At 36.8% G+C, this 57,671-nt stretch carries 54 protein-coding genes (1 of these 54 running past the window's edge); 20 read left to right on the forward strand and 34 right to left on the reverse strand.

What is annotated here, in order from left to right; all coding sequences use genetic code 11:
- Positions 1–327 precede the first annotated feature (327 nt).
- From AC59HC_RS03765 to AC59HC_RS03785, 5 genes are all read right to left on the reverse strand, one after another.
- Positions 328–3,033 (reverse strand): TonB-dependent receptor domain-containing protein, encoded by a 2,706-nt coding sequence (locus AC59HC_RS03765; RefSeq protein WP_496558031.1) that lies wholly within the window; start codon positions 3,031–3,033, stop codon positions 328–330.
- 68 nt (positions 3,034–3,101) lie between these two features.
- On the reverse strand, positions 3,102–3,464 hold the full coding sequence (locus tag AC59HC_RS03770) for a hypothetical protein (protein WP_411414190.1): 363 nt from the start codon (positions 3,462–3,464) through the stop codon (positions 3,102–3,104).
- A 19-nt stretch (positions 3,465–3,483) separates the two neighbouring features.
- The gene (locus AC59HC_RS03775; protein ID WP_238349663.1) at positions 3,484–4,128 is read right to left on the reverse strand and encodes a hypothetical protein; all 645 of its coding nucleotides are present in this window, start codon (positions 4,126–4,128) and stop codon (positions 3,484–3,486) included.
- A 78-nt stretch (positions 4,129–4,206) separates the two neighbouring features.
- Positions 4,207–4,893 (reverse strand): response regulator transcription factor, encoded by a 687-nt coding sequence (locus AC59HC_RS03780; protein WP_002982671.1) that lies wholly within the window; start codon positions 4,891–4,893, stop codon positions 4,207–4,209.
- Between the two features lie 159 nt (positions 4,894–5,052).
- Positions 5,053–6,597, reverse strand: coding sequence for a sensor histidine kinase (locus tag AC59HC_RS03785; RefSeq protein ID WP_062673264.1), 1,545 nt, complete (start codon positions 6,595–6,597; stop codon positions 5,053–5,055).
- A 201-nt stretch (positions 6,598–6,798) separates the two neighbouring features.
- On the opposite strand from AC59HC_RS03785, the gene AC59HC_RS03790 reads away from it, so the two are divergent.
- On the forward strand, positions 6,799–7,290 hold the full coding sequence (locus AC59HC_RS03790) for an SRPBCC family protein (protein WP_496558032.1): 492 nt from the start codon (positions 6,799–6,801) through the stop codon (positions 7,288–7,290).
- A 116-nt stretch (positions 7,291–7,406) separates the two neighbouring features.
- Here the strand turns inward: AC59HC_RS03790 and AC59HC_RS03795 are convergent, their stop codons facing one another.
- The 8 genes from AC59HC_RS03795 to AC59HC_RS03830 form a co-directional block, all read right to left on the reverse strand.
- Positions 7,407–8,234 carry a hypothetical protein gene (locus AC59HC_RS03795; protein ID WP_202841784.1) on the reverse strand — a complete coding sequence of 276 codons (828 nt, stop codon included), beginning with the start codon at positions 8,232–8,234 and terminating at the stop codon, positions 7,407–7,409.
- 1 nt (position 8,235) lies between these two features.
- Positions 8,236–9,075, reverse strand: coding sequence for a hypothetical protein (locus AC59HC_RS03800; RefSeq protein WP_202841783.1), 840 nt, complete (start codon positions 9,073–9,075; stop codon positions 8,236–8,238).
- Between the two features lies 1 nt (position 9,076).
- Positions 9,077–9,964 carry a hypothetical protein gene (locus tag AC59HC_RS03805; RefSeq protein ID WP_202841782.1) on the reverse strand — a complete coding sequence of 296 codons (888 nt, stop codon included), beginning with the start codon at positions 9,962–9,964 and terminating at the stop codon, positions 9,077–9,079.
- Positions 9,965–10,504: 540 nt separating this feature from the next.
- Entirely contained in the window at positions 10,505–10,843 is a 339-nt protein-coding gene (locus AC59HC_RS03810) for a hypothetical protein (RefSeq protein WP_202841781.1), read from the reverse strand.
- 41 nt (positions 10,844–10,884) lie between these two features.
- Entirely contained in the window at positions 10,885–11,247 is a 363-nt protein-coding gene (locus AC59HC_RS03815) for a four helix bundle protein (protein ID WP_238349662.1), read from the reverse strand.
- Positions 11,248–11,254: 7 nt separating this feature from the next.
- Positions 11,255–13,300 (reverse strand): S9 family peptidase, encoded by a 2,046-nt coding sequence (locus AC59HC_RS03820; protein ID WP_496558033.1) that lies wholly within the window; start codon positions 13,298–13,300, stop codon positions 11,255–11,257.
- 172 nt (positions 13,301–13,472) lie between these two features.
- Positions 13,473–14,213, reverse strand: coding sequence for a uroporphyrinogen-III synthase (locus AC59HC_RS03825; protein WP_034691594.1), 741 nt, complete (start codon positions 14,211–14,213; stop codon positions 13,473–13,475).
- 12 nt (positions 14,214–14,225) lie between these two features.
- On the reverse strand, positions 14,226–14,894 hold the full coding sequence (locus AC59HC_RS03830) for a DUF4271 domain-containing protein (RefSeq protein ID WP_110008374.1): 669 nt from the start codon (positions 14,892–14,894) through the stop codon (positions 14,226–14,228).
- 239 nt (positions 14,895–15,133) lie between these two features.
- Here AC59HC_RS03830 and AC59HC_RS03835 point away from each other — a divergent pair, with 239 nt between their 5' ends.
- From AC59HC_RS03835 to AC59HC_RS03850, 4 genes are all read left to right on the forward strand, one after another.
- Positions 15,134–15,850 (forward strand): polyprenol monophosphomannose synthase, encoded by a 717-nt coding sequence (locus AC59HC_RS03835; RefSeq protein WP_343643901.1) that lies wholly within the window; start codon positions 15,134–15,136, stop codon positions 15,848–15,850.
- A gap of 5 nt (positions 15,851–15,855) precedes the next feature.
- Positions 15,856–16,224: a DUF4296 domain-containing protein gene (locus tag AC59HC_RS03840; protein WP_238349660.1), complete on the forward strand. Its 369-nt coding sequence runs from the start codon at positions 15,856–15,858 to the stop codon at positions 16,222–16,224.
- Between the two features lie 66 nt (positions 16,225–16,290).
- Positions 16,291–17,421, forward strand: a complete 1,131-nt coding sequence (tgt, locus tag AC59HC_RS03845) for a tRNA guanosine(34) transglycosylase Tgt (protein ID WP_202841775.1) — start codon at positions 16,291–16,293, stop codon at positions 17,419–17,421.
- A 6-nt stretch (positions 17,422–17,427) separates the two neighbouring features.
- Positions 17,428–18,540 carry an LptF/LptG family permease gene (locus AC59HC_RS03850; protein WP_034691587.1) on the forward strand — a complete coding sequence of 371 codons (1,113 nt, stop codon included), beginning with the start codon at positions 17,428–17,430 and terminating at the stop codon, positions 18,538–18,540.
- Here AC59HC_RS03850 and AC59HC_RS03855 read toward each other — a convergent pair.
- Positions 18,534–19,247: a biotin--[acetyl-CoA-carboxylase] ligase gene (locus tag AC59HC_RS03855; protein ID WP_137904422.1), complete on the reverse strand. Its 714-nt coding sequence runs from the start codon at positions 19,245–19,247 to the stop codon at positions 18,534–18,536. The two genes, AC59HC_RS03850 and AC59HC_RS03855, sit on opposite strands and share 7 nt — an antisense overlap.
- Positions 19,248–19,334: 87 nt before the next feature.
- Here AC59HC_RS03855 and rsfS point away from each other — a divergent pair, with 87 nt between their 5' ends.
- From rsfS to AC59HC_RS03900, 9 genes are all read left to right on the forward strand, one after another.
- Complete coding sequence (gene rsfS / locus AC59HC_RS03860) at positions 19,335–19,700, forward strand: ribosome silencing factor (RefSeq protein ID WP_047097448.1); 366 nt, start codon at positions 19,335–19,337, stop codon at positions 19,698–19,700.
- 21 nt (positions 19,701–19,721) lie between these two features.
- Entirely contained in the window at positions 19,722–21,743 is a 2,022-nt protein-coding gene (gene ftsH, locus AC59HC_RS03865) for an ATP-dependent zinc metalloprotease FtsH (RefSeq protein ID WP_120232489.1), read from the forward strand.
- Positions 21,744–21,879: 136 nt separating this feature from the next.
- Positions 21,880–22,461 carry an LUD domain-containing protein gene (locus AC59HC_RS03870; RefSeq protein WP_110008379.1) on the forward strand — a complete coding sequence of 194 codons (582 nt, stop codon included), beginning with the start codon at positions 21,880–21,882 and terminating at the stop codon, positions 22,459–22,461.
- A gap of 24 nt (positions 22,462–22,485) precedes the next feature.
- Entirely contained in the window at positions 22,486–23,358 is an 873-nt protein-coding gene (locus AC59HC_RS03875) for a phosphatidate cytidylyltransferase (protein WP_110008380.1), read from the forward strand.
- A gap of 4 nt (positions 23,359–23,362) precedes the next feature.
- Positions 23,363–24,019, forward strand: a complete 657-nt coding sequence (locus AC59HC_RS03880) for a phosphatidylserine decarboxylase family protein (RefSeq protein WP_202841772.1) — start codon at positions 23,363–23,365, stop codon at positions 24,017–24,019.
- Positions 24,020–24,457: 438 nt separating this feature from the next.
- Positions 24,458–25,450, forward strand: coding sequence for a helix-turn-helix transcriptional regulator (locus AC59HC_RS03885; RefSeq protein WP_202841770.1), 993 nt, complete (start codon positions 24,458–24,460; stop codon positions 25,448–25,450).
- Between the two features lie 97 nt (positions 25,451–25,547).
- Complete coding sequence (locus AC59HC_RS03890) at positions 25,548–25,961, forward strand: transposase (protein ID WP_496558034.1); 414 nt, start codon at positions 25,548–25,550, stop codon at positions 25,959–25,961.
- 1 nt (position 25,962) lies between these two features.
- Positions 25,963–26,286, forward strand: a complete 324-nt coding sequence (locus tag AC59HC_RS03895; protein ID WP_496558035.1) for a helix-turn-helix domain-containing protein — start codon at positions 25,963–25,965, stop codon at positions 26,284–26,286.
- A 306-nt stretch (positions 26,287–26,592) separates the two neighbouring features.
- Positions 26,593–28,374: a phage tail-like protein gene (locus tag AC59HC_RS03900; RefSeq protein WP_202841767.1), complete on the forward strand. Its 1,782-nt coding sequence runs from the start codon at positions 26,593–26,595 to the stop codon at positions 28,372–28,374.
- Between the two features lie 50 nt (positions 28,375–28,424).
- On the opposite strand, the gene AC59HC_RS03905 is transcribed toward AC59HC_RS03900, so the two are convergent.
- The 4 genes from AC59HC_RS03905 to AC59HC_RS03920 form a co-directional block, all read right to left on the reverse strand.
- Complete coding sequence (locus AC59HC_RS03905) at positions 28,425–28,772, reverse strand: DUF1801 domain-containing protein (protein ID WP_496558036.1); 348 nt, start codon at positions 28,770–28,772, stop codon at positions 28,425–28,427.
- A gap of 18 nt (positions 28,773–28,790) precedes the next feature.
- Positions 28,791–30,629, reverse strand: coding sequence for an ABC transporter ATP-binding protein (locus AC59HC_RS03910; RefSeq protein WP_131437222.1), 1,839 nt, complete (start codon positions 30,627–30,629; stop codon positions 28,791–28,793).
- 232 nt (positions 30,630–30,861) lie between these two features.
- The gene (locus AC59HC_RS03915; protein ID WP_496558037.1) at positions 30,862–31,782 is read right to left on the reverse strand and encodes a M28 family peptidase; all 921 of its coding nucleotides are present in this window, start codon (positions 31,780–31,782) and stop codon (positions 30,862–30,864) included.
- Between the two features lie 143 nt (positions 31,783–31,925).
- On the reverse strand, positions 31,926–32,315 hold the full coding sequence (locus tag AC59HC_RS03920; RefSeq protein WP_202841757.1) for a DUF4293 family protein: 390 nt from the start codon (positions 32,313–32,315) through the stop codon (positions 31,926–31,928).
- Between the two features lie 144 nt (positions 32,316–32,459).
- On the opposite strand from AC59HC_RS03920, the gene rho reads away from it, so the two are divergent.
- On the forward strand, positions 32,460–34,289 hold the full coding sequence (rho, locus tag AC59HC_RS03925) for a transcription termination factor Rho (protein ID WP_343639762.1): 1,830 nt from the start codon (positions 32,460–32,462) through the stop codon (positions 34,287–34,289).
- Between the two features lie 195 nt (positions 34,290–34,484).
- Positions 34,485–35,081, forward strand: coding sequence for a superoxide dismutase (locus tag AC59HC_RS03930; RefSeq protein WP_131437230.1), 597 nt, complete (start codon positions 34,485–34,487; stop codon positions 35,079–35,081).
- 71 nt (positions 35,082–35,152) lie between these two features.
- On the opposite strand, the gene AC59HC_RS03935 is transcribed toward AC59HC_RS03930, so the two are convergent.
- Both AC59HC_RS03935 and AC59HC_RS03940 read right to left on the reverse strand, forming a co-directional pair.
- Positions 35,153–35,572: a DUF6146 family protein gene (locus AC59HC_RS03935; protein ID WP_496558038.1), complete on the reverse strand. Its 420-nt coding sequence runs from the start codon at positions 35,570–35,572 to the stop codon at positions 35,153–35,155.
- 51 nt (positions 35,573–35,623) lie between these two features.
- Positions 35,624–36,814 (reverse strand): endonuclease/exonuclease/phosphatase family protein, encoded by a 1,191-nt coding sequence (locus AC59HC_RS03940; RefSeq protein WP_429817112.1) that lies wholly within the window; start codon positions 36,812–36,814, stop codon positions 35,624–35,626.
- 247 nt (positions 36,815–37,061) lie between these two features.
- Here AC59HC_RS03940 and AC59HC_RS03945 point away from each other — a divergent pair, with 247 nt between their 5' ends.
- Complete coding sequence (locus tag AC59HC_RS03945) at positions 37,062–39,938, forward strand: carboxypeptidase regulatory-like domain-containing protein (RefSeq protein ID WP_482399060.1); 2,877 nt, start codon at positions 37,062–37,064, stop codon at positions 39,936–39,938.
- A gap of 26 nt (positions 39,939–39,964) precedes the next feature.
- Positions 39,965–41,389: a DUF5689 domain-containing protein gene (locus AC59HC_RS03950; RefSeq protein ID WP_343639754.1), complete on the forward strand. Its 1,425-nt coding sequence runs from the start codon at positions 39,965–39,967 to the stop codon at positions 41,387–41,389.
- Positions 41,390–41,484: 95 nt separating this feature from the next.
- On the opposite strand, the gene AC59HC_RS03955 is transcribed toward AC59HC_RS03950, so the two are convergent.
- The 6 genes from AC59HC_RS03955 to AC59HC_RS03980 all read right to left on the reverse strand — a co-directional run bounded on the left by AC59HC_RS03955 (position 41,485) and on the right by AC59HC_RS03980 (position 45,930).
- The gene (locus tag AC59HC_RS03955) at positions 41,485–42,036 is read right to left on the reverse strand and encodes an inclusion body family protein (protein ID WP_110008398.1); all 552 of its coding nucleotides are present in this window, start codon (positions 42,034–42,036) and stop codon (positions 41,485–41,487) included.
- A gap of 276 nt (positions 42,037–42,312) precedes the next feature.
- Positions 42,313–42,783: a DUF6702 family protein gene (locus tag AC59HC_RS03960; RefSeq protein ID WP_227941116.1), complete on the reverse strand. Its 471-nt coding sequence runs from the start codon at positions 42,781–42,783 to the stop codon at positions 42,313–42,315.
- 58 nt (positions 42,784–42,841) lie between these two features.
- The gene (locus AC59HC_RS03965) at positions 42,842–43,594 is read right to left on the reverse strand and encodes an LOG family protein (protein ID WP_110008400.1); all 753 of its coding nucleotides are present in this window, start codon (positions 43,592–43,594) and stop codon (positions 42,842–42,844) included.
- Between the two features lie 8 nt (positions 43,595–43,602).
- On the reverse strand, positions 43,603–44,316 hold the full coding sequence (locus AC59HC_RS03970) for a nucleotidyltransferase family protein (RefSeq protein ID WP_330744985.1): 714 nt from the start codon (positions 44,314–44,316) through the stop codon (positions 43,603–43,605).
- A gap of 70 nt (positions 44,317–44,386) precedes the next feature.
- A complete protein-coding gene (locus AC59HC_RS03975) occupies positions 44,387–44,803 on the reverse strand; it encodes a RapZ C-terminal domain-containing protein (RefSeq protein WP_496558039.1) in 417 nt (138 codons plus the stop codon).
- Positions 44,804–44,910: 107 nt separating this feature from the next.
- A complete protein-coding gene (locus tag AC59HC_RS03980) occupies positions 44,911–45,930 on the reverse strand; it encodes an aminoglycoside phosphotransferase family protein (protein ID WP_496558040.1) in 1,020 nt (339 codons plus the stop codon).
- Positions 45,931–46,157: 227 nt separating this feature from the next.
- Between AC59HC_RS03980 and xrtF the strand changes: the two genes are divergently transcribed.
- Both xrtF and AC59HC_RS03990 read left to right on the forward strand, forming a co-directional pair.
- Entirely contained in the window at positions 46,158–46,688 is a 531-nt protein-coding gene (gene xrtF / locus AC59HC_RS03985; protein ID WP_496558041.1) for an exosortase family protein XrtF, read from the forward strand.
- On the forward strand, positions 46,675–47,121 hold the full coding sequence (locus AC59HC_RS03990) for an exosortase F system-associated membrane protein (RefSeq protein ID WP_496558042.1): 447 nt from the start codon (positions 46,675–46,677) through the stop codon (positions 47,119–47,121). Before xrtF ends, AC59HC_RS03990 begins: the two co-directional genes overlap by 14 nt.
- Before the next feature lie 8 nt (positions 47,122–47,129).
- Here the strand turns inward: AC59HC_RS03990 and AC59HC_RS03995 are convergent, their stop codons facing one another.
- The 8 genes from AC59HC_RS03995 to AC59HC_RS04030 form a co-directional block, all read right to left on the reverse strand.
- Positions 47,130–48,137: a cation diffusion facilitator family transporter gene (locus AC59HC_RS03995; protein WP_496558043.1), complete on the reverse strand. Its 1,008-nt coding sequence runs from the start codon at positions 48,135–48,137 to the stop codon at positions 47,130–47,132.
- Between the two features lie 58 nt (positions 48,138–48,195).
- Complete coding sequence (locus AC59HC_RS04000; RefSeq protein ID WP_496558044.1) at positions 48,196–49,188, reverse strand: aspartate-semialdehyde dehydrogenase; 993 nt, start codon at positions 49,186–49,188, stop codon at positions 48,196–48,198.
- A gap of 66 nt (positions 49,189–49,254) precedes the next feature.
- A complete protein-coding gene (locus AC59HC_RS04005; protein WP_034691532.1) occupies positions 49,255–49,686 on the reverse strand; it encodes a hypothetical protein in 432 nt (143 codons plus the stop codon).
- 86 nt (positions 49,687–49,772) lie between these two features.
- On the reverse strand, positions 49,773–52,436 hold the full coding sequence (locus AC59HC_RS04010; RefSeq protein ID WP_343639733.1) for a TonB-dependent receptor: 2,664 nt from the start codon (positions 52,434–52,436) through the stop codon (positions 49,773–49,775).
- A 208-nt stretch (positions 52,437–52,644) separates the two neighbouring features.
- Complete coding sequence (gene nadC, locus AC59HC_RS04015; RefSeq protein WP_496558045.1) at positions 52,645–53,505, reverse strand: carboxylating nicotinate-nucleotide diphosphorylase; 861 nt, start codon at positions 53,503–53,505, stop codon at positions 52,645–52,647.
- A gap of 13 nt (positions 53,506–53,518) precedes the next feature.
- Positions 53,519–55,090, reverse strand: a complete 1,572-nt coding sequence (gene nadB, locus AC59HC_RS04020; protein ID WP_343639729.1) for an L-aspartate oxidase — start codon at positions 55,088–55,090, stop codon at positions 53,519–53,521.
- Positions 55,091–55,121: 31 nt separating this feature from the next.
- Positions 55,122–55,748 carry an NAD(P)H-dependent oxidoreductase gene (locus AC59HC_RS04025; RefSeq protein ID WP_411414203.1) on the reverse strand — a complete coding sequence of 209 codons (627 nt, stop codon included), beginning with the start codon at positions 55,746–55,748 and terminating at the stop codon, positions 55,122–55,124.
- Between the two features lie 122 nt (positions 55,749–55,870).
- Positions 55,871–57,671: the 3' portion of an FIDD domain-containing protein gene (locus AC59HC_RS04030; protein ID WP_395972270.1), read on the reverse strand. It continues 458 nt past the right edge of the window; the window shows 1,801 of its 2,259 coding nt (coding positions 459–2,259); the start codon falls outside the window, past its right edge; the stop codon is at positions 55,871–55,873.

The following is a 57,671-nucleotide window of genomic DNA, read 5'->3' on the forward strand; positions in this document are numbered from 1 at the left end:
AAAGCAACGCTAAATTTTTCCTTTCTATACATAAAAAAATGCCCCTAAAAAGTGTCTAACTTTTTGGGGGCAGTCCAAATTGAAGCGGATTTTTTATTGGTAAGGAAGCTTGAGGCTGGAAGAGGGGAGTTTCTGTAAGTTTTCATAACTCTTGGATTTCCTTCGTTATTAGAGGCAATTTTACCTGCGTATGGTAATAATCAAACCTTATAGGTTTCTGAAACCTATAAGGTTTTGTTTATTCAGAAAAGTATAAATCAGTAATTTATTCCTAAATAAGAATTCTACCGGCTAGCACTTCCAGCATCATTCTTCCATCTTCCCGCCTTAAAACGTCACATCCAGTCCCACATAGAAGTTGGCCTTCATAATCGGAGCATATACCATTCCTCCGTCAAAATAGCTTCCGAAAGGATTTTTAAAATCTACAATCGCATTTTTCTGATAGTAAGAAGTAAGGTTTTCTCCTCCTGCATAAGCTCTGATCTTTTTATTGAAATTTCTTGAGATCTGAGCATTAAGAACTGCATAGGATTCTGAATACGTCGGTAACTGAAACTCTGCCGGATTCGTTGAAGTATCAGGAAGTCTTTGCTTTCCAACCCAGTTTAAAGTCGTATCAAAACTCCAGAATCCGCCATTATCATTTTTATTGGTTGAATAGGCCAGATTCACAAACCCTCTGTGCTTCGCCATAAAAGGAACTTCTCTTCTTCCACCGATATAATCTGCCTGTACGTCATAGTATTTATAAGCCAGTCTTACTTCAAGGTTTTTGACAGGCATGAAATCCCATTGGGTCTGGAATGAATTCGCAAAAGATTTTCCATCCAGATTATAAAATGTCAGCTGTTGAGGAGATCTGTCCAGATCTACCAATACCTGATCCTGGAAATCTGTTCTGAAGAAGTCTGCAACAATGCTCGATTTTCTTCCGAATAACTTAAATTCCTGTTGTAAACTCGCTCCATAATTCCATGCGATTTCAGGTCTTAATCCATAAATATTTCCTCCGTTAGGTAGAATATTAATCGCTCTGTTGGAAGCAAAATACTGCTGGCTTTCCGCAAATACATTTGCTGTTCTGAAACCTCTTCCCGCAGAAAGTCTTAAAATTGTCTGAGGTGTGAAGTCATATTTAAAGTTCAATCTTGGCGTAAACTGTGTTCCTGCCAGGTTGTGGAAATCAACTCTTGAACCTGCTACTAAACTATATTTTAAACCAGTTAAAGTATATTCAGCAAAAATGCCCGGCACAATTTCATTTCTTCTCATATCATCCAGCAAATACGTTTCTTTATAACCATCATATAAGAAACTTGCACCAGCCTTGTACTTGTGGTTGGTATTTCCGATGATGCTTTCAAAAATTAAATTGGAATAGTATGTATGCTGCTGTCCCGCATAATTTCTTAATCCAAAGAAGCTGTCCTGCTGATGGTAAACATACTGGTTCATCCATCCGATACTCTGGTAAGGTTTTCCTTTAAAAACATACCCTGTTTTATTCCAGACCTGGAATCTTGAAATATCGATTCCAACCCCATAAAAAGGCTGTTTGTCCTGACCCAGTTTTTTATCAAAACCAATTTGTCCTGCCGTTCTTTCATCTCTGATAAAATTAATTCCAAAATGAGACCCGAATCCTGACTTTTCAAGATCATTATAATTAAGCAAATAAGCTGCATTGATCTGTGTTCCTTTCGGTCTGTCCAGAAAACCATCATCATTCATATCCGTATTTCCAAATGTTCCGTTGCCGTGAAGAAGAAAGGTTTGCGACCATTTATCGTTGATAGGAGAAACATTGGTGATATTGATTTCCGCTCTTCCATTGAAGTCAGAAAAAAGGTTCAGTGATGTTTCAGGCGTCTTGGCATTTTTTAAAAGCTCAGTATTGATTTGTCCTGTGATACTTTCATAACCGTTTGTTACGGTACTTCCTCCTTTGGTAAGCTGAATACTTTCAATCCATCTTCCCGGGATAAAATTTAAGCCATAGGCAGAAGCCAGACCTCTGATCTCAGGTAGCTGTTCTTTTGTCAAACTCGTGTATTTCTGATCCAACCCAAGCATTTTCAACTGTTTTGTTCCCGTAACTGCATTGCTGAAAGAAACATCTACCGTTGCATTGGTTTCGAAGCTTTCAGACAGATTACAGCAAGCTGCCTTTAACAGCTCTTTTTTATCAATATTAAAAACAAGTCCGGCTTCTTTCTTACTTAAAGCTGTTGCTGCCTTAGAACCCGTTACCACAACACCATCAATACTTTTTTCGTGCTGGGAATGATCTTCTTTATCAGATGAAGTCTCATTGTCTTTACGATCTTCATGTTTTGTTTCTTCTTCGTAATGCATTTTTGGATTGGGTTCACCAAAAGTAAAATTCCTGTCATAGAGGCAGCATCCCGGAAGACTATTGTAAACAGCATCTGAAGCCTTATATTTTTCATTATCATGTCCTTCATCAGCAGTAGCCTTTAAAATCTTATCTGATGAAGTTTTTGAAGGATCAAAATGTAAAGTAACCGTTTGCTTTTCAGCATTCCATTCTGCAGTATCGGCACCGGCATCTTTGGATGCTTTTTCAATTCTGGCTTTACATGAAGCACAGTTTCCTCTTACGTAGAATTCATTTTCTTTTTTAGGGGAAATAGTAGCATCTGCATGGTGCTTATGATGGGTTTCTGTCTGGGAAGGCTGCAGATCTCTGTCGTAATGACAGCATCCCGGAAGTCCTTCATAGGTTGTATCAGAAGCTTTGAATTTCTCATTGTCATGTCCTACTTCTGCTACCTTTTTCAGAATATCATCAGAAGATACCTTATCTGTTTCTAGGGTTAGTGTTTGAAAATCAACAGAGTAAACGGCTGTTTTGGCACCCGCTTTTTTTGCTGCACTTTCAATTCTTGTTTTGCACATTTCACAGTTCCCTTTTACCTTGAACTGATTTTTTGAAAGTGTCTGAGCAGATATATATTGTGTAAATAGGAATAATGCACCAAGTATGAACCTGGAAATATATAATTTCATTTTGTTTAAAGTTTTAATTAATTAAAAAAACAGTTCATTATAAGGCATAATGAACCCATGCTATTTAATTAACCTATCTTGGGTGGTTGCCAGATTTCCTTCAAACGGTCTGAAAGATAAGGATCTGCATATTGAAACTGAGGATTCTTATTCGCTTTGTAATAAGACAGTTCCAGACGTAGATTTTTTGAAAAAGGGGTTTCAATAAAAGTATAGCAGGCAATGCATGATGAGCAGCAGTCGTCATTACATGATTTTGTGTTATCATGTTTGCTGTCTTTTTTTGAAGAATGATTTTTACAGCAGTCCATTTTCTTGGAAGATTCTGCTTTACAGCATGTTTCCTGCATTTCCTGCGCATAGAAATAGTCCTTGGGAATCAGAAAAACTCCCAGACAAAAAACTATGGCAAGTATGTGAAACAGCTTCATCTGTGCAAAAATACAAAATTTATGGTAAAGGATCACCAACTTTTAGAGAACAGCTGTGCCATGGCTCACCATGAGCGGGATTCAGTTTCGGTTTTTCTCCCATTGCGAGATTCTGTGCTGCAGGTGCAGGAGCCGGACTTGGAGCTGCTTGAACTGCATTTTGCACTGCCTGTGGCGCAGGAGCTGGCTTACTGTTTAAGGGCTGTCCTACAGGAATATCGCATCGGTGTCCAGGCTGTCCATGTGGAGGATTCATTCCTGGTGCGGTTTTTATCTGTTTCCCGTTATTATCAAGGGTGATTTTTCCCGGTGATATAGCATTTGGATCAATCTGGATGGTATTGCCCCCGCTCACATTTACATTTTGTGTTGCAGGAGCAGCTGCGGAAGGTTGCCCATTCAAAGGTTGTCCTACCGGAATATCGCATCGGTGCCCCGGTTGCCCGTGTGGAGGATTCATTCCCGGAGCTGTAGCCATAGGAGCAGGAGCAGCGTTGGACTGGATGCCTGCCTGTTCCATCAGAGCGGTTTTTGAGGTGGTATTTAGAGCTACGTTGGGCTGACCAGCGTTGGCTTCTTCTTTTAAGTAAGTAGCTCTTTCATCCTTTTTACAGGATGCGGCTAAGAGTGATACGGCAATCAAACCTATAAATGTATTCTTCATATCCATGGGTATGAAACAAAATTAGCAAAACATTTTCAATTGTTTTGCTAATTTTATACTTATAATTTGATTTTTGGATTAATTTTTTACCAAAAGTCTAAATCCTTCTCCGTGAACGTTGATGATTTCCAATCCTTCGTCGTCTTTTAACAACTTACGAAGCTTGGCAATATAAACGTCCATACTTCTTGCTGTAAAATAATTTTCTTTTTTCCAGATCTTTCTTAAAGCAAGGTCTCTCGGCATGAAATCATTTCTGTGGATGCAAAGAAGTTTTAATAATTCATTTTCTTTAGGAGAAAGTTTATATTCTTTATCACCTACTTTCAGCTGTCTCAGCATAGAATCAAAGAAAATATTGCTGATCTTGAACTGCTCCTGTTCTTCATTTTCCAAGGTAGAACTTCTCTGAAGAATTGCTTTTATTTTGTATAAAAGAAGCTCAGTATCAAAAGGTTTTGTAATATAATCATCAGCACCTAACTGATATCCCTTCAGGATATCTTCTCTCATGTTTCTTGCAGTAAGGAAAATGATAGGTGTATTTTTATCAATCTTTTTTACGTCTTCCGCTAATGAAAATCCGTCTTTTTTAGGCATCATTACGTCAAATATGCAGATATCGAATTCATTTTCTGTAAATTCTTTAAGTCCCTGCTCCCCGTCAGTGGCAAGAGTCACTTCAAAATTATTGATGGTCAAATAATCTTTAAGCACCGCCCCGAAACTCTGATCGTCCTCTACTAATAATATTCTGTTGCTCATAATTTTAATAATTAAAAATTAACAATTAAGAATGAACTTCCTCACTCTATCTTCTATATTTTGATATTTGGTTTAACTTTATAATTGATGAATGATCATTGATAACTGATGTGAAAGAGATCGGTATCATTTATCGCTTATCATCTATCATTTATTTTTCTAGCTCATCGGCAGTTTTATCGTAAACGTACTTCCTTTTCCTTTATGAGAGTCTACAATAATCTGTCCCTTGTGCAGTTCTACAATTTTCTTCACGTAAGAAAGACCTAATCCCTGGCCTTTTACGTTGTGAATATTTCCGGTTTCTTCCCTGAAGAATTTTTCGAAAATTTTGGTTTTATTCTGTGTATCCATTCCCATTCCTTTATCGGAAATTTCAATCACATACCAGTGTCCTTCATTTCTTGTTTCCACATGTATTTCCGGTGCTTCAGGAGAATATTTATTGGCATTATCCAGTAAGTTGACCAGCATATTGGAGATGTGGAATTCATCTATTTTAAAATTATACTGAGTGGCCGTGAACTTCTGCGTAAGGGTTCCGTTTCTTTGCTGTACAATCAGATTGAAAGATTCTGTTGTTTTTTTGATCAGCTCTCTTACGTTGGTCTCTTTTAAAAATAATTCCACTTCATTTCGCTCAAGCTTGGACATGTTAAGTACATTTTCCACCTGTTTTTTCATCCTTAAATTCTCCTGCTTGATCAGTTCGGAATAGTATTTTACTTTATCCGGATTGGTGGCAATTTTGTCATTAGCCAATGAATCCGTTGCAACAGAAATAGTTGCCAATGGCGTCTTAAACTCGTGGGACATGTTGTTGATGAAGTCTGTTTTTACTTCAGCAAGTTTTTTCTGCCTCATCATATAATTGATGGAAATAATATAAATCCCAAGAATGGTAAGGAGAGAAAGGAATGTTCCCAAAAGCATCGGCCAGTTATTCATCGCCAGGGAATATTCTTTTTTAGGAAATACCAGGGCAAGGCTGTATAAAGTATTTTTCTTATCGGCAAAAAGAGGAAAGCTGTAGGTATTACTGTCTTTCTTTTCTTTATAAGCCTTATTCGCAATGCTTGTAAGCTTATTATTACGATCCAGAACTCCATATCCGAACTTGGCAGTGATACCTCTTATTTTCAGTTCTTTGGCAATAACGGAGTCAAGAGTTTTCGGATCTACTCTTTTAGTAATAGGAAGGTTGTTTCCATATACTTTCACAAACTCTTTCATGGAATAATCTCCCGTCTCAATCTCCTGATTGATATCTTGCGTTAAAAGTTCGCGATTGGTGGTATCTCTTTTTATTTTATAAGCAGCTTCGTCTGTATACAATGTAGTCAGCTTGATAGAATCTCCTTTTTGAGAAATAGGCAGCTGCGTTTTTTCAATAATATTTTTGGAATAAATAATCTGTCTTTGAGTCCCGGAGTCTTCTACTTGCTGAATGGTAGTTAAAGATGGCTGTTTGCTGTTCGCAAGAATATTTTTTCTGAAATCTTTATAATCCTGATTCAGGTATTTGTCAGCTTCAATCTCTTCAATACTTTTTGAAGTACTTTCCAAAACCGCATACACTTTATTTGAAAAATCCTGTTCCAGTACGCCGTAATAGCCTTTCAACCAATAAAATTGGAGCGTTACAAAGACAATCAGTGAGATCGTCATAAACACTGAAATTATTGGGATGAATTTGTTATTCATTATTTAAAATATATATGTTTTGGAAAAATGAATGTTAAAATTAATTTTTTTAAGAGTACATAAACAAAAAACGAGCCAAAAAATTGTTTTTTTTTTCTTAAAAGAGTGTTTTTTAACAATTATTTATGAATTATCTTTTACTTGTCATATGAAAAGTCCTTTCAATAAATAAAATGCTAACTTTAATAAAAATAAATATATATGGAATCTACTATCATTTTCAACAAAGATTTTGATGCATCAAGTACTTATGTTATGAAGATTTTTAAGGCTGATGTTTCAACCGTATGGAACTATTTTACAGAAGCAAGATTATTGGATCAATGGTGGGGACCTAAACCGTGGAAATGTGAAACGGTAAGTCAGGATTTCAAGGAAGGAGGTATCTGGATGTACACAATGGTAGGTCCGAACGGTGAAAAAGGACCTATGTATGCTCAAACTCAATATGGAGAAATTACAGAACACAGAAGTCTTGACTGGATGAGTGCTTTCTGTGATGAAAAAGGGAATATCAATGAAGACTTCCCAAGGTCAAAATGGCTGATTGGCTTTACCGGAGTGGAGGAAGGAACTAAAGTAACCATCAATATCCATTACCATTCTCCTGAAGTGATGAAAAAGCTTATGGATATGGGATTTGAAGAAGGCTTTAAAATGGGACTGAATCAATTGGAAGAATTAATAGGTTAATGTAAAACAGTTTCCATCTGAAGATTTTGAAATGTAAAAGTAATGATAACAAAGATTTTTATACTATATAAAGAGGATGTTACAATGAACATCCTCTTTATTATTCTGTTATTGAATTACAGTTTTTCTATACTGATAAAAGTTCCGTCTGTAGGAACAATTTTATAGACATCAGCCACAGTCAGAATAGAAACTCCTCCTGAAACCTGAACTTTCAACTGATCTCCTTTGTCAAACATAGACAGAAACTCCATGGTTCCCACCCTGTTTGCTCCTGCAGTAATTAATATGGCTTCATTTAAAGCAATATCATTTCTCGCAAGCACATTTCCGTTCTTCAAAGCTCTGAAAGAAATGGTTGGCGGGCTGACATGTATCCCTGAAGTTTTTACTTTTAAACTAATCAGCACCCTGTAGAGCCCTGATTCTTTAAAAGTAAAGTTGTTGAAATTGCTATTTACGATCCCCTGCGGATTAATGATCCCAAGTTTATCCATATCCTGTGTATTGTCATAAAATCCGAACGGGACATCTTTTTCTCCACATCCGATAAGCACACAGGTTACAGAAGGGAAGTCGCTTTCTGCCATTGCAGGATTCATACTGGCGCGGGTTGTTCTTCCTCCGCTTTCATAAAAAGTGGGTTTCCACTTCTCACCATCATAGACAACCACTCTTTTGATGTCCTTTCTGTATAAGATCATTCCCTGCATGCCTGGGTCATCATTGAAGTGATCTGGCTGAATGGCATTGTAAAGAGGTAGTTCAGTTTCATAATTTACTGTCGGGATCATCATCCCTTTAGATTTTGCTGCATTATCTTCCTTATTGACTACACTGAACATTGCATTGGCACTTGAGCTTGCATTACTGCCTACTGTGACTTGAGAAAAGGATATTGATGCTATCAGTAAAAGTGTGAATATATATGTTTTCTTTATCATATTAGTTCAGTTTTTCGATATAGATATAAGTGTCTTTATCATTCATTTTAAAATTTACTCCGGTTCCGAGGTTCAAACCCGTGTCAGCCTGAATTCCGCCTCTTAGGCGGATCTGGTCACCTGCATGAAGATATTTGGTGGTAGAAAAGCTGTTCACAGAATTGGAGCTGCCTGCTGTAACCACCAATCCATAAAGTAAGAAACTGTTTTCATGAATTTTTTGCCAGCCATCTGCTAATGCATTTACATAGAGCGCCTGCAGGGATACAATTGTAGCTGCATTTCCTACAGAGAGACCGCCTGCACTGCTTGTTTTTACGGAAGGATTAATTCTGTAAAAACCATCAGAAGGAATGGTAATCTCGCCATTGCTATTTACAGTAAGCCCAAGGTTATTGATGTTATTTCTGTCAGCATCATTTAAAATGTTGAACTGTAGAGTGGGGCGTCCGGTAATTCCCAGTACATTGGCAACAGTCAGATCAGCTGCATTTGATCCCAGGATACTTAGATTTTTATAATTTTTAATACTCCTTTCGGTAACTGCCAGCCATCGGTAGCCGTCATATTTTACAACGTCTTTTATTTCTTTGTTATAAAATACCAGTCCATTATCACTAGGGTTGTTCTCATATAAATCCGGATGAGAGGCATTATAATTAGGCAATTCGGTATGATTTTCGACAACAGGAAGTATGATTCCCTTTGTCTTACTTTCTACCTGTAACTGGGCTCTTGTATGAATTTTTTCCGGGTTGTCACCCATTTTTACCTGAGCATATCCCAGGCTTCCCAGGGCTGTTAAAGTTAATATGTTGAGTGCAATTGCTTTCTTTGTCATCTTAATCACTTACTTTGGTAAATATTATTTCTCTTGGATAGAATGAGGCGATATTAGTATTTGTAGCAGCAGTTAAGGTAACAACTACAGATACTGTGGCAAGAGGAGATTGAATTCTGGAAACAATATAATCACCGGGATTCAATCGGATTCGGGTTGTTGTAAATGCCGCCGTGTTGGTATCTCCGCCAATTCCCAGGATTCCGTAATAATCAGGCGAAAAGGTGGTTAGTTTGACTTCATTAAAACTGTTGTCAGGCTGCTTAAGATAAGCTCTTAACTGATACTGCGGACCGCTGGTCAAAGAAACGGCACCTCCTGTTTTGGAGGGTACATTTAAGTAAATGTCATAAACACCTGCCTGATTAATAACGAATTTTGCATTGTCAAAACTCTGGTCTGTATAGAGTCCTCCTCCCGGAACAACCGCAGTTTCTCTTATTATACCGAGATTGTTGTAAGATTTCTGCCCGTCAACAGGCGCACTGAACCCAAGCCCCACATGTCTTCCACATCCGAGAAGAACACAAACGACACTGATTTCTTCATCAGCATTAGACAAAAACCTGGACTGCTTCATCTTGAAATCTGCAGCAGTAGGTTCATTGTTCCATTTTGCTCCGTCATAAGAGTAAAAAGTGGCATGTGTTTTTTCAAACATCATCATCCCTGTCATTTCTGGATCAGAGGCAGCTGGTGCATAGAGAGGAAGATTGTCTGGAGAAGATACTTCAGGAAGCATCATACCAAAATTTTTACCCCCATATTTCCCGTCTATCTGTAAAATAGCCTTGTTGTGAATTTCAACAGTGGGGTTTTTGGAAACCCCTACTTGTGAAAAGGCTAAATTAACAATGATCAACATCAAAGAGGTGTTAATTTTTTTCATGGTTTGATTTCTATTTAAATTTTAATCTGTTTTTTTTCAGAAGAATTTTTTCGAAATACATCGTTTTTCAATTGTTTGGTTTGTGTAGTTTTTATTCAAATTTTATCCTCCCCGACTCATTATGTGAACCGGAGTTATCATTTGCTTTGTTGTTTTTTCAGACTTATACATCTTGAAGAAATGACCATAATATCTGAGGGAAATTGGCCGCAGAAAAGGGCCAAAAGAATGTGGTCTTAGTGTGACTAAAATACAACTCTCATGTGGTACCATCCAATCAAAATGAGAAATATTATGTGAGAAACGTTCTATTTGTAAGAAAGGATTCTGATAATGACCTGGAAATGAATTGGTTTAAAATTTAAATAAGTGTTTAAATTTTTACTTAGAATTTAAATAGCCATATTGATTTTGTTTAAAAAAATAGAGGCAAGTTTTTGGCTTGTCTCTATTTCGTTAATAAAGTAATGTTATTTGGATAGGTTTTGATAATTATTACATGGAATTTTTATCAAAACTCTAAATTGATGCATTTACGGCTTAGATCAGTTCTTCTTCCTGAAAATACTGGATAATCGCCTTTTTCATAAGCAAAGTCTGCTCATTAGGTTTGAGTTCCGGAAGTTCTTCCACAGTTTCAAAGTGGGGCCATCCGTCTTCATAGTGGGTAAATTTATAATATCCAAAAGGCTCAAGCAATCTGCAGACTGCAATATGAATCAGGTTTACTTTGTCTTCTTTTGTATATTTTTGCTGGCCGCTTCCCAGCTCCTGCAACCCTATCAGAAATAAGAGGGTTTCAATGGGCGGATTCTTCTCAGTCTGAAAATTATCTTCGAAGAACTGTTCTATTTTTTTCCAATATTCGGATTCGTTCATAATATATTTAAATGATAAATGATAGTTGATCAATGATAAAGTTAGTTCTTTAGCATTTTTCTATAGGAAGAAGTTACTTTCAGTATTTCTTCAGTTTTTGTTTTTATATCTGCTATAATTTCTTTTTGAACATATTCCAGTTCCTCTAACATTTCAAGCCAAAACAAAGTTTCATCAGTTTCTTCAATCACGATAGATATTTTAGAAAACCGCTCAGCTTTTGATCTTGCTCTGCACATAGCTCTATAATTAGCAGCCATAGAAGTAGAAGACCGGAATATTTGTTTTCTGATCACAGAAAAGGCTTCATTAGGTGGAAGTTTAGAAAATTCTTTAATGATCATGATGGCTAGCTGCTTTGTTTTAAGAGCAAAAATTGTATTATAATCCGGGCTATCCATCATTTATCATTTATGAATTATTATTTATCTTTAACAGAAACGCATACTCCAGTGCATCTTCTTTCAGAGATTCAAATCTTCCGCTTGCCCCTCCGTGTCCGGAGCTCATGTCGGTTTTGAAGACTAAAATATTATTATCTGTTTTTAATTCTCTCAGTTTTGCCGTCCATTTTGCAGGTTCCCAATACTGTACCTGAGAATCATGAAATCCTGTCGTGATCAGCATGTGAGGATAATCTTTAGCCTCTACATTATCATAGGGAGAATAGTCTTTCATATAATGGTAATATTCCTCGTCATTTGGATTTCCCCATTCATCATATTCTCCGGTTGTCAAAGGGATTGTATCATCCAGCATCGTTGTAACAACATCTACAAAAGGTACCTGTGCCACAATTCCGTTGAATAACTGAGGTTCATAATTTACCACAGCACCTACCAGCAGTCCGCCGGCACTTCCTCCCATCGCATACATGTGTTTTGATGAAGTATAATTTTCTCTGATCAGGTATTTTCCTGCGTCAATAAAATCAAAGAATGTATTTTTCTTAAACAACATCTTTCCGTCTTCATACCATTCTCTTCCCAGATATTCTCCACCACGGATGTGAGCAATAGCATAAATAAATCCTCTATCCAGCAAAGACAATCTTACATTGGAAAAGCTGGCATCAACAGTATGTCCGTAGCTTCCATATCCATATAAAAGAAGGGGAGTGTCAGGTGATTTCTTAGTGTCTTTATGATAAACCAGGGAAATAGGAACTTTTGTCTTTCCATCTCTTGAATCTGCCCAGATTCTCTCCGAAATATAATTTTCAGGAGCAAACTTTCCACCCAAAACTTCCTGTTGTTTCAGAAGTTTTGTCGTCTTTTCCTTCATGTTGTACTCATATGTGGAACTAGGCTGTGTAAGAGAAGTATATCCATAGCGTAAAATTTCCGTATCAAATTCCAGATTGATCCCGATATAAGCCGTATAAGTAGGATCGGAGAAAGGTAAGTAGTAAGATTCCTGTGTTTTCTCATCAATGATTTTGATCTGAAGCAATCCTCTTTCTCTTTCCTCAAGAACCAGATAATCTTTAAAAATTTCAAAACCTTCCAGTAAAACTTCTGCACGGTGCGGAATCACGTCAACCCAGTTTTCCATACCGCAGTTATCAATCTTTGTCTTTACAATCTTGAAATTGATCGCATCATCCGCATTGGTAATGATATAAAATTCGTCTTTATAATGCTCTACTGAATATTCAAGATCATCTATTCTTGGCTGGATCACCTTCCATTCTGCAAATACATTGTCTGAAGGAATAAAACGATGTTCATCCGAAATAGTGCTTGAACTTGCAATGAAAATATACTCTAATGATTTTGTCTTAAATACATTGACATCAAAAGTCTCATCTTCTTCATGGAAGATCAGAACATCTTCCACTGAATCTGTTCCCAGCTGATGTCTGTATACCTGAAATGCCCGAAGACTTTTGTCTTTTCTGATGTAAAAAATATGCTGGTTATCATTCGCCCAAACAGCTTTCCCTGTGGTATTAGGGATCGTATCCGGCAAAATTTCTCCTGTCTTTAAATTTTTAAAATTAAGTGTATAAATTCTTCTTCCTACATCATCTGAAGAAAAAGAGGCCAGTTCGTTACTGGGGCTTACTGCTACACTTCCTACTTCAAAAAACTCTTTGCCGTCTGCCAGAATATTAACGTCGAGTACAATTTCCTCATCATTCTCAAGGCTTTTATACTTTCTGCAGAAGATAGGATATTCTTTGCCTTCTTCATAACGCACAATATACCAGTACTCATTAAAGAAATAAGGCAGAGACTCATCATCCTTTTTATAGCGGGCCTTCATCTCTTCGAAAAGCTCTTCCTGAAGAGTTTCCGTATCTTTCATGATGAATTCTTCGTAGGCATTTTCCTCCTCAATGTATCGGATGACTTCAGGGTTTTCCCTTTCATTCAGCCAAAAGTAATTATCAGTTCTTCTATCGCCGTGTTTTTCTAGTATTTTTTCAATTTTTTTTGCCTGTGGAGCTTTCATCCGGGGTATTTTTATTTTTTTATTGAATAGAATGTTCTTATACTTTTTTCTTCTGAAAGTAAGTAATTTAAGCAGAAATCCTTTCAATATTAATTTTTGTTCAAATTTAGGTAAAAAAAAACCATCTTTCCTTTATTGAAAAGATGGTTCATTGTATTTTTATAATTAAAGACTATTTGTGAAGTGCTTTAATATACTTTTCAAGGGCCATTGTCATAGAAGGAGTTTCCTTCGTAGGTGCCATTAAATCTACTTTTAATCCTGCTTCTTCTGCAGCTGCCAAAGTCGTGTTTCCGAAAACTCCGATCTTTGTTTCATCCTGCTTGAAGTCAGGGAAATTTTGTTGTAGCGATTTTATTCCCTGCGGACTGAAGAAAATCAGCATGTCATAATCTTTGACATTGATATCTGTAAGGTCGCTGCATACGGTACGGTACATAATTGCTCTTGTCCAGTCTACATTAGATGCATCCATGGTTTTTACAATATCCGGACTCAAAACATCTGAAGATGGCAGCAGATATTTTTCAGTCGGGAATTTTTTGAAAAGAGGAAGCAGGTCTGAGAAGTTCTTCTCCCCAAAGCTGATTTTTCTTTTTCTGTACACGATATGCTTTTGAAGATAGTTGGCAATTGCTTCCGACTGGCAGATGTATCTCATCGTATCCGGAACGGCAAAACGCAATTCCTCTGCTAGCCTGAAGTAATGGTCAATCGCATTTTTACTGGTAAAAATAATACCGGTATACTGCGTCAGATCTATTTTCTGTGTTCTGAGCTCTTTATTGTCAACCCCTTCGACGTGGATAAATGGACGGAAATCAATCTTTATTTTTTCCTTCTTCGCTATATCCAGATATGGAGAAGACTCACTAGGCGCTGGTTGAGAAACCAATATAGACTTTATTCTCATCATTGACTTTTATTAAAAAAATAACAACTTCCAAAGCAATAATAATGGTGCGATTTGGAGGGTGCAAATATACAAAAATTTATAATACCATTTTTCAGGAAGAATCTTGTTCTTGTGAAATAAATAGAAAAAAACTTTGAAAATGAATACAAAAGCGAAGAAGCAGAAATAATATAAAAACATTTTATTTCTGTCTATCGGGAAGTAATAATGGGCTACACAAAGAATTATTAGCAAAAATGAAAGAATGAAATAAAACTTTGTGGAGGTAAAATAAAAAATAGTCCATTTTTTTCCATCCCCTATACTTTGGTAAAATAAAAAGCCTAATGTTGATTTTATTACATAAAAAAGCAGCACTGCCAGCAAAGTATAACCCAATTTATTAAGCTGATATCCCAAAAGCTGAAGATCTGCAATATATTTCGGTACTACAGGTACATACTGTGAAATTAATACAGACAGAGTAAGTGTGGTCACACAGGAGGTGATGATCCAGCTGGGAAGATTATTGCTGGCATCAAAATATTTCTGAAGCAGAAAATCTCTGAGGCTGGCATCTCTTTCTATGACGTTCATCATAAAAACGTATAAAAAAATACAACCCACAAGGATAAAGATTACCCAATCATTATTTTCAGGTATTCTTACGTGATTGATGAAGTGTTGTGATGATGGCAAAATTTAATTTTTTTATTTATTATTTAACTTCAGATAACACAGCCGGCACAGATTTTCCTGTCACCAGATCCATGAATTTGCAGTTAAAATATTTGCTCTCATCGATTTTACGTATTGTTCAGATCTGTTGAATAAAAGGATCTGTTTCATCCGCTTAATCCCCGAGAAATATTTTTGCAAAATTATAGATTATTTTGTATAAAATAAAAAGGTTAAATAAACTATCTTTGCAAACTGAAATGAAAAAACTCGTCATCATCCCGACCTATAACGAAAAGGAAAATATTGAAAATATTATTTCCGCAGTTTTTGCATTGGAGGACGACTTTCATATCTTAGTAGTAGATGATTCTTCTCCCGACGGAACAGCAGAAGTTGTGAAAGAATTGCAGAAGAAATATCCACATTATCTCCACTTGTCGGTAAGACATGTGAAAGATGGACTGGGAAAAGCTTATATTCATGGATTTAAATGGGCCATCGAAAATAAATATGATTATATTTTTGAGATGGATGCCGATTTTTCACACAATCCTAACGATCTGCCGAAACTTTTTGAAGCCTGCAGAAATGCAGATATGGCCATTGGCTCCCGTTATTCAAAAGGAGTAAATGTAGTGAACTGGCCTATGGGAAGAGTATTGCTTTCTTACTTTGCCTCAAAATATGTAAGGTTTGTACTAGGCCTTCCAATTCATGATACTACAGCAGGATTTGTCTGCTTTTCAAGAAAAGTACTGGAAGAAATAGGATTGGATAACGTAAAACTGAAAGGATACGGATTCCAGATTGAAATGAAATTCAGAGCTTTTAAAAAAGGTTTCAGAATTGTAGAAGTTCCTATTATATTTACCAACAGGATTTTAGGAGAAAGTAAAATGAACGGCGGAATTATCCATGAAGCAGTTTTTGGAGTATTGAACTTAAAATGGAAATCACTCATCAACAGATTATGAAACTGATGAAAAAGTTAATCTTTATTTTCGTTTTGCTGAGCCTGTTTTCGTGTGGCGATTATATTGATAAGCCCAAAAATCTGGTCGATAAAGGTTTGATGGCTGAAATCATTGCCGATCTTGCCATCAACGATCAGGCTATCTTTATCTATCCTGACAAAAATATGGAAGCAGGGACAAGGGCTGTTTTGAAATCATATAAGGTAAAACCGGATGATTTTGTAGACAGTTTCAAATACTATGTAATTAAAGAAGAAATGGACGGGATCGCTAATGATGCACAGGAAATATTGCTGAAAAAAGATCCCAAAGCAGATAAATATGTGAAGGATAAGCTGAAACAGAATGGTGCTGTAATGCCTGTAGTAAGGTAAAATGGACACAGAAGTTTCTGCGATACAAAAAATCACTGGTAAAACAGTGTCTAAACAAGTATAGAGATGAAATTTTTTAATATAGAAAAGACCTCTGAAGGAAAAGCAAGAGCAGGGGAAATTACCACAGATCACGGGAAGATTCAAACTCCTATTTTTATGCCTGTGGGAACTGTAGCAAGTGTGAAAACAGTTCATCAGAGAGAATTAAAAGAAGACATTAAAGCTCAGATTATTCTGGGAAATACTTATCACCTTTACCTTCGTCCGGGCATGGAAACGATGCAGGATGCAGGTGGTTTGCACAAATTCATGAACTGGGATCTTCCTATCCTTACTGATTCTGGAGGTTTTCAGGTATTTTCATTGGCAAGCAACAGAAAGATGACAGAAGAAGGTGCGAGATTCAAATCTCACATCGACGGAAGTTACCACATGTTCTCTCCGGAAAGATCAATGGAAATTCAAAGACAGATCGGAGCCGATATTTTCATGGCTTTTGATGAATGTACACCTTACCCTTGCGATTATAATCAGGCAAAATCATCGATGGAGCTTACCCACCGCTGGCTGAAAAGATGTATTGACTGGACGAATGATAATCCTGAATTATACGGACATAAGCAAAGGCTTTTCCCGATTGTTCAGGGATCTACCTATTCTGATCTTAGAAAAATCTCTGCAGAAGTGATTTCCGAAGCAGGGGCAGAAGGGAACGCGATCGGAGGACTTTCGGTAGGAGAGCCTGAAGAAGAAATGTACAGAATCACTGACGAAGTGACAGATATCCTTCCAAAAGAGAAACCAAGATACCTGATGGGAGTAGGAACTCCGTGGAATATCCTTGAATCGATCGGGCTGGGAATTGATATGATGGATTGTGTGATGCCAACGAGAAATGCAAGAAATGCAATGCTTTTCACATGGCAAGGGGTAATGAACCTTAAAAATGAAAAATGGAAACGCGATTTTTCGCCTTTGGATGAATTTGGAACCAGTTTTGTAGATCGTGAATATTCAAAAGCGTATCTTCGCCACCTGTTTGTATCTAAAGAATATCTGGCAAAACAGATTGCTTCGATTCATAACCTTGCATTCTATCTTGATTTGGTAAAAGTAGCCCGAGAACATATTATTGCAGGTGATTTCTATGAATGGAAAAACGCTGTAGTACCGGTTCTTAGACAAAGACTGTAAGAGAATATGCTTAAAATTGTAGACAGATATATCATTAAAAAATACCTTGGGACTTTCAGTTTCATGTTGGTATTATTGTCTATAGTCGTATTGGTAATCGATGTTCAGCAGAAGATTCCAAGGATAGAAAATGCCAAGGCCATTGATCCGAAATTGGATCTGACCTATTTCCTTATCCATTTTTATCCTTTCTGGATCATCAATCTTGTGGTGACTTTCCTTTCCATTCTGGTATTTATATCGGTAATTTATTTTACCTCCAGGATGGCAAATAATACTGAAATTGTTGCTATTATCAGTAGTGGAGCCAGTTTCCACAGGTTTTCCAAACCTTATCTGGTTACTTCCATTTTTATTGGATTGATCGCCCTTGTGGTGTACCATATGGTGCTGCCATGGGCCAATATCAAGAAAAATGAACTGGAAGCGTATACGTATAATGCAGCCAATAAAGAAAAGATTTTAGGAACAGCACCTGCTTCTTCACAGCTGAGTAAAACGGAGTATATCTTTGTCGATTCATGGAATAAAAGAGAAAAAAGAGGGTCGAGTTTTGTCTATCAGAAATATGATAAAGACAGAAAAATGACCTATGAGCTGAAGGCAAGTGAAGTGTATTGGGATAAAGCTAAAAAACAGTTTGTTTTAAATAACTATCTGGAAAAAACAATCAATAAAGACAATACCGAAAAACTCGGTAACGGAATAGAATTAAGGAAAAATTACGGGCATTCTCCGGAAGAACTTTTCCCGAATGAGCTTTTGGGACAAAATAAAACCACTCCGGAACTTTTGAAATTTATTGAAAGGGAAAAAGAAAGAGGAAACAGCAACCTGAACTCTTACCTGAATGAACTTCACCAGAGAACTTCCATGCCTGTTTCAATTATTATTCTGACATTTCTGGCGCTTTCCCTGTCATCACAGAAGAAAAGAGGAGGATTAGGAGTCAATCTAGCCATCGGTATTTCATTGGCCTTCATTTTCGTGTTTTCATTCGAAGCCTTAAAAGTGGTTTCGGAAAATAAAAGTTTGTCTCCGGCTGTAGCCATGTGGCTGCCTAATATGGTGTTTTTGCCGCTTACCCTTTATTTGTATATCAAGAGAGCCAATCAGTAAAGTAATTTTACTTCTTTGTGATAAAAGGAATGCATTCCGTCTTCCAGTTCGATCCATAGTTCACCCTTTTCGTCTGCACGCCGGATAATGCCATTTTGTCGCGCTTTTTCAATTTCAAAGACCGATATCTGATCTTTTCTGAAAAGGTTTTTATTAAATCCATCCAGGATTTCCTGATCTGAAGGTATGTTTTTAAGCTTTTCACACAAATATTCATGAAGGTTTAAGGCAAGTTCTTCCAGGTCAAATTGCATCCCCGTCTGCGTCAGAAGTGACCCTGCATTGGATATTTCATCAAAATTTTCCTGCAGAATGTTGATTCCGGCTCCTATGATGAAATAATTATTTTGATTAATTTTTTTCTTTTCTATTAAAATTCCAACGATTTTTTTACCTTTAAGGATAATATCATTCGGCCATTTGATTTTTACCTCAGAGTCAGACAATTTGGCAAGGAAATCCCGGATCACCATTGCGGTATAATAATTGAACATAAAGTCGGAGCACAGGATGTTCTGAGTATTCACTGCCAGCGTATAAGCCAGATTTTTTCCGGCGGTCTGAGTCCAGATATTTCCATACTGACCACGGCCTTTAGTTTGATTAAAAGTATGAAGCCCTATAAAATTTGAATCTCCGTAAAGTAAAAACTTTGATATTTCGTCATTAGTAGAAGAACATTCTTTCAGGTAAAAGAGTTGGCTCATTTAAGAAAACTTTAAGAGATTAAGAGGGTAAAAGTAAGGTTAAAGTAAAGAAAAAACAATAAATTTGCAGATTATAGTATTTTTTTAATGAATAAAACAGCAGAAAAACAAGCGTTAATAGATAAAATCGTTGAAGCTATCCAGGATGTAAAAGGAGAAGACATTATGATCTTCGATCTTTCAAACATCGAAAACTCTGTAGCAGAAACGTTCGTGATATGTAGTGGAAACTCAAATACACAGGTAGCTGCATTGGCAGGAAGTGTAGAGAAGAAAGTAAGAAACGAACTGCAGGACAGACCTTGGCACGTAGAAGGTACTGAGAATGCGATGTGGGTATTGGTGGATTACGTTTCAGTGGTGGTGCATATATTCCAGAAACAGGTACGTGAGTACTACGATATAGAAGAGCTTTGGGGTGACGCAGTCATTACCAGAATTGAAAATGAATAATAAAAATTTTAAAAAGTCTAAATGAATAATAAAGGATTCAACTGGTTCTTTCCTATTGCAATCGTAGCTCTTTTGCTATTCTTTGGCTCCAACTTCCTTGGAGGTGATGCAGCAAAATCTATTGATGAAGATGGTTTCTTTAGAGAAATGCAGGCGGGCAAAGTCCAGAATATAATTATATACAAAGACATAGAGAAAGCTGATGTTTTCCTAACAAAAGAAGCAAAATCGGCAATGGTTTCCAAAGCCGGAAAAGAAAACAACCCCCTTTCTGCCTTCGAAATGGCTCCAAAAGCAGATTTTTCTGTGAAATACGGAGATCTTCAACTTTTCCTTCAGAAATTTGAACAGGTCAAAGCCAGCAATCCGGTTATTAAAACAACCAAAGATTACGGTACAGGGAAGAGCGCATTAATGGATATCTTAATCCCTGCGCTGGTTTGGATTTCAATTTTAGGATTATTCTACTTCCTTCTTTTCAGAAAGATGGGTGGAGGCGGAGGTCCTGGCGGACAAATTTTCTCTATCGGAAAATCCAAAGCGAAGCTTTTCGACGAAAAAGAAAGAATTCAGGTAACATTCAAGGATGTTGCAGGATTGGAAGGTGCTAAAGAAGAAGTTCAGGAAGTAGTAGACTTCTTGAAAAACTCCGAGAAATATACAAAACTGGGAGGTAAAATTCCTAAAGGAGTTCTTTTAGTAGGGCCTCCGGGAACTGGTAAAACCCTATTGGCGAAAGCTGTTGCAGGGGAAGCTAAAGTTCCGTTTTTCTCACTTTCAGGTTCCGATTTCGTTGAAATGTTTGTGGGAGTAGGAGCTTCCAGAGTAAGAGACCTTTTTGCTCAGGCTAAAGCAAAATCTCCGGCCATTATCTTCATTGATGAGATTGATGCTATCGGACGTGCCAGAGGGAAAAATAATTTCTCCGGCGGAAACGACGAAAGAGAAAATACCTTGAACCAGCTTCTTACTGAAATGGATGGTTTCGGAACAGATACCAACGTTATCGTAATGGCAGCAACCAACAGAGCGGATATCCTTGATAAAGCTTTGATGAGAGCAGGACGTTTTGACCGTTCTATCTATGTAGACCTTCCGGAACTTCACGAAAGAAGACAGATCTTTGATGTTCACTTGAAAAAGATCAAACTTGATGATAATGTAGACAGAGAGTTTCTTGCCAAACAAACCCCTGGTTTCAGTGGGGCAGATATTGCCAACGTTTGTAACGAAGCAGCACTTATCGCAGCAAGAAATAATCATACTTCAGTAACAAAACAGGATTTCCTTGATGCTGTAGACAGAATCATCGGCGGTCTTGAAAAGAAAAATAAGGCAATCAAACCTTCTGAAAAAAGAAGAGTTGCTTACCATGAAGCAGGACACGCTACGATCTCATGGTTGGTAGAACACGCATCTCCACTTTTAAAAGTGACGATCGTTCCTAGAGGACGTTCACTGGGAGCAGCATGGTACCTTCCTGAAGAAAGACAGCTTACCACTACTGAACAGATGCTGGACGAAATGTGTGCAACATTGGGAGGTAGAGCAGCAGAGCAGGTGATCTTCAATAATATTTCTACAGGAGCACTTTCTGATCTGGAAACCGTAACAAAGAGAGCTCAGGCAATGGTTACAATCTACGGATTAAGCCCGAATATCGGTAATATTTCTTACTATGACAGCTCAGGCCAGTCTGAATACAATTTCGGAAAGCCTTATTCTGAAGAAACCGCTACAAAAATTGATGCAGAGATCAAATCAATCATCGAAAATCAATATGAGAGAGCGGTAAGAATTCTTGACGAGAATAAAGATAAGCTTGACGCTTTAGCAAGTAAATTGCTTGAAAAAGAAGTGATCTTCCGTGAAGACCTTGAAGAGATTTTCGGAAAAAGAGCATGGGATCCTGAATTGACAGAGAAACCTGTAACCAATACTATTCCTGAAAAAGATCAGCCCATTGTAGAGGAAACACCTCAGATCAAAGAGAAAGAAGAAGAAAGCGAAATACAGGCTCCCGAAAGCCCGACACAGCTTTAAGATTCTTAAAAAATAGAATTAATAAAAACCTGATAATCGCAAAATTGTCAGGTTTTTTCATATTTAAGGAGATATTTTGGACACTATTGTAATTTATTTTCTATTTTTGTATAAAGTTGACTAAAAATAGATTAAGTTGAATTTATTCAAGAGGATTGTAAGCAAACTTACCAACCAGCCTGAAGAAGAGGACAAACAGAGCCTGGAGAAACTTGGGGATTCGCTGAAAAATGCGGATCTTGACTATAAGTTTGCGCAATTATTTACGCATTCGGGAGGATTTTTTAATTATTGTGCAGATGAAGCGGAAGCTCTACAAACTTTAAATCAAATTATTAAAATAGAAGGTGTTCACAACCTTTTCTGCTGGGATAAAGAACTTCAGAACTTTTTGAACGTTGTGAAGTCTTCATATACGTCAGAATTACAGCCATCTAATGACGCCGCATTCATCACCTGTGAATATCTCATTGCCTATGACGGCAGAATCATGCTTTCGCATAATAATATCCTGCATTATCATTCTTCAAGGCTTCCTGATAAAATTATCATCATTGCCAATGTTTCTCAGATTGTAAACAACCTGAATGATGCCATGGGTAAAATAAAAAGAAACGGAAATATCAAGAACCTTACTTCCATCAGCGGAAGCCAATCGAAAATGGATAGTTCTTCCAATTCCAATACAAAACTGTTTTTATTGCTGCTTGAAGATTAAGCAACCACTTCTAAATTTTAAATTTTGGACAAAAATCTCATTCAAAGAACCGTATCAGGTATCGTTTATGTAGCAATCATTATTCTTTGTTCTACTCCGTTGGGAGCGCAGCTGCTGAACAGTATTGCACCTGGTCTTGCCAAACAGCAGTATCTGTATCACGGTTTAATGAGTCTTCTGCTGATTGTAGGAACCTGGGAATGTGTTAAAATTATGAAGTTTGGAAACGGCTATGAAAAATGGGTCGTATATCCATTGGTCATTTTTATTTTCTACATGTTTTCCAAAAGGTATTTTAATCACGATTTCTTTTTTGATTTCAGACTTAGTGAAATATTAGCACTCGCCTTGATTGGAATAGCTGTAGTAACCTTATTCAAATATCCTAACGAATTATACTTTGACAGCGGAAAACTTATTTTTACCGTTATTTATGTGGCTCTCCCGTTCAGTTTTGCATTAGGACTGCCCAAATTCTCCAGTTATAATGAAAACTTCTCTCTGGAAGTTCTTTTCCTGTTTATCCTTATCTGGAGTAGTGATACTTTTGCCTATCTGGTAGGAAAATTCTTTGGAAAACATAAAATGGCTCCTAAGATTTCGCCTAAAAAAACATGGGAAGGTTATGCCGGAGGTGTTGTTTTAACATTGGTGTTGTCTTATTTTATTGAACACTATCAGCCCGAGCTGAGAGGAAACTGGATGATCGTAGGATTTCTGGTGGCAGCCTTTGCGCCATTAGGAGACCTGGTAGAAAGTCAATTGAAGAGAAACTTCGGTGTAAAGGATAGTGGAAACATCATTCCGGGACATGGAGGAGTTTTAGACAGGCTGGATAGTTTTATTATCTGCGTTCCTGTCGTATATTTGTACTTTATTTTAGAAAAATTTATTTAATCTCATGAAATTACATAGAGAATCAAAAGGAACGATTACCGTTGCGACCATACTTTTTATCATTCTGGGCGCTTTAGCAATTTATTTCCTTGAAATATGGTCCCTGCTGATCATTATGCCTTTGCTGGTTATTTACAGTTTAGTATTCTGGTTTTTCAGAGTTCCGGACCGTAATATTCTTGATCACAGAGAAAATGTGATCGCTCCGGTGGACGGAAAAGTGGTTATGATCAAAGAAGTGGAAGAGGATGAATTTATAAAAGGTAAAGCAATCCAGGTTTCTATTTTTATGTCTCCTCTGAATGTTCACATCTGCAGATATCCGGTTTCAGGAGAAGTGATTTACAAAAAATACCACCCGGGAAAGTATCTGGTAGCATGGCATGAAAAATCTTCTACAGAGAATGAAAGAACTACCGTAGCAGTTCAGACGATGACCAATCACAAAGTAGTCTTCAGACAGATTGCGGGATATGTAGCAAGAAGAATTGTATTCTACTGTAATGAAGGAGATAAAGCCAAAGCCGGGCATGAGTTCGGATTTATTAAATTCGGTTCCAGAATGGATGTATTCCTGCCTTTGGATACTGAGATTATATGTAAGATCGGAGATATTACAAAAGGTGGTTTGGATGTGATTGCCAAACTGAAAGAAAACTAAAATTCTTATCGTAGATAAAAAACCAAAAGAGAGCTTTTAAAGTTCTCTTTTTTATTTGGGGTATGAAGGGTATATTTTGTTATTTGAGTTTAATTACGCATGAGTATTATTGCGTATCGGAAGACTAATACCTTTCCGTTGGGATTGATAATTTTGCCTGCTTAAAAACACAGGCCCATGCTTTTTTAAGTGATTCAAGGTAAATGATTGTTAATTTATTGTCAAAAATGGCATTTCATTTGATAATTTTAACATCTAATTTTAGTAAATTGTAGCTAGAAAAACACCTTAATCATCTCCTTTTAATGCTGAAAAAGACTAATACATTTCGTTTTGTAGATTTCTATTTTGCATGAAAGGCTGTTAATATTGGAAAATTTATACTTTCAGGAGTACAAATGCCAACTTAAGCTTGTGAGAGCACAAAAAAACAACAAGATGATTTATAAGTTTTTCTTTAAGATGATTAACGACGAAACTGAGAAGATGGATGATGATTTTGAAAGTAGTTATCTTCATCTTATTAACCGGTATTTGCTTTTACTGTTTTTCATATTCCTGTTTTACTCCATTTTTATTATTACTTTTTTTGGGGATATGCTGATCTCCATATTTCTTACCGTTATTACCTTCTTCTGGCTGTTCCTCATGGCTATCAAAGGAAAAACGAAACGGTTCAAAAAGGTTTTAAAGCCTTTCATTATCGGTATATTTGTTTTACTCACATTTATAGTAAGCTTTTTTCATATTTATACTTACAAAAACGCAGGTGTAGAATACTTTTACTTTTGTCTTCTGTTTGCTGTTCCGTTCTTTCTGAAATACAAACAGGACTCCCTTACGATCTTTTTTATTACATTCATCATCAGTATCAATTTCATTGCATGTCTGTATTTTGATTTTGATTTCCTGCCAAAGAGCCGATTCATAGAAAAAGAAGATTTTAAAACAATCAAACTGCTGAATATTTTATTCTCCGTTGCTTCCTTTTTAATGGATATCGTATTTATTACACAGAAAGACGCATTGATTCATGGCTTAATTTCCGATAAAAAAGCCAAGGATTCCACCATCAAGGATCTGGTCAAAACGAATTCGGAATTGATGAAACACCAGATGTTGATTAACCATCTTTCAGAGGAAAATATTCAGGAAATACTGAATTTAGCGGAAAGCAATTCACCCATGTTTTTTGAGAAATTTCAGGTATTTTTTCCTCATTTTATTCCGGATATTTTACAAATAAATCCTAATCTGATCCATTCTGAGCTCTATTTCTGTGCACTGATGAAGCTGGATTTTGATACCAAAAAAATAGCACAGTGTACCAATAACAGTATCCGGGCTGTAGAAAGTAAAAAATACAGGATCCGGAAAAAACTTAATATTTCCTCAGAGATCAATATCAACAGCTTTTTGATTAAAATTTAAACAGAATTCCGATTTTTGTTACTCATGCGTAATCTTGAGTAGGCTCTGATGGTGTTTTTTGATTTTCTTGTCAATATTTTTATTTAAAAACATTGTGATGAATATTAAGAACATTCATATTGGAAGCCTGATCCAATCCAAAGTGGAAGAGTACCAGATTTCAATAGAAAGAATTTCCCGGTTTTTAAACAGTACGGAAGATGAAGTGGAGAGTATGTATCATGCAAAAAGTATGGATACTGATGTTCTTCTGAAATGGTGTAAACTTTTAAAATTCGATTTCTTCCGGTTTTATACCGGACATCTCATTTTATATGCTCCCCAGGCGATAATTGATAATGTCTTCACTCAAAAGGAAAATACCCTGGTTTTCAGAAAAAGCATTTATACGCAGGAGGTTAAGGATTTTATTCTTGATAAAATAAAGACAGGGAAAATGACGGCCAATGATGTGGTTAAAAGGTATAAAATACCCAAGACCACTTTATATAAATGGATGAAAAAGATATAAGATGATGCCAGATTATAAGCAGATTTATACCGACATTCTTGAAGAAAAATTTCCCGAGAAATTATCAGATACCGCCATCAGGCTTAAGCTGGAAACATTACATTCAGCTTTTGATATTCTGAAATTTAATCAACTGATTTTTGGAGAAACAGAATATACTATGGAACGTAAAAACCAGAGGCTCCGTTGTTATGATAAGGAATCAATTCTGAAAATTCTCAGTTATCAGAAAAGAAATGAACTGACTAATCTTCAGGTGAGTGATCATTTTAAGATAAGCCGAAATACCATTGCGAAATGGAAAAGAATTTTAAGTGATGACTGATATTGCGTTTTTTAAACCTACTGATTTTATTTTTTATGATAAATTAGAAGTAATGGTTCTTTTAAGTTGTTTTGCTTTTGATATTTGAATGTATGGTTGGGTTTTGTTAAAAAGCTCAACTTTTTATTTGAATTTTTACCAGGATAAATTAGTGACATTTTGTGAGTTTTACTACGCGTGAGTAGTATTGCGTAGCAAGGAATTATTTTCTAACCGTCTGTGGTTGATAATTTTGTGGAAGTTAAATGCCCGGATTATTATTATCAAACAATTATAACTTATACAATGATGGAAACAAAATTTACAATGCCCCCAATCAAAGTCCTGCTCATAGCAATGCTCTTTGTTTTTGGAAGATCTTTTTCTCAAACCAACAATGGTGCAGTAGGGATTAATACTACTACGCCGAACTCTAATTCCGTTTTGGATGTTATTTCAGGAAATAACAACAAAGGAGTACTTATTCCAAGGTTAACAGAAGCGCAGCGAAACGCAATTGTAATCAATCAATCCAATGATGATGGCTTGACGATTTACAACACCACAGAAGACTGTTTCAATTACTGGAGCTTTGTGGATAAAGAATGGAAAAGTGTGTGCGGACAGCTGGGTAAATCTGTTTTTACCATAGACTGTTCCGCTTCCAAAGCAATGGGAAGCTATGTAAAAGGAAAAGAACTTACCAATTCCAATTACCTGAAGATTGCTGTGAATGTAACTAAACCCGGTAATTATACCATTTCCGGAACGACAGCCAACGGATACAATTTTTATGGAACCGGAGTATTTTTAAACACCGGAACGCAAACAATACAGATTCCGGGACAGGGAATTCCTCAGAATATTCAGACAGATAATGTTGCTCTTGAAGCCAACGGAGTTGAAGTAACTTGTACTCCTGCTATTTCGATTACTGTTCTGAGTCCCGCAGGAACCTATACCATGAGCTGTGGAACTGCAACGGTAAATGGAGTATACAAGGTTGGAACAGCTCTTACTGCTTCGAATACAATTACCTTACCTGTAAATGTTTCAACATTGGGAAGTTATACTGTTTCCACTAATACTGTTGACGGAATTTCTTTCAGCGGATCAGGCACATTTACTTCTACGGGAAATCAGAATATTACATTAAGCGGAACAGGAACTCCAACTTCTACATCGGTGAAAACAATTACCATTACTTCCGATAGCCAGGGTGGGGTATCTACAACATGTTCTGTGAATGTAGTGGTTGTCATTCCTAAAAAAACGGTTCTCCATATCGGATTAGAAACAGCTTACGGGTATAGCGCCTATACCGGTCCGTCAAGAAGTCTGATGGATTCTCCAACAAACTTTGGTACCACTGCTTCCAGTATTGTTAAGTATGAAGGTTTTACACATACTTCTTTAGGGAACTCACCTTCTTCAGCAGCTCTTCAGACGGCTCTTAATAATAAGCCGGATATTGTTGTCATTGGATACAACTATACACCTAATGCTACAGATGCAGGTTATATTGCTTCCTATCTTAATAAAAAAGGAGTTGTCATTGCGATGACAGATGATACGGGCACTGCACAGAATTTATTCAGAGGAATATTCTCTGATCCTACCATTTCAGCATCTTATGGAGGCGGTGCAGGTTCAGTGTATGCTCTTACCAATTCTGATGATCCCATCCTTAACGGACCTTTTGGAGATGTAAGAGGGAAAAACTGGGGTGAAGATGCTTCTACCACAGTAAATATTTCGGGGTTGACAAGCGGATTTGTTCCTTACAGCTATGCGCAGCCTATCAACAGCACCACTGCCAGAACAGGAATTTCAGGATTAAGAAATACCAGCCTGAACTTTATATGGTTTGGTGACGGTGGCTTTTTAAGTAATGAAAATGCTAACGGAAACCAGTATCCAAGTAATACCATTGAGCCTTTTGTTGCCCCAAGTTCAGGAGGGTATTTCCCGGTTCAGAAGTCTTCTTACGGATACGCAGGAAACGGCTATACAACAGGAGGAATGCAGGTTCAGAATTCAATCCTCTTTGCGAATATGATTGCCTGGGCAATTAAGCAGGCAGAATTCAACGGAATAAACACACAATGATAAAAGGTTTTTAAAGATGACTCCGGCACGATTATTCGTGCCGGAGTTTTTTATTTTATATGTCTTTTAACTTCCTGTACAAGGTTTAATATGAATTCTACGGGAATATCCTCCTCCGTATCAATAAGAAGGATTTTAAACTTCTTTCTGCCGTCCTGGATCAATTCAGGATAATCAAGCCGGTCACCATGATAAAAACTCAGGTAGTGCTTTTTGTATTTTTTGCTGTAATAGAAGTAGCACAGCATTTTCTTCTTGTATTTGATAAACGGAAGTCCGAAACTGAATGTTTCTGTAATATTTTCCGGATCTGAAGCTAATATCATGTCACGTAAAAATAAAAGAGTACTTCTTTCAGGTTCTTCGATTCTGTAGAAATACTCTTGTATGGGGTTCATTGTAATTCAGTTATAAGATTAGTCGAAATTTTGAAGTTCGACAAGTTTATGATACATTCCTCTTTTTGCAATCAGGTCGTGGTGGGTTCCCTGTTCCACGATATCACCTTTTTCCATTACTACAATCCAGTCTGCTTTCTGGATGGTCGAAAGACGGTGGGCAATTACTAAAGAAGTTCTGTTTTCCATCATCTTCTCCAGCGCATCCTGTACGAATCTTTCAGATTCTGTATCCAGGGCAGAGGTGGCTTCATCAAGAATCATGATCGGTGGGTTCTTCAATACCGCTCTTGCAATAGAAACCCTTTGTTTCTGACCTCCGGAAAGCTTGTTTCCATCATCACCGATATTGGTATCATATCCTTCGGAAAGATTGGAAATAAAAGAATCTGCATTGGCAATTTTAGCAGCTGCAATTACCTCTTCTTTGGTGGCATCAGGTTTACCCATCAGGATATTGTTATATACAGAATCGTTGAATAATACAGATTCCTGTGTTACCATTCCCAGCAGCTGGCGGTATTCCTGTAATTTTAAATGTTTAATGTTTGTCCCGTCAATCAGAATTTCTCCTTCCGAAACATCATAAAATCTTGCTAAAAGATTAGCAATTGTTGTTTTACCACTTCCACTTTGTCCGACAAGAGCAACTGTTTTTCCTTTAGGAATGGTTAAATTGAAGTTTTTAAGAATAAGATTCGCTTTGTCATAATAGAATCCAATATCCTTGAATTCAATATTGTTCTGAAGCGTTGTAATAGAAACAGGTTCTGCAATTTCTTCAATTTTCACGTCCGCTTCAAGAATTTCCAATACTCTTTTCAGGGAAGCTTCTCCTTTCTGTACATTGGAAATAGATGTAGATAAACTTTTTGCAGGAGGAAGAATCTGGAAGAACATACCTAAAAATACAAGGAAGTCTGCCGGAGAAATGCTTTGCTCAACAATAATTTGTTTTCCGCCATACCAGGCAATAATCAGGAAGGTAATAGAACCTAAGAATTCGCTCATTGGAGATGCTAATTCTTTCTTCTTACCCAAATTAATAGAACTTGAGATCCATTTGTTCATAGAATGCATGAATCTGTTATTCATGATTTTCTCCCCATTGAATATTTTAATAACCTTTGAAGATTTCAATGTTTCATCCACAATAGAGAAGATGGTTCCCAGTTCGCTTTGTGCTTCGTGTGAGTCTTTTTTAAGGCTTTTTCCGATCAGTGCAATCATTGTTCCCATCACAGGAAGAACCAATAGTGAGAAAAGAGTCATTTCCGGGCTCAGGAAAAATAAGGTAACCAATGTACTGATCAGCATAAAAGGCGCATTAATCAGTTCAATCAAGCTTCCTAAAATGTTTCCTTCCACTTCTCCTACGTCATTGGACATACGGGACATCATATCTCCCTTTCTGCTCTCTGTAAAAAATGAAACAGGAAGGGAAAGTATTTTTCTGTACATCGCTCCACGCAGGTCTTTGGTTACTCCCACACGGTAATTGATCAGTAATAAAGAGCCGAAATAACGGAATGCGTTTCTTAAAAAGAACATAAATGCAGTAATGATACACAGCCAGGCAAGAACAGTAAGTGCCCCGTAATTGCTCACCAGTGTCTGTACATAATAATTGGAATATTCTTTTACATAAGAGAAAAAATCAACAATATCACCGGAATATACTGGTGCTTTCTCATATTTTTCAGGTTTTATAGTGCCAAAAAGCATTCCTAAAACCGGTAGAATAGTCCCCAGAGAAGCAATCTGAAATACAGAATACAGGATATTGAAAAATAAACTTCCGTAGATATATTTTTGATGCGGCCTCGCGAACTTTAAGATTTTTTTATATTCGTTCATTCAATTAAAAAATTGGATAGCAAAATTACGTAAAATTAAAAGATAAGACGTTCTTAATCCTGTTTTACTTTACCGGATAAGTTTCAAAAAATGTCTTTTTGTTACAACTTAGCATTGTTGAAAGGTATTTTTTAACAGATAAGCCTGAACGAGATTTGGAACAGTACATAAGAATGCTGTCTTGTTTAATGAAAAAAAACCGCTTAAACAGCGGTTTTATATGATTGTTTTCTTAGAACTTCACCTGGTCATTATATTTAGGCGCAAAATTTTTAGGACTCAGTTTATCCAGTGTTTTTCCCAAATTATTGATGATCTGCGTCATATTATCAAAATCTACAATATTGACATCATCATTTTCGTGGTGATAATGAGACGCTTTCGTCATATCAACAGTAGAAAATGAATGGGCAATGATTTTCTTTTTGACAAAGCTTACATTATCTGAACGGTAAAACAGCTGCTGTTTTGCATAAGGATCAGCATTGATTTTTAATCCGTTTACTGCATTTTGATTGAAAAGTTCATCAAGGTCAGAGAATCCGTCTCCCGTCATATATAATGCATTTTTTCCCCACTGAGATTCCGTAGCAACCATTTCGAAATTAAAAAGAGCTGTCATTTTATTATAAATATGATCCAGATTCTTATCAGTGGAAATCGCTCTTGAACCCAGCATTCCTTTCTCTTCTCCATTAAATGCCATGAACACCATAGAGAATTCCGGTTTTTTGTTTTTAAAATAATCGGCGATACCTACCAGAGTCGTGATTCCGCTGGCATCATCATCTGCTCCGTTATAAATATTATCTCCGCTTTTATCACTGGTTCCGATATGATCAAAATGTCCTGAAAAACCAAGGTACTGATCAGATTTTCCTTTTTTAATTCCACAGACATTGTATACGGTCTTTCCATTGTAATCAAAAGGTACCAGATAAGATTTTCCGGTACAGTATTCCAGATTATTTTCTTTGAAAAGTGCAGCGATGTAATTGGCTGCATTTTCATTTTCCAGGGTTCCGATTTCACGGCCTTTCATTTCATCTGAAGCGAGAGTGGAAAGAACTGTCTTTACTCTTTCTTTGGAAACCTCCTGAGCAAAAGTGAATATGGAGAATAGTGATAAAGTAAGATACGTTAGCTTTTTCATTGTCTTTTATTAAAGTTATAGGATCTGTCGTATTTTTAACTCAAAAGTTGCAATGAATTTACATAAAATAAATTAAGAGTGTACGACAAATAAAAAACAGCTCCTTAAAAGAAGCTGTTCTCACTCAAAAAATCGTTGTAAGGCTATCGAAGTCTGTCTACAGATTTTACGAGCCTCTCATCTTTACGGATATAAATGTTTGCTATGAACAAACAGATTACCGCAATCAATGGGAAAATCGGCTCAATACCCTTCTCAGGAATTTGAATTCCTCCGGATAAGTTTAGTAACCAGTACGCCAATACACCAATCAACAAAGCGTTTATAATGATGCTGATGGTATTCAGCAAAATTTGTCTTTTTCTGTTTTTGAAACTGAAAATACTTAATGCTCCGATAACAACAAGTACGATACAGCCTATATTAAGTAAAGGAATACTGTCTGAAATGACAACATCCTGTCCTGTTATAAAAAGGAAAACCGCAGCTAAAACTGCTAATAAGGTCCATATGGTTTGTATTCTCTGTAGCATTGAATATTAAATTCTTGGCAAAAATAATATAAATTTTGCACAATTCAAAAATAAGTGTAGATTTGCATTATACAATGTACTTGAAAACAAAAGTCACCGGACTTACTTTTCTTACTCACAATTAATTACATTTTTACATTAAATATGTTTAACATAGAAACGTTAAGGTCAAAATCCGTAACGGAACTGACTAAAATCTTGAAAGATTTGGGCGTTAAAGTTGCAAGAAACAGCAATGAAAATGACAAGATCTTTGCTATTCTTGACTTTCAGGCTTCTAACCCTAAAGTCGCAAAAGATTATTTCAACGCCACCGAAACCGCCAGTATAAATACTGAAGAGGCTCCAGCAGAAAAACCTGCCAAAGCCCCGGCAAAAAAAGCTGCCCCTAAAAAAACAGCAGCCAAGCCAAAAGCAAATGCAAAAGCTCCGGTAGAACCTAAAACAGAGGAAATAGTAGAAGAAAAGGTAGCTGCTCCTGAAGAAATTAAACCGGAAGAACCCAAAGTGGAAACCACAGCAGCCACGGTAACAGAAGAAACCGCAGCAGGCGCTCAGGCCAAAAAGAAAAGAAAAAGAGTTTCAACCAATGCCACAAACGCAGAAGTATCTCAGGAAAGAACTGAAACTCCAAAAAACACAGAACCTCAAGAGCCTGCCCAGGCTGAAGAAAAGCCTAACAATCCTCAACAACCACAGGCTAACAGACCTCAAAAAGGACACAACCATCCACAGAACGGTGGAAACCAACATAAAAACCAAAACCAGCAACATCAGCAGCACCAAAACCAAAATCAGAATCAAAACAGACATTCTGAAAAGGCTGAGGAGCAGAATGACCATAAAAAAGAATTCAATTTCGATGGATTGGTAAGCATTGAAGGGGTTTTGGAAATCTTACCGGATAACTACGGATTTTTACGTTCTTCAGATTTCAGCTATATCTCTTCTCCTGATGATGTGTATGTTTCTACAGCTCAGATCAGAAATTTCGGTTTGAAAACAGGAGATACAGTAAAAGGAATTGTAAGACTTCCGAAAGAAGGTGAGAAATACTTTTCATTATTAAGACCTACAGAAGTTAACGGACGTGATCTTGCATTTATCAAAGACCGTGTTGCTTTTGAATATCTTACCCCGCTTTTCCCTGAAGAGAAATTTAATCTCGCTGGAAGCGGTTCTACAGTGTCCACACGAATTGTAGATTTATTTGCACCTATCGGAAAAGGACAGAGAGCAATGATCGTTGCACAGCCTAAAACAGGTAAGACGATGCTGCTTAAAGATATTGCTAATTCTATTGCAGCCAACCACCCGGAAGTATACATGATGGTTCTTCTGATTGATGAACGTCCGGAGGAGGTTACTGACATGGAAAGAAGTGTGAATGCAGAAGTAATTGCTTCTACATTTGATGAAGCTGCTGAAAAACATGTAAAAGTAGCCAATCTTGTTCTTGCAAAAGCACAAAGAATGGTAGAATGCGGACATGATGTAGTCATCTTGCTGGATTCTATCACCAGATTGGCAAGAGCATATAACACGGTAACTCCGGCATCTGGAAAAGTACTTTCCGGTGGGGTAGATGCCAATGCACTTCACAAGCCGAAAAGATTCTTCGGAGCTGCAAGAAAGATTGAAGGTGGAGGATCTCTTACAATCATTGCAACAGCATTGATTGATACAGGATCCAAGATGGATGAAGTAATCTTTGAAGAATTCAAAGGTACCGGTAACATGGAACTTCAGCTAGACAGAAAAATTGCCAACAGAAGAATTTATCCTGCTATTGATCTTGTAGCATCAAGTACCCGTAGAGATGATCTTCTTCTTGATGAAGTAACTTCACAGAGAATGTGGATTCTTAGAAAATATCTTTCTGAGATGAACCCTGTGGAAGCGATGGAATTTGTAGATAAAAACATCAAAGGAACTCTTAATAATGAGGAATTCCTGATGTCAATGAATAAATAAATTAATTTAATTATTGTTAAATAGAAAGCACGGATCATCAGGTTCGTGCTTTTTGTTGATATTACATAAAAAAATAAAACTTAATTCATTCTAAATCAATATATCAATGTTAAAGATTTATTAAAGTAATCCAGAATCCTTGATAATCCCTTAAATATTGGCTAATTTTGAATTATAACATTAAAAATAAAGATTATGTCATTTGAATTACCAAAACTAGGATATGCATACGATGCATTAGAGCCAACGATCGATGCAAGAACTATGGAAATCCACCATACAAAACACCACCAGGCATATATTGACAATTTAAATAAAGCAATTGAAGGAACTGAATTAGCAGGAAAAACTATTGAAGAGATCTGCCAGACAGGAACTGATAAGCCAGCAGTAAGAAATAACGGAGGAGGTCACTTCAACCATTCTTTATTCTGGGAAATTTTAACTCCCGGAGGAAGCAAAGAACCGGTAGGAAATGTAAAAGCTGCTATTGAAAACTACGGAGGTTTTGATAAATTCAAAACTGATTTTTCTGAAGCTGCTAAAACAAGATTCGGTTCAGGATGGGCTTGGTTGGTAAAAAATGCTGACGGTTCCGTATCTGTTTCTTCTACGCCAAACCAGGACAACCCGTTAATGCCTGTAGCAGACGTTAAAGGAACTCCTGTTTTAGGATTAGATGTTTGGGAGCACGCTTATTACTTAAACTACCAAAACAGAAGACCTGACTATGTTTCTGCGTTCTTTGATGTAGTAAACTGGGATAAAGTAGAAGAATTATTCAATAAATAATTTTCAGCTATTATAAAAATGAAAAGGTTCAGAATTACTCTGAACCTTTTTTATTGACTATGCTTTAAAATTTACCTTATCTCATCACTTCCGGATAATCCATTTAATCTTAGCTTATACTTCCAGTTTACATAGACAAAAACCTGGTATAATTTATATTCAAATTTGATCCCGTAATTTTCCTTGGGATCATAATCTATCCCCGATTCTATAATATTTCTGTATCTGCCGGAATTATAATAACTGTTCCATTCGTTGACCAAAAAAGTATTTTTTGTCTTGAGATAAGATTCTGAGTACTGGCTGATCGGTTTGGCAACAGCATTTATAAAATAATCAAATTGGGTATCTATAACGGTAAGGTCCCATTCTCCGTCTTCATTTTTAGAAGGCTTCATTTCATGTTGCTCTTTATCTTTCTTCGGCGTTTCCTGAGAAAAGCAGCTGAAAGGTACCAATGCAATCATTACTAATAAAATAATATTTTTCATGACACAGATATTTATATAAAAAAAGCACTCCAATAAGAGTGCCTAAATTTTTTATGGTTCTTTCTGAAGAACTACAAATGCCGGGAAGTGATCACTGTAGCCTCCTGTGAACTGGTCTCCATTCCAGGATCTGAAAGGATATCCTTTATAATTTCCTTCTTTATTAACGAGATAAGCCGGGGCAAAGATTTCTGTTTTATACACAGAATATTCTTTAGTCACCTGATCTGAAATTACATTTTTAGAAACAATAATCTGGTCAAAAAGGTTAGGAGCGTCCTGATAAGCCAGAGAAGCAACTCCTTTCTTATATAAAGGATACATCAGATTAAGATAAGGTGTTTCCTCGCTTAAGTCTTTTGGATTCGCCTGAGCTTTCAGGTGGTTTTTTAAACTTGGGCTTACAGGGTCATCATTAAAGTCACCCATTGCGAAAAGCTTCGTCGTTGGGTCTGCAGCTCTTACACTGTCCATTTGTTGTTTTAATAAGGCTGCAGCTGCATTTCTTTTAGGTAGAGAAATGGCTTCACCACCTCTTCTTGAAGGCCAGTGGTTCATGAAAAATGCTACTTTTTCATTATCTAAAAATCCTGTTACCACAAGGATATCTCTTGTATATTCTCTTCTTCCGTTGTCACCGTAAATAACCAGTTCTTTTTTTAATGAATTGGTAGGGGTGAATCTTCTTTTCTGATAGATCAGTGCTACGTCGATTCCTCGGTAATCATAAGAATTGTAGTGTATAATTCCGTAATCATATTTTTTTAAGGCAGGTTCATTCACAAGATCCTGGATTACCTGTCTGTTTTCAACCTCAATCAAGCCTACTACTGCCGGAGCTGTTTTGGTATACTGAGCTCCCATTTCAGAAATTACCTTAGCTTCGTTAGCCAGTTTTGCTTTATAAATTTTACTTCCGTAATTCTTTGGGCTTTTTGGGGTAAATTCTTCAGAACCTCCTTGTTCTCTGACTACTTTTTTACCAATTAAAGCCCCGTCACTCCATGGCCCGTCATATTTTTCGGCTTCCAGAAATTTGATTGAATCTATAGGAATGCTTCTGTGGAAAGCAGGATTCTTAATGTCTTTGGTTCCGTCTATATAATCTGCTGAACGAATAGTATCCCAAAGGTTTTCTACATTTAAGAAACCTACGGTTGCTACTTTTCTCAGTTTTCCTTGTTGTTGGGAGAATGCCACGATCGAAATAAACAGGGCAAACAGACTCGAAAATCTCTTCATCTCTTTGGAGTTTTATTATTCTATTAATTACAAATTTACTTTTTTTTAACTCACTGCGTTTTAAATATTTGTAAATTTAAAAGCAGTAATTCGAATCTCTCTTTTATAATGATTCTTAAAAGATTGCAATGTTAAGAAAAAAATACGTTAAAAAAGTTCTGGATTGCAAAATTTGTTTAAATTTGTGCCCCCAACTTTTAAACTGTTGAAAATTAACAATAAAAGTATTAAAAAAATAAATATACTCATGATTAAAAAATTATCATTGATCTCTTTATTTACCTTGCTGCCTGCGTCATATTATTATGCGCAGACAACAGTGTTTGCGTATCTTAAGGATGCGGAAGGCAAGCCCGTTGAGCAGGCAAGTGTAGATTTAAAAGGAGCAGGAAATGATGCAAAGGCAGACAAAATCGGATATTTCCAATTTACGGATTTGATGCCCGGACATTATCAGATTATGGTTACAAAACCCAATTTTGAAACTAAAATTTTTGAATTTGACGTAACCAGTGATGAGAAAAGAAAAGATCTTGGAGTAATTACTCTTTATTCTGCATTAAATGGTGCAGATCAGGGGTTGGCTATCATAGAAGATTCTGGGGAAAGCGATAGCGGTGGTGCACAGCAGACTGCAACTGTGGGGCTATTACAGTCATCTCAGGATGTTTTCAACAGAATGGCAAGTTTTGATTTAGGTCCCTACTGGTTCCGTCCAAGAGGAATTGACAGCAGAACAGGTGAAAATATGATCAATGGAGTTTCTATGGCCGCTGCAGATAATGGAGATGTAGACTTCAGCACCTGGGGAGGATTGAACGAAATTACCCGTTACCCGGAAATTGCAGCTAATCATGCCCCTTCAGAATATGCTTTCGGAGGAACTACCGGAGTATTTTATAAGAATACAAAAGCCAGCGAATACAGAAAAGGAAGTCAGTTGACATACTCTCTGACCAACAGAAATTACAGGAACAGACTATCTTACAGATTCTCTTCCGGAATGAACAAGAACGGATGGGCATTTACCGGAATGATTGCCAGAAGATGGGCACAGGAAGGGATCCAGGATGGTACTGCTTATGATGCATACAGTGGATATCTTGGTATTGAAAAAAAATTCAGTGATAGCCATACCATGACTTTAAATGCCATTGGGTCCAAATATGCAAGAAGCTCTTCAAGTCCAAGTACTCAGGAAGTATATGATTTCAGAGGTGTTCATTACAACTCGTATTGGGGATGGCAAAACGGAGATAAAAGAAATGAAAGAGTGAAAAGAGGTTTCCAGCCGATGATTCAATTACAGGATTTCTGGAAAATTAATAAAAACTCTCAGCTATGGACATCTGTTTCTTACCAGTTTGGGAAAGAATACAGTTCAAGACTGGACTGGTACAGAGCCAACAACCCGTCTCCAACGTATTACCGTAATCTACCAAGTTATTGGTTAAACTATACAAATCCGTCTCCTGAGCAGGCTGCCAATATCGGAATCACAAGAGACTGGTGGACGAATGATGATCAGTCACACACACAGATCAACTGGGATAATCTTTATAATGCCAACCGAAACGTAGAATACAATGCGTTATTAGGGGGACGAAGAGCAGCTTATTATCTCGTTGATGATGTAAAAGACGATAAAGTATGGAATGTGTCTACGCACTATACCTATAACTTCACCGATACTTCCCGTTTTATTTTAAATTTATCTTATCAGAATTACAGATCTGAGCAGTACAGAGAAGTAAATGACCTTCTGGGTGCTGATTTTGCCCTGAATATGGATCCATTTGCATCCAACACCACTGCAGGAAGTGTTTGGGGAAAATTCAATACAAGAGAAAGCGATACTGATGTTGCCAAAAGAGAGGGTGATAAAATCGGGTACAGCTATATTTTCAGAAGACAGGAATTCAAAATAAACCCCGCTTTCAAATTCTCCACAGGAAAATTTGATGTTTTCATCTCGGGATTATTCGGTTACACGACAAACAGCAGAGAAGGATTGTTCCAACACTATCTGTATGAGTCTTCTTATGGTAAAGGTGCAGATCAGAATTTCTGGAATGCAGGCGTTAAAGGTCAGGTTACCTATAAAATCAATGGAAGAAACTTCCTGGTTTATAACGGAGCTTACTTCTCGCAGTCTCCTTTCCTGAATGATATTTACTTTAATACAAGAGTAAGTGGTGTTACCACTCCTGGGATCAAAAATGTTGTTGTTGATGCCAATGACCTGAGCTATGTAATCTCTACTCCGATTGTTAAACTTAGACTGACCGGTTATCTTGTTAACACCCAAAACGAAACAAGTGTACAACGATATTTCGCACAGGGAGTTAAACTGACAAACCTTACTGAGAGTGGTGATCAGGCTCCGGTTCAGGATGGTGCTTTCATTACGCAGGTACTGGCAGGAGCCAATAAGAGAAATATGGGGATTGAACTGGGTGCACAGGTAAAAGTGACGCCTACTTTAACGGCAAGTGGTTTATTAAGCTTAGGACAATACACTTATACTAATAATCCTACCGTTTATTTTGCATCTGATGCTGTTGGAACGTTCAGAGAGCTTGACGGGAACGGAAATATCGTATCAAGATCTTATACCAATATGGGGGAAGCAACGCTTAAAAATTACAGACAAGGAGGAACTCCTCAGGAGGCATATACTTTAGGTCTTCGTTACAGCAGTCCTCAATACTGGTGGGTAGGAGCAACATGGAATTATTTCGGGCATTCATTCTTAGACCCATCTCCGGTAACCAGAACCGCAAGATTCTATACCAATCCTAACACACCTGGAGTTCCTTATGATCAGGTAACTGATGAAGAACTTGCAAGAGTTCTTACACCTACAAAGCTTCCTTCAGCATTCTTCTTCAATGTCAATGCAGGGAAGTCCTGGATGATTGGTAAGTATTATGTATTGGTGTCTGCATCGGTTAATAACATCCTTAATAACAGAAATTATATTACAGGAGGATTTGAGCAGACCAGAAACGTTAACTATATTGATTATGCAAATGATTACGACAGCGGAAATATGGTATTCGCTCCAAAGTATTGGTATAATCAGGGTAGATCTTATTTTGTTAATCTTCAATTCAGATTCTAAAAAACTAAAATTAAAAATCGAAAACAATGAAAAATATATATTTTAAAGCGGCGATCTTTAGTGCTATTTCAATGCTGGCATTCTCGTCTTGTGTAAAAACTGATGATTATGAGGTACCGGAAATCAAATGTACCAACAAATTTGCTGCAGCTAATCACCCGTTATCAGAAATTGTAACTATTGCAAAGGCAAAACCAGGAGAAGCCGACATCATTAAGGAAGATTTCATCGTAGAAGCTTATGTCTCTTCAAGTGATGAGTCTTCAAATCTTTACAAAATGATGTTTCTTCAGGATAAACCTGAAAACCCGACACAAGGGATTGAAATTGATATCGATGGGGGAAATCAGTATCTTGATTATCCTATTGGAGCTTTAGTAAGAATCAACCTGAAAGGATTGATCGTTCAGGGAGTTAATGGAAACATTAAAGTAGGTTCTTATGACCCTAACTATCCTATTGGAAGAATCAACCCTAATAAACTATCCAATTACATGGCAAGAGTTTGTGATGGACAAAAGCCTGTAGTAGCTGCAATGAAGCCATTAGAGTTCAACTCTATCTCTGATGCTTTGAAAAACGGTGCTCATATCAATCAGCTTGTAAAAATTAAAAATGTTCAGTTTGAAGAGCCTGAACTGACCAAAAATTTTGCTGACGAATCTGCAACAGGTGATCGTTATATTACGGATAAAAAAGCAGGTAGATTAGATCTTCGTTTCAGCAACTATTCAACGTTTGCGAAATCTCCTATCTCTCCTAAATATGAAAAAAGTGGTGATATCGTTCTTCTTCTGAGCCGTTTTACAAGCTCAAATAACACAACGGTTTTTACAGATCAAGCTTATATAAGAGATCTTAATGATATTAATTTCCCGAATGCCAGATTTACTCCAGGTCAGCCGGAACTTCCATCTGCTAATGCTGTCAATCTTTTCCCGAGCTCTGATTTTGAGAACTGGCCATCTTTCCTGTCAAGTTTAAATAGCTTTGGGCTTATCTCTTATGCCTCTCAGGGTATTGGTTTGGGATATAATGATACAAACTCCCTTCAGATTAAAGGTACACCTGCCAATAATGATTATGTATTTACAGCAAATGCTGCGTCAGGAATACCAGCAGCTCCAAAGAGAATTACAATGTATATTAAAGGGACTGCATCAGGAAAATCACTTTCTTTCAACGTATATAGAGCAACACCATTAGCTCCTAATACCTCTGCTTTCTATACATTCAATTTAGCAACATTTTCTACAGGTGCTACTTTAAGCCCGGAAAGCACGAATTCATATAACGGATCTATCAATACGAACGGACAATGGAGACTGATTGAGCTTACGCTTACAGGTCTTACCGATCTTAATACTACTGCTGGAAAACCAATGTTTGCCCTTAAAACAGGAAAAGACGGTGTGTATGATCTTCAGATTGATAATATCAAAATTGAGTAATACATTAGGATAAAATATATTCTAATACACACTTTATAAAAATCGGGCAGCTTTCAAGCTGCCCGATTTTTATTTATACGAGATTTTACTTGTGTTTATTTAACCGTAATTGTTGGATCCCAGTAAAAGTAACCGTACAGAATCTGTTTGTTACTGTCATTCGGATCTAGAATATAAAGTCCAAACTGTACATAGAAATTCTCTGTTCCTGTAGCTTTTACTTTAGAATCGATACTCGCAAAAGTAATATCAGCGCTGGCAGCAGGAAGACCGTTTTGAGAGTTCAGATTAGGTACCGCAGCCTGTCTTCTTTCAACAGAATTGTACATAAAGCTGTTAAAAACCTGATCACCGGACCAGTATTTAATATTATAGATGATGACAGCATCATCAGAGTTTTGATAGATTGATGTTCCTCTGAAAGAAACTATATCTCCGGCTCTTGCACTGAAGTTCAGATCAGCTGTGCCCTGTCCGGAAATAGCGTTGGCATTTGAAACGATCATATGCTGGCTGTTATGATCAATTCCTGTAGGATTATTAGGATCCTTACTTGGATTTGGATAAGTAGATCTTACATAATCTGTGTCAATAACGATCAGGACATCAATTTCCTGACTGGATGATTTTAGTTCTATATCTTCCATGATATTTAGTTTTTGTCTGGTGTTTCTTACTCGTCTGGCTTTTCAGATTCCGCCCCGTTATTTAAGTGAATCCGGCTTCACTTTCCTGGTTGTAATTACAATACAAATGTACATTGCTGAAAATGAAAATAGTAGAGTGGAAATGCTGAAATTTTTGATTAGGTATTTGTACTTAATTAATCTCTTTGTAGTGATTTTTTGTCAGCCCAAAAAAATACCCTGAAAAATTTGACTTTCCAGGGTACCCATTTTATAATGGTTAAATCTAATTTTCGTTTAAAAAGAAACCTCGTTCACTTCTTTTCCTCTCTGAAAATTCATTGTTTTCTGGCTGCCTTTATAGGCAATGTTGACAATGTTGATCTGCTTAGGAAAAGCGCTTAAAAGGATCGTATTTTTAATCTTTAAGGTATTGATATCCGAAACACCTCCGGTTTCAAAATATACCCATACAGTTTCTCCGCTGACCTGACTTCCTGTGAAGGTAATCGTTTTAGGAGAGCCATTGACAAATACATCAAAATTATTGTTCACATATTTTTTTACCTCTGCTTCAAATCCTGCCGTATTAGGGTTGATTTTAATAGCGTCAGAGATATGGCTTGTATTCATTTTTGTGGTAAACTTCAATGTCTTGCTTCCATCAATATAGTCCACTTTGGTCATTGAAGAGAAAAAGTCTACATACATAAAACTCATTAACACAAAAAATGTTAAAATTCCTGATATATATAAAAGTTTTTTCATCTTAATTAATAGATTTACAATCATAGTTGTTCGTTATAAGTCACAAATAATATGCCAATTAAAAATTTACATTCACAGAATACTTGTCATAAAATGCTTTAATATGTGCTACAGCCTCATCAGCAGTATCTACCACACGATAAAGTTCAAGATCATCTTCGGCAATCATTCCTTCTTTTAACAGAGTTGCCTTAAACCAATCCAGTAATCCTCCCCAGAATTCGCTTCCCACTAAAACGATTGGAAATTTTCCAATTTTATTGGTCTGAATCAGAGTCATCGCTTCCGTGAGTTCATCCAGCGTTCCGAATCCTCCAGGCATTACTACGAATCCCTGAGAGTATTTTACAAACATTACTTTTCTCACGAAAAAGTAATCAAAATTCATGGAATAAGATTTATTGATATAAGGGTTGAAATGCTGTTCAAAAGGCAGATCAATATTAAGTCCTATGGATTTTCCTTTGGCATTAAAAGCCCCTTTATTCCCCGCTTCCATGATCCCCGGGCCGCCTCCGGTAATAATTCCGAAACCTAGCTTGGTGATCTTTTCAGCAATATCTACAGCCATTTCATAATATTTGTTCTCCGGCTTCAGTCGGGCAGAACCAAATATAGAAACACACGGACCGATTTTAGCCAGTTTTTCATAGCCGTCTACAAATTCAGCCATGACCTTAAAGACCATCCAGCTGTCCTTGGTGATTGTTTCATCCCAGGTTTTCTGTCTGAAACTGTTATGTAGTTTTGTTTCGTTAATATCAAGTTCTGGATTTATTAAGCTTTCATCTCTGGTTTCATCAATTTCCATTGCAAAATTTATTTAAAGTGTTTTTCGGCTTCTATTACGGATGATGGTCTTCCAACGTCAATAAGAATACTGTCATGTACAAAACCATGTATGTGCTCGGTTTGCATCAGATCCAGATATTCTTCCATAACAGAGAATTTGCCTGTTCTTTTTATTTTTTCAAAGATGACAGGATTGATACAATGAATTCCGCTGAAAGCAAGGGCTTTAAAACCTTTATTGAATTCAGCCAGTCTTTGCTCTCCAGTTTGCACATTCAGCCAGCCTCTCAAAACCATATCATCATTGAAAAGGAGTTTTCTCGAACTTTCCCTGTCCGAAACCGCTAAAGTAGCAAAATCTTTTATCTTTTTGTGGTATTCTACCAGAGCATTGATATTCAGGTCAGTTAGAATATCAGCGTTCATGATTAAAAAATCTTCTCCGTGATCAAGAAATTTTCTTGCAAATATCAAGCCGCCACCTGTTTCCAGCAGTTCGCTGGTCTCATCAGAGATTTCAATCCTGCACCCGAAATTATTGTTTTTCTTCAGAAAATCAACAATCTGTTCTCCGAAATGATGAATGTTGATAACAAAATCCTTTATTCCGAAGCTTTTAAGGTAATTAATATTTCTTTCGAGAAGCGGAACTTCATTCACTTTTGCCAATGCTTTCGGATGGTGATCTGTAAAAGGTTTCAATCTGGTACCTTTCCCTGCTGCGAAAATTAGAGCTTTCATAATAGTATAAGTAATGAGTGATGAATAATGAGTAATAGATAATTGTAATAAGAAAATTACTTATTACTCTTTACTGATTACTAATATTCAGTTGCGGTTGTTCATCGTGTTGAAGGGTGACCTCAGTACCTTCAGAATATTTTTCTTTGATAAATTCTGCAATTTTTATAGCACAATATACTGATCTGTGCTGTCCGCCAGTGCATCCGAAATTAATCTGCAGATGCTCAAAGCCTCTTTCCAAATAATTATCAATATTGATGGAAACGAGAGATTTTACCAGTTCTAAAAACTTTGGCATTTCCGTTTTTGTTTCCAGATATTCCTGAACTCCTATGTCATTTCCGGTCTGGATTTTATATTCTTCAACTCTTCCCGGATTTAAAATTCCACGGCAGTCGAAAGCGAACCCTCCGCCATTTCCTGAGTTGTCTTTAGGGATTCCTCCTTTTTTGTATGAAAAACTGTGTATCTCAATGTGTAGCATATTCTTTCTTTTAAATTTTTAAACCATTAAGGCTTATTTAGTTATCTTAAAATTGCTTCGTATTTGCTCAGATATTTCGATCTGTCAGTCTGAGCGGAGCCGAAGACTTACTTATTTATTATTTCTTCAATTTTTTGCTTTGCCTTCTCTGATGTCAGTTGCTGAATTACTTTCTGCAGTTCGGGGTAATTTTTCATTTCTTCCCATGAGTCTGCAAATTGGGTAATATTCTGAATTCCTTGCTCTAGGCTGGCCATGAAATGTTGTTTTCTCTGTATCAGCCCCCTGAATCCGTAGGCTCCCAAAACTTGCAGAAATCGCATCATTTGAACAGGCATCACTGCATTTCTTAACTGAACCTTTGTTTCGGGATTTTCAAACTGCTCAATATAATAATCCAGCATTTCCAGTTTAAAATCTTCCGGGAAATTAGCCTTAGCCTGAAAAAGAAAAGAAATGACATCATACATTAATGGTCCTTTCATTGCCGATTGGTAATCGATGAAAGAGACCTCATTTCTTTCATTCACCATGATATTTCTTGCCTGAAAATCGCGGATCATAATTCCTTTAGGTTCAAGATTTTCAATAAGTACAGCAATTTTTTTGAACTCTTTAAGGAGAGTCGACTTGTTGTATTCAAGCTCCAGAAAATCGGCGACAAAATTTTTAAAGTAATACAAATCATGAATCACAGGAAGCTCATCATAATTTTCATATTCAAAGGTCCTGGAAAAGTCGATTTTACCTTGCGTCTGCATCTGCAGTTGGTAAAGCTTTTCTAAGGTCTGCTTAACCAAAGATTTTACAGTGGGAGACAAGTGATCTTTTGCAATTACCTCAGAAAGGGTTTGCTGCCCCAAAAATTCCTGGATATACATCTTTCTGTCCTCTGAAACAGCAAGGATGGAAGGAGTATTAAGGCTCAGATCTGAGAATACCCGGGAATAGTAAAGAAAACTTTCATTTTCCGGAATGTTTTCATTGTACGTGATAATGTATTTCTCGGTACCGGCAGCGGCCAGAAAATTGACTCTCGCGGAGCCGCTTTGAGCTAATGTGACGAATTCGGAAGATTTTTTACCTAAATGGTTTTCAAAAAATCGTTTTGCGTTTTCAGAAGTCATAATATGGAACAAATATACTAAATTAACGTGAGTTGGAAATTATAGTGTAAAGAAGTGATTAAGATGGTGGAAGAGTATGAGAATGGTAGAGTGGAATTTTGATTTTATTGAATGTTTTTATGAAAAATTTTAATTCTTATAGGCTAAATCGGTTGTTTTTTACTTTTGGCTTTTAACTTTCTTTATTCAAATTCAGGATATTACAGGCTAATTTTTATCTTTGCAGTATGCTGAAAGACTTTAAACCTGTTTTAGGTATTTTATTGCGTTTTATTGTTATCTACCTGGTGTTGCTTTTCGCTTATCAGTTTTATCTGAATAGTGGGAAAGACTCCGGATTGGATTCATTTTCAAGAATGATTGCCGGTCAGGTAACAGCTCTTCAGAATTCGATAGGTTATCCTACAGAACTTTATGACGACGTAAAGAACGAGCAGGTTTGGTTTTATGTTAAACAGAATTATGTAACGAGAATGGTGGAAGGGTGCAATGCCGTTTCTGTTATCATTTTATTTGTATCTTTTGTTTTTGCCTTTTATAAGGGAATGAAAACTTTTGTTTTTGTGGGAGCAGGACTAGTGTTATTATACATGATCAACCTTTTGAGAATTGTAGGGTTAAATATCGTGATGTCCGACCATAAGGAATATGGAAAGATGTTTCACGATTTTATTTTTCCTGCTATTATTTATGGAAGTGTAGTTGTCCTTTGGCTGATCTGGATTAAATTTTTTGCCTTAAAACATGAAAATTCTTAGCTGGTTTCTGGTTATCGCAGGCGTATGCGGATTGATAGGAGTAAGAGCTTTGGAAGGAACTCTTTTTTATGACCCTTTTTTAGACTACTTTCACGAAGCCAATAAACATATTGAATTCCCTGCTTTCGAATGGGGAAGACTGATTGCTGGTCATGTTTTCAGGTTTATTTTAAATCTTTTTTTTTCCTGTCTGATTATTTACGGTTTATTCAGAAATAAAGACTGGACCATACAGGGAGCAGTGATGATGATTGTCGTTTTTGTCATTACATTACCGATTTATCTGTATTGCATTCATAGTAAATTTGAAATAGGATATCTTTTTTCCTTTTATATGAGGAGGTTCGTTATCCAGCCTTTGATTATAATGCTGATTGTTCCGATGTTTTATTACAGAAAGCAGATGATCATTAAAGAAAGCAGGAAAAGCTAATCTGAATTTTATTCTTCCTCAATAATTGTGTGTTTATCTACACTCGTTACATTTTCCGGAGTCCATTCTACACGTTTGATGAAATCTTTTTCGCGGACAGGGCAGTCCTTGATCTGGCATACCGGGCATGAAATCGGTTTACAGTCGTCCATATGAAAATTGAATTCAATCGTACGCTTAATGTTTTTGGCAAGGAGAATAATGACTTTTTCCATTTCATCATGAGCATCACGAAGGTCATAATACCACGGCAGGGTAATATGAGCATCAATATGCAGGGAAGACCCGAATTGCTGTATTTTCATATTGTGTATATCAATCCATTCAACATGTCTGTTTTCTTCAAGGATTTTAATGATCTGATTGAGAATTTCAGGATCCTGCTCATCCATAATGCCACTCAGAGATTTTCGAACGATTTTATAGCCTACAAATATGATGTAAAGTCCAAAATTTAATGCTACTACAGAATCCAGCCAATAGATTTTGGTGAAGTAAACAATAATTAAACTGGCAACTACTCCGAGAGTTGTAATGGTATCGGACTGAAGATGCTTTCCGGATGAAATAAGAACCAGAGAATTTTCTCTTTCTCCTTTTTTAATAGAGATATATCCCAGCAGATAATTAATAACTGCTGTGGCAGCAATAATCCAGATCCCAAGATCAATTTTGCTTAGCGTTTTCCCTACAATAAGACTATGAATCCCTTCATAAATGATCATAACACCGGCAATAGCGATAAGGGCGCCCTCTATACCCGAAGTTACAAATTCTACTTTCCCATGGCCATAAGGATGGTCTTCATCTTTAGGTTTAGCCGCTAAATGAAGTGAATATAATCCCATAAATGCACTGATGACATTAACGATGCTTTCCATGGCATCAGAAAAAACAGCATCAGAATTAGTCAGTTTCCAGGCAATGATCTTTCCGATAAAAAGGATGATTCCAAATGTGGCAATAAGCTTTTGAAATCCTATTTTCTCTTTGTGGGTACTTTTCTGGGTGTTCATATAAGTGTTTGATAAAAAAAAGAATCTCAATTCTGAGACTCTTTTTTATTTTGTTAGTTTATACTAAGTTGTTTGCTACCAGGTATTCTGCAATTTGTACAGCGTTTGTTGCTGCTCCTTTCCTCAGATTGTCTGCAACGATCCAGAGGTTGAGCGTTTTAGGCTGTGACAGATCTCTTCTGATCCTTCCAACGAAAACTTCGTCTTTTCCTTCTGAATAAAGAGGCATCGGGTAGTGGTTGTTTTTCACATCATCCATTACAATGACACCAGGAGTTTCAGATAAGATTTTTCTTACTTCATCCAGTTCGAATTCATTTTCGAATTCAATGTTTACACTTTCAGAATGTCCTCCCTGAACCGGAACTCTCACAGCAGTTGCTGTTAAGTTAAAGGTATCGTCTCCTAAAATTTTCTTAGGTTCCTTCATCAGTTTGATCTCTTCTTTCGTGTAATCATCATCAGCAAATACATCACAGTGTGGCAATGCATTTTTGAAGATCTGATATGGATATATTTTTTCAGTAGTTTCATCTCCGCTGATTTCACCGTTTAACTGGTCTACAGCAGCTTTACCCGTTCCTGTTACAGACTGGTAAGTAGAAACGATTACTCTTTTTAAATCATATTTTTTGTTCAATGGCCCAAGAACCATTACCAATTGAATGGTAGAACAATTCGGATTTGCGATGATTTTATCTTCTTTTGTTAAAACATCAGCATTGATTTCAGGAACGACTAATTTTTTGTCAGGGTCCATTCTCCATGCAGAAGAATTATCAATTACTGTTGTTCCTGCTTCTGCAAATAAAGGAGCGAATTCAAGAGAAGTAGATCCACCTGCAGAGAAAATAGCAATATCCGGTTTGGCAGCTATAGCGTCCTTCATGCTTACGATGGTAAATTCCTTCTGTTTATACTTCACCTTCTTGCCTACAGATCTTTCGGATGCTACCGGAATTAATTCTGTTACAGGGAAGTTTCTCTCCTCCAAAACTTTAAGCATAACTTGTCCAACCATTCCTGTTGAACCTACTACAGCTACTTTCATTGATTTAAATAAAAATTTAAGATTAAACTATTTATAAATTATAACGCATATAATTTTTTTGTCTTTTTATGCCCCAAAAACTCTTGTCCAAGGGAATGCAAATGCAAATAAACCTACTGCAATAAGTCCCATAATTACTACTCCTAAAGAAATAGTATCATTGGATTTTACTTTTTTGTTGACAATCGTCATCAAAACTGCCGCAATAAGCATAGAGAACGGATGTTCAACATATTGGAATCTCAATGCCGCATTTTTCATTACTTCTCCCATATTTAATCCTTTGCTGAACGTGGTGATCAGCATAATGATTCCCAATAAAAACTGAACGTGGAAGAAAATCATCGTGAAAAGCGTTGTTTTCTTCAAAAATTTGTTCACTTTTCCACTGAAACCGAACATGGTAGCCAAAAGTGCAATGACAAATAATGTTACCAAAAGAATTTCAAGATACCCGAAACCTTTATGGGCATTAAGTAAAATGTTGTAAAAATCCATAATCCTATTTTTTTGTACACAAAGATAACAAAAATCCCGGCTCAAAGCCGGGATTGATATTGAGAAAATCTAATATTGTGATATTATTAGAAATTGAATGATAATGTTGCTGCCCAGGTTCTTCCGAATCCGAATAGTACACGGTTATCAGTTGCTACACCTTTATACATATATCCCAATTCTTCATACGTTTTCTTAGCAGTATTGTTAGATCCATCGGCTAATTTTGAAGGAGCGTCAGATCCAAATACGTTTGTTGATGCATCAGAAATATAGAAGGTATCAAATAAGTTGTAAACATTTGCTCCGACTGTGAAATACTGAGAAGCATCTTTTAGTCTGATTTTATATGAAATACCTAAATCAAATAAGTTGAAGTCTGGTAATTGTAATACACCTCTTTCTTGTGCTGTCTGGTTAGAGAAAGTAGCAATATCAATAGAAGAATATACTTTTCCAACATATCTCCATGTTCCAAAAATGCTTAGGTCTTTTACTGGCTTAACAGTTGCTCCAAGTGAAGCTGTCATTTGAGGGATACTGTTATTGCTTGTTCCTCCTACTTTTACTTTATCTAAGTAAAGAGTTGTTGAAGTTGATGTTCCTGATAATGTAAGAGGATTGTTGTTGTCATCAAAAGCTGATCCGGTTGCATTTCCTTTGTAGTAATAATCACCCCAAGAGAACATACCTTGAAACTCTAGGAAATTTGTTGGTCTGTAAACTGCATCAAATTCTACTCCCTGGTGAATTTCAGTAATCCCGCTGATTTCCGCATATCCTGTAGTCGTTGTGTTATCAGCTAGTGTAAATGTTTGGTTGGTTCTTCTTAGCCATCTGTCTCTCCATTCAGTTCTGTATAAGTTAACATTTGCACTGAATTTTTGAGATCTGAAACCATATCCTACTTCGGCTGAGAAGATTTTCTCATTCGTTAAGCTAGGGTTTAGAACCTGGAAGTTACTTGGATAGACAGAGTTCATGAAAGGCTGCTTGCTGTAATAACCTACATTAGCAAATACATTGTTTTGACTATCAATGTTATAGTTGGCACCCCCTTTAATGTTATATCCAAATAGATTTTTGAATCCGGTTTTTGTATTAACAACCTGTCCTTGCTGCTTAGTCACACCATCTTTAACGAAGTTATCGATTCTTTGATATCCTTGGTTGGATACTGATCCCTGAAGGAATGCAGATAATTTATCTTTAGTATATTCAACTTGACCAAAAGCACTGTACCAGATAACTTCACCATCGTTACTATATCCGATTTGCTCATTTAAAGGTGCTGTTTTTCCTCCAAATGGGTTCCAAGCAAGCTTTTTGTAGTCGAATGTTCTCGTAACGTTATAAGGTGCTACATTATTATTAAGAATTTCCTGATAACCTTTTGCTCCATACAAATCAGAAACTACCTGATAGTGGTAACCATAATAGTATCTATCATCTGTACCGATTGAGAAATTCCAGTTATCATTAACTTTATGCTGGAAGTTAGCTAAGATACCGTACCAGTTATGAGAATTGATACTTGATCTTCTGATAATACCATCTCTTACCTGATATTGTTTTCCGTTAGCCGGGTTTGTCACCGTGTAAGGAGCACCTGCTGTTATACCATTGTTTAGTGCGAAAATCTTATCATAGTCATAGGTTCCGTCTGCTCTTCTGTAAGAGTTGATATTGTTTGTAGAAGGAGTTCCGTTACTGTTGAATTTCCCATTCCAGAAACTTCCAAGATCTCCTGTTCCACCACCTCTACCATTAGACATATATAAAACAGTACTTAATTTTGACTTCTCGCTCATTGTCCAGTCCCAGTTCAACATTAATACTGGTTTTGAGTAATAATTGGCTCTGTTTGCAATAGAAGTTCTGCTTCCGTCAGCATTGATACGGTACCCCCAGTCAGAATTATAGGTTCTGTCAGGTGTATTATCGTGGTCTGGGTTATACGTTATATAATCTTTGATGAAAGGAGAGTAAGTTCTTTGATTATGCCATTGTGGAGATCCGGTAATCGTAAACTGGAAATTATGTTTCTTGTTTGGTTCCCATCCTAAGGCAAAATAGTAAGCATAGGATTCGTAATCTGTGTTTTGAATATAGGTGCTTCCTGCTTGTCTGCTCATTAAGAATGAAGAAGACCAGCCTTTATCAGACTTACCCGTATTATATGCAAAAGATGTTTTTAAAAAGTCATTGTTACCAACTCCTAATCTAACTACACCTCCTTTTTTCATATCCGAAGATCTGGTTAAGAAGTTCATAGTCCCTCCAACGGATGCAATTGCTAATTTAGAAGAACCAAGTCCTCTTTGTACTTGCATAGTGCTAGTAACGTCAGCTAGTCCAGTCCAGTTTGAGAAATAAACAGTACCTCCTTCCATATCATTTACAGGCATACCGTTTACCATAACTGCGATGTTTCTGGATTCAAAACCACGCATAGTGATTTGGGAGTCTCCAAATCCACCACCACCTTTTGTAGCGTAAACAGATGGTGTTACGTTTAGAAGTTCAACAAGCTCCTGGTTTCCTTGCTTTTCAAGAATCTGAGCAGCTTTGATTGTAGATACTGCTACCGGTGTTTTTCTATCTTTAGCGATATCGGTAACACCTCTTAAGATTACCTCGTCAATATCTTTGGACTTTTGTACTGTGTCCTGAACTTGTTGAGCGTAATAAACACTAGCTGTAGATAAAGTAATTACTGCAGTTAGTATCGATTTGTTGATTAATTTCATAATCGTTAGTAATAATTAGATTTAATTTTCTGCAAAATTCGCAAAATTAAATTTAACTATTATTAACTCAATGTTAATTTTTACTCAGTCTTAATAATGTTAAAGTGTTAAAAATCAGTATTGTGGCTAAAAATTGAATTTTTGTATGAAAAAAGTCATGTTATTGAATTTTTAACAAACTGGGGGTGTTTTTGTTAAAAATTCAACGCTATTTCACTGCTTTGAGACTCAAATCTATATTCTCAGCAGAGTGGGTAAGGGCTCCTACAGAGATATAGGTAACACCTGTAGAGGCAATTTCTTTCAGCATATCGCGGGTAATTCCTCCTGATGCTTCAGATTCACAAGAACCGTTGATCATTTTTACAGCCTCCTTCATTGTTTTTACATCCATATTGTCTAACATGATTCTGTCAACTTTAGCATTGATAGCTTCCTGTACCTCTTCAAGATTTCTTGTTTCAACCTCTATTTTTAACTTTTTCTTATTCCTTTTAACATAGTCTTTCGCCATTGCCACAGCATTGGAGATACTTCCATTGTAATCAATGTGGTTGTCCTTCAGCATGATCATGTCATAAAGACCATACCTGTGATTGGTTCCTCCGCCAATAGCCACTGCCCATTTTTCACACATTCTGAAGTTGGGAGTTGTTTTTCTTGTATCTAAAAGTTTAGTTTTTGTGCCTACCAATCGAGAATCCCATTCATGAGTAAGGGTTGCAATCCCACTCATTCTCTGCATACAGTTAAGAACAAATCTCTCTGTGGAAAGGATAGATCTTGCACTTCCTGTAACTATAAGCGCTACATCTCCGAATTTACATGGACTTCCATCTTTAATGAAAACCTCTACTTTTAAATTCTTATCAAATGTTTTAAAGATGATTTCTGCCAGCTCAACGCCTGCAAGAATACAGTCCTGTTTTACCAAAAGTTTAGCACTTTGTACAAGATCCTGTGGAATAGTAGATAGGGTAGAGTGATCCCCATCCTGAATATCTTCTTCAAGAGCGTTTTTTATAAATGTCTTTAATGCTTTATCTGTTACGTATGCTGGTCTTTTCATTGTGTGATTTCTGTTAGGCTAAGTCTTTATTATAAAATGCTCCTTTATTCTCCGTCATTTCCATGGATTGGGTAATGATGAGATGGGCAACGGTTGTAAGGTTTCGTAATTCCGATAATTGTGGAGAAAGAATAGAATAGTGGTATATTTCATCTACAGCAGCGGCAATTTCCTGGTGCTTCTGTAATGCCATATTCAGACGTCTGTTGCTTCTGACAATTCCTACCAGATCACTCATCATTTCCTGAAGCTGCTTTCTGAGATAGCTTACGATGACCATTTCGTCCATGATTTTCATTCCTTCTTCATTCCATTCCGGAACGGCTTTCAGGTCATCAAAGTTGAAACTGTTTTCATTCAGAAGTTCTACTGTTTTCATTGCGGCATTATGCCCGAAAACCAAACCTTCAAGAAGAGAATTTGAAGCAAGCCTGTTGGCACCGTGTAGTCCTGAGTTGGTACATTCACCCACAGCAAAAAGATTTCTGATGGAGGATTGTCCGTCTCTGTCTACTTCGATACCTCCCATTAAATAGTGGCAGGCAGGTACAACAGGAATCAGCTGAGTGAAAGGATCAATTCCTTCATCTTTACATTTTTTATAAATATTAGGGAAATGTTCCAGGAATTTTTCATGGTTCATTTCCTTGCAATCCAAGCCGACAAATTCGTCTCCGGTAATTTTCATTTCGGCGTCAATGGCTCTTGCAACAATATCTCTGGAGGCTAATTCTTCACGTTCATCATATTTATACATGAATTTTTCGCCCCTTTTGGTTCTTAATTTTGCTCCGTCTCCACGAACGGCTTCTGAAATCAAAAACAACATTCCATCCATTTTGCTGTAGAGAGCTGTTGGGTGAAACTGGTAATACTGCATATTGGAAACCTTTCCTTTGGCACGGGCAACAAAAGCAATTCCGTCTCCTGTTGCAATCGTAGGATTGGTGGTGTTTTTATAAACATGTCCTGCGCCTCCTGTGGCAACAAGCGTTATTTTAGAAGTGATTTTTTTGATGGTTTTGGATTTCTCATCCAGAATGTAAGCACCGTAGCAGTGGATGTCTCCTTCGTTAAGTTCCTTTCCGGGAACATGGTGTTGTGTAATGATATCAATGACGTAATGATGATCCAGGATTTCAATATTCGGGCTGTTATTGGCCGTTTCCAATAAAGCTCTTTCGATTTCAAAACCTGTAATATCTTTATGATGTACGATCCTGTTTTCAGTATGGCCTCCTTCTCTTCCTAAAGCAAATTTACCGTTCTTCATGTCGAACTGTGCTCCCCATTCTACAATTTCATTGAATCTCGCAGGAGCTTCTCTTACTACCATTTCTACGACGTCACGTTTGTTTTCTCCGTCGCCGGCACGCATGGTATCGTCTATGTGTTTTTGGAAATTATCATTCTGAAAATCTGTAACGACGGCGAGACCGCCTTGTGCATACTTGGTATTGCTTTCGTCTTCATCAGACTTGGTTACAATAATAATTTTGGCATCAGGGTGCTGTTCAGAAACTTTAATGGCATAGGAAAGTCCGGAAATGCCGGAACCGATTACTAATACATCCGCTTTTATCATATGCTGGCTTTAGGTACAATCGTTTAAAATATTAAATAAATTTAAACAATTTTTCGTTTGGTTTTCTTACTTTTTTCATGTGCTGGAAGTGATCTTCTTCGGAACGGTAACCTAAAGCGAGGGTAACGGTTACTTTTTCTGTTTCAGGATTGACCTTCAGAATATCTTCTATAAGATCCTGGCGGAAACCTTCCATAGGACAGGAGTCAATATTTTCAATAGCTGCGGCATACATAAGATTGGCCAATACTATATAAGACTGTTTTTCTGCCCAGTTGAAAATTTCATCATGTGTTTTCTGGTTAATATGCTGATTAATGCTGTTTCTGAAAGGATCAAGTTTTTCCATTGGAGTATCCCTTACTTCAGAAATATGATTAAAATAGCCCCGGATATAGTTCTCTTCTATGAATTTTTTTGAGATAATAACAATAAGATGGGAACAGGTGGAAATCTGAGATGGATTATAAAAAGCAGGAATTAATTTCTGTTTCATCTCCTCGCTTTCAACAATCACAATTTTATAAGGCTGAAGTCCCAGCGAACTGGCAGACAGCTTTCCTGACTCAAGAATGTTGTGAAGGGTTTCCTGAGGAATAATCTGATGATTGAATTTTTTTACAGAATATCTTCTGCTTAAAGCTTCCAAATAATTCATAGGACAAATTTAAGCATTGAATATGAATAAAGAGTCTTTAAAATGAAATATCTCCTTCTTGTTAATACAAAAAATCACCCCGGCCGGGCGGGGTGATTCTTTTGATGTGTCGGAAAGTGTAATTATTCTCTGTTTTTTACAACAATCCAGCCTGAGAATTTTATCGGAGTACTGTTTTTATTATTTTCATTCCATGAAACAGAATACCAATAGTTTCCTGTAGGAACTTTTTTACTTCCATTGGTAGTTCCTGCCCATTTGTAACCGTTAGTTTTATCGGCCTGGAACATTTTGTAACCATACCTGTCGAAGATGGCTATTTCCAGGTTTTGTTTATTGGCCAAAGCTGAATAATCTATAAAATCATTCTTGCCGTCATCGTTAGGTGTAATGACATTGATAAGGTTAGGTACTGTAATATTGACTTCAACAGGAACGCAATTATAACCGTCTCTTACATATACTTTAGCTTCTCCTCTGGCAATATTGGTAAACACATTGGAATCCTGCCAGTTGATATTATCCATAGAATACTGATAAGGAGGAGTTCCGCCATTGGCATATACTGTTACCGTGCTTCCCGAAATGTCAACCGTTGTAATAACCGGATTGTCGGAAGGATATACTGTTACTTTCTGTGTTGCAACACAATCTCCGGTTTTAAGTTTTACCCAGTAAGTACCTACTCCTACATTTTTGATAGATTGAGTAGTAGCTCCTGTGCTCCATTCGTAGCTTTTGAAACCTGCTCCTGCATCTAAAGTAGTTGTATTTTCTATGCAAATGGTCTTGTCTAGCAAAGTTCTTGAATAAACAGGAGGGATGACAGTTAGTGTAACTTTAGCAATAGAATAACATCCGTTTGAGCTGAATACTTTAATATAAACCACACCGTTAGGAGCAATGTATGCTGCCGGAGTAGATATTGCATTGGTTCCACTGATAGCGTCTGCCAGGGACGGATAATATTCTTTTGTAAGTCCACCCTGAGAAACGACAGCTCCTGTAAGATTAAAGGATGCCATAGACGGATTGGTTTCGATAAAGCAGGATTTTATTTCAACATCATTCACAACCACAATAGGGTAAATGTTCAATGTGATTTTAGAAGTACTCACACATCCCTGAGGAGTCGTTACTTTTACATATATTGTTGCTGCTGCAGACGCATAGGCAGAAGGGTTTGTTATCTGGTTCGTACCGTTATTAAGGTCGTATAAGGTAGGGTAGAATTCTTTGGTAACTCCGGCAACAGTTGTTACAGCAGCCGTGTTGAGATCAAATGTTGCTGTCCCGGCATTGTTGTTATTACATCCGGTCAGACTGGCATCTGTTGCTGCAAATGGTGTAGGATTAAGCTGGATAACACCGTCACCATTATCACAAAGAGTAGAAGTAGGATCCTTAACTACCACTTTGATTGTCGTATTTCCTGAATATTGGAAACTTGAAGGATTTGCGATAGGCGTTGAGCTTCCTAATACATAATATGTAAAAATATAATTTCCGGGATTATTTACAAATTGGGAATTATAAGAAGTAAGGTCTACTGTACCATTTCCTGTAGCAGGATTTGTACATACAAAAGGCGTTATGGTATTGCTTAGGATAGGAACTTTATCCACAAATACCTTAACGTTTTTAATAGAATGTCTTGCGCTGGCACCTCCGGTTGCTGCAGAGAAGCCAAAATATCCCTGTGACATTCCCACGGCACCTCCGGAAGGAGCAAAAGACTGATCTACAATAAGAACACCGTTTATTCTCACTTTGATAATCCAGTTTGTCGGGTTGGTAAGATCTGTTTCTCCATTTACCTCAACATGTCTGTAAGTATCTCCTACAAACGGATTGGTAGCAATAAGATCCGGAGAGTGAAAAGTACTTCCCGGAGTCGTGTTGAACTCAATATTGTTCCCGGCT

It is taken from the genome of Chryseobacterium sp. DZ-32 (assembly GCF_059587025.1).

Coding starts and splice junctions, on each gene's coding strand:
- AC59HC_RS03765 (WP_496558031.1), bottom strand. CDS start 3,033: ATGAAATTATATATTTCCAGGTTCATACTTGGTGCATTATTCCTATTT.
- AC59HC_RS03770 (WP_411414190.1), bottom strand. CDS start 3,464: ATGAAGCTGTTTCACATACTTGCCATAGTTTTTTGTCTGGGAGTTTTT.
- AC59HC_RS03775 (WP_238349663.1), bottom strand. CDS start 4,128: ATGAAGAATACATTTATAGGTTTGATTGCCGTATCACTCTTAGCCGCA.
- AC59HC_RS03780 (WP_002982671.1), bottom strand. CDS start 4,893: ATGAGCAACAGAATATTATTAGTAGAGGACGATCAGAGTTTCGGGGCG.
- AC59HC_RS03785 (WP_062673264.1), bottom strand. CDS start 6,597: ATGAATAACAAATTCATCCCAATAATTTCAGTGTTTATGACGATCTCA.
- AC59HC_RS03790 (WP_496558032.1), top strand. CDS start 6,799: ATGGAATCTACTATCATTTTCAACAAAGATTTTGATGCATCAAGTACT.
- AC59HC_RS03795 (WP_202841784.1), bottom strand. CDS start 8,234: ATGATAAAGAAAACATATATATTCACACTTTTACTGATAGCATCAATA.
- AC59HC_RS03800 (WP_202841783.1), bottom strand. CDS start 9,075: ATGACAAAGAAAGCAATTGCACTCAACATATTAACTTTAACAGCCCTG.
- AC59HC_RS03805 (WP_202841782.1), bottom strand. CDS start 9,964: ATGAAAAAAATTAACACCTCTTTGATGTTGATCATTGTTAATTTAGCC.
- AC59HC_RS03810 (WP_202841781.1), bottom strand. CDS start 10,843: ATGAACGAATCCGAATATTGGAAAAAAATAGAACAGTTCTTCGAAGAT.
- AC59HC_RS03815 (WP_238349662.1), bottom strand. CDS start 11,247: ATGATGGATAGCCCGGATTATAATACAATTTTTGCTCTTAAAACAAAG.
- AC59HC_RS03820 (WP_496558033.1), bottom strand. CDS start 13,300: ATGAAAGCTCCACAGGCAAAAAAAATTGAAAAAATACTAGAAAAACAC.
- AC59HC_RS03825 (WP_034691594.1), bottom strand. CDS start 14,213: ATGAGAATAAAGTCTATATTGGTTTCTCAACCAGCGCCTAGTGAGTCT.
- AC59HC_RS03835 (WP_343643901.1), top strand. CDS start 15,134: ATGAAAAAACTCGTCATCATCCCGACCTATAACGAAAAGGAAAATATT.
- AC59HC_RS03840 (WP_238349660.1), top strand. CDS start 15,856: ATGAAAAAGTTAATCTTTATTTTCGTTTTGCTGAGCCTGTTTTCGTGT.
- tgt (WP_202841775.1), top strand. CDS start 16,291: ATGAAATTTTTTAATATAGAAAAGACCTCTGAAGGAAAAGCAAGAGCA.
- AC59HC_RS03850 (WP_034691587.1), top strand. CDS start 17,428: ATGCTTAAAATTGTAGACAGATATATCATTAAAAAATACCTTGGGACT.
- AC59HC_RS03855 (WP_137904422.1), bottom strand. CDS start 19,247: ATGAGCCAACTCTTTTACCTGAAAGAATGTTCTTCTACTAATGACGAA.
- rsfS (WP_047097448.1), top strand. CDS start 19,335: ATGAATAAAACAGCAGAAAAACAAGCGTTAATAGATAAAATCGTTGAA.
- ftsH (WP_120232489.1), top strand. CDS start 19,722: ATGAATAATAAAGGATTCAACTGGTTCTTTCCTATTGCAATCGTAGCT.
- AC59HC_RS03880 (WP_202841772.1), top strand. CDS start 23,363: ATGAAATTACATAGAGAATCAAAAGGAACGATTACCGTTGCGACCATA.
- AC59HC_RS03885 (WP_202841770.1), top strand. CDS start 24,458: ATGATTTATAAGTTTTTCTTTAAGATGATTAACGACGAAACTGAGAAG.
- AC59HC_RS03890 (WP_496558034.1), top strand. CDS start 25,548: ATGAATATTAAGAACATTCATATTGGAAGCCTGATCCAATCCAAAGTG.
- AC59HC_RS03895 (WP_496558035.1), top strand. CDS start 25,963: ATGATGCCAGATTATAAGCAGATTTATACCGACATTCTTGAAGAAAAA.
- AC59HC_RS03900 (WP_202841767.1), top strand. CDS start 26,593: ATGCCCCCAATCAAAGTCCTGCTCATAGCAATGCTCTTTGTTTTTGGA.
- AC59HC_RS03905 (WP_496558036.1), bottom strand. CDS start 28,772: ATGAACCCCATACAAGAGTATTTCTACAGAATCGAAGAACCTGAAAGA.
- AC59HC_RS03910 (WP_131437222.1), bottom strand. CDS start 30,629: ATGAACGAATATAAAAAAATCTTAAAGTTCGCGAGGCCGCATCAAAAA.
- AC59HC_RS03915 (WP_496558037.1), bottom strand. CDS start 31,782: ATGAAAAAGCTAACGTATCTTACTTTATCACTATTCTCCATATTCACT.
- AC59HC_RS03920 (WP_202841757.1), bottom strand. CDS start 32,315: ATGCTACAGAGAATACAAACCATATGGACCTTATTAGCAGTTTTAGCT.
- rho (WP_343639762.1), top strand. CDS start 32,460: ATGTTTAACATAGAAACGTTAAGGTCAAAATCCGTAACGGAACTGACT.
- AC59HC_RS03930 (WP_131437230.1), top strand. CDS start 34,485: ATGTCATTTGAATTACCAAAACTAGGATATGCATACGATGCATTAGAG.
- AC59HC_RS03935 (WP_496558038.1), bottom strand. CDS start 35,572: ATGAAAAATATTATTTTATTAGTAATGATTGCATTGGTACCTTTCAGC.
- AC59HC_RS03940 (WP_429817112.1), bottom strand. CDS start 36,814: ATGAAGAGATTTTCGAGTCTGTTTGCCCTGTTTATTTCGATCGTGGCA.
- AC59HC_RS03945 (WP_482399060.1), top strand. CDS start 37,062: ATGATTAAAAAATTATCATTGATCTCTTTATTTACCTTGCTGCCTGCG.
- AC59HC_RS03950 (WP_343639754.1), top strand. CDS start 39,965: ATGAAAAATATATATTTTAAAGCGGCGATCTTTAGTGCTATTTCAATG.
- AC59HC_RS03955 (WP_110008398.1), bottom strand. CDS start 42,036: ATGGAAGATATAGAACTAAAATCATCCAGTCAGGAAATTGATGTCCTG.
- AC59HC_RS03960 (WP_227941116.1), bottom strand. CDS start 42,783: ATGAAAAAACTTTTATATATATCAGGAATTTTAACATTTTTTGTGTTA.
- AC59HC_RS03965 (WP_110008400.1), bottom strand. CDS start 43,594: ATGGAAATTGATGAAACCAGAGATGAAAGCTTAATAAATCCAGAACTT.
- AC59HC_RS03970 (WP_330744985.1), bottom strand. CDS start 44,316: ATGAAAGCTCTAATTTTCGCAGCAGGGAAAGGTACCAGATTGAAACCT.
- AC59HC_RS03975 (WP_496558039.1), bottom strand. CDS start 44,803: ATGCTACACATTGAGATACACAGTTTTTCATACAAAAAAGGAGGAATC.
- AC59HC_RS03980 (WP_496558040.1), bottom strand. CDS start 45,930: ATGACTTCTGAAAACGCAAAACGATTTTTTGAAAACCATTTAGGTAAA.
- xrtF (WP_496558041.1), top strand. CDS start 46,158: ATGCTGAAAGACTTTAAACCTGTTTTAGGTATTTTATTGCGTTTTATT.
- AC59HC_RS03990 (WP_496558042.1), top strand. CDS start 46,675: ATGAAAATTCTTAGCTGGTTTCTGGTTATCGCAGGCGTATGCGGATTG.
- AC59HC_RS03995 (WP_496558043.1), bottom strand. CDS start 48,137: ATGAACACCCAGAAAAGTACCCACAAAGAGAAAATAGGATTTCAAAAG.
- AC59HC_RS04000 (WP_496558044.1), bottom strand. CDS start 49,188: ATGAAAGTAGCTGTAGTAGGTTCAACAGGAATGGTTGGACAAGTTATG.
- AC59HC_RS04005 (WP_034691532.1), bottom strand. CDS start 49,686: ATGGATTTTTACAACATTTTACTTAATGCCCATAAAGGTTTCGGGTAT.
- AC59HC_RS04010 (WP_343639733.1), bottom strand. CDS start 52,436: ATGAAATTAATCAACAAATCGATACTAACTGCAGTAATTACTTTATCT.
- nadC (WP_496558045.1), bottom strand. CDS start 53,505: ATGAAAAGACCAGCATACGTAACAGATAAAGCATTAAAGACATTTATA.
- nadB (WP_343639729.1), bottom strand. CDS start 55,090: ATGATAAAAGCGGATGTATTAGTAATCGGTTCCGGCATTTCCGGACTT.
- AC59HC_RS04025 (WP_411414203.1), bottom strand. CDS start 55,748: ATGAATTATTTGGAAGCTTTAAGCAGAAGATATTCTGTAAAAAAATTC.